General features: G+C 68.6%; 42 protein-coding genes and 1 pseudogene (1 of these 43 running past the window's edge). 11 read left to right on the top strand and 32 right to left on the bottom strand.

Annotated elements, in window-relative coordinates; all coding sequences use genetic code 11:
* The 3 genes in view from ABZ454_RS35940 to ABZ454_RS35930 are tightly spaced (at most 29 nt apart) and all read right to left on the bottom strand, a layout consistent with a single transcriptional unit that may run on beyond the window.
* Positions 1 to 417: the beginning of a hypothetical protein gene (locus tag ABZ454_RS35940; protein WP_359543708.1), read on the bottom strand. Its footprint begins 1659 nt before the window's first position; 417 of the gene's 2076 nt are visible here — the first part of the coding sequence; it begins with the start codon at positions 415 to 417; the stop codon falls past the left edge of the window.
* Between the two features lie 29 nt (positions 418 to 446).
* Positions 447 to 2420 carry a hypothetical protein gene (locus tag ABZ454_RS35935; protein WP_359543707.1) on the bottom strand — a complete coding sequence of 658 codons (1974 nt, stop codon included), beginning with the start codon at positions 2418 to 2420 and terminating at the stop codon, positions 447 to 449.
* Positions 2413 to 3126 (bottom strand): hypothetical protein, encoded by a 714-nt coding sequence (locus ABZ454_RS35930; protein WP_359543706.1) that lies wholly within the window; start codon positions 3124 to 3126, stop codon positions 2413 to 2415. The genes ABZ454_RS35935 and ABZ454_RS35930 overlap by 8 nt, the downstream gene beginning before the upstream one ends.
* A gap of 770 nt (positions 3127 to 3896) precedes the next feature.
* Between ABZ454_RS35930 and ABZ454_RS35925 the strand changes: the two genes are divergently transcribed.
* Positions 3897 to 6215, top strand: coding sequence for a hypothetical protein (locus ABZ454_RS35925; protein ID WP_359543705.1), 2319 nt, complete (start codon positions 3897 to 3899; stop codon positions 6213 to 6215).
* Between the two features lie 444 nt (positions 6216 to 6659).
* Here the strand turns inward: ABZ454_RS35925 and ABZ454_RS35920 are convergent, their stop codons facing one another.
* The 6 genes from ABZ454_RS35920 to ABZ454_RS35895 form a co-directional block, all read right to left on the bottom strand.
* Positions 6660 to 8384: a DNA-binding protein gene (locus tag ABZ454_RS35920; protein ID WP_359543704.1), complete on the bottom strand. Its 1725-nt coding sequence runs from the start codon at positions 8382 to 8384 to the stop codon at positions 6660 to 6662.
* A 346-nt stretch (positions 8385 to 8730) separates the two neighbouring features.
* A complete protein-coding gene (locus tag ABZ454_RS35915; protein WP_359543703.1) occupies positions 8731 to 10605 on the bottom strand; it encodes a hypothetical protein in 1875 nt (624 codons plus the stop codon).
* 232 nt (positions 10606 to 10837) lie between these two features.
* Positions 10838 to 12118 (bottom strand): TIGR02679 family protein, encoded by a 1281-nt coding sequence (locus ABZ454_RS35910; protein ID WP_359543702.1) that lies wholly within the window; start codon positions 12116 to 12118, stop codon positions 10838 to 10840.
* Positions 12115 to 16371: a TIGR02680 family protein gene (locus ABZ454_RS35905; RefSeq protein WP_359543701.1), complete on the bottom strand. Its 4257-nt coding sequence runs from the start codon at positions 16369 to 16371 to the stop codon at positions 12115 to 12117. The genes ABZ454_RS35910 and ABZ454_RS35905 overlap by 4 nt, the downstream gene beginning before the upstream one ends.
* Entirely contained in the window at positions 16368 to 17693 is a 1326-nt protein-coding gene (locus ABZ454_RS35900; RefSeq protein WP_359543700.1) for a TIGR02678 family protein, read from the bottom strand. Before ABZ454_RS35900 ends, ABZ454_RS35905 begins: the two co-directional genes overlap by 4 nt.
* Positions 17690 to 19318, bottom strand: coding sequence for a TIGR02677 family protein (locus ABZ454_RS35895; RefSeq protein WP_359543699.1), 1629 nt, complete (start codon positions 19316 to 19318; stop codon positions 17690 to 17692). The genes ABZ454_RS35900 and ABZ454_RS35895 overlap by 4 nt, the downstream gene beginning before the upstream one ends.
* Before the next feature lie 713 nt (positions 19319 to 20031).
* On the opposite strand from ABZ454_RS35895, the gene ABZ454_RS35890 reads away from it, so the two are divergent.
* Positions 20032 to 21027 carry a hypothetical protein gene (locus tag ABZ454_RS35890; protein WP_359543698.1) on the top strand — a complete coding sequence of 332 codons (996 nt, stop codon included), beginning with the start codon at positions 20032 to 20034 and terminating at the stop codon, positions 21025 to 21027.
* 294 nt (positions 21028 to 21321) lie between these two features.
* Here ABZ454_RS35890 and ABZ454_RS35885 read toward each other — a convergent pair whose 3' ends face one another.
* From ABZ454_RS35885 to ABZ454_RS35875, 3 genes are all read right to left on the bottom strand, one after another.
* Positions 21322 to 21621, bottom strand: a complete 300-nt coding sequence (locus ABZ454_RS35885) for a hypothetical protein (protein ID WP_359543697.1) — start codon at positions 21619 to 21621, stop codon at positions 21322 to 21324.
* A 166-nt stretch (positions 21622 to 21787) separates the two neighbouring features.
* Positions 21788 to 22189, bottom strand: coding sequence for a hypothetical protein (locus ABZ454_RS35880; RefSeq protein ID WP_359543696.1), 402 nt, complete (start codon positions 22187 to 22189; stop codon positions 21788 to 21790).
* Positions 22170 to 23360: a hypothetical protein gene (locus ABZ454_RS35875; RefSeq protein ID WP_359543695.1), complete on the bottom strand. Its 1191-nt coding sequence runs from the start codon at positions 23358 to 23360 to the stop codon at positions 22170 to 22172. The genes ABZ454_RS35880 and ABZ454_RS35875 overlap by 20 nt, the downstream gene beginning before the upstream one ends.
* Positions 23361 to 23505: 145 nt before the next feature.
* Between ABZ454_RS35875 and ABZ454_RS35870 the strand changes: the two genes are divergently transcribed.
* Positions 23506 to 23697 (top strand): hypothetical protein, encoded by a 192-nt coding sequence (locus tag ABZ454_RS35870; protein ID WP_359543694.1) that lies wholly within the window; start codon positions 23506 to 23508, stop codon positions 23695 to 23697.
* Positions 23698 to 24347: 650 nt separating this feature from the next.
* Here ABZ454_RS35870 and ABZ454_RS35865 read toward each other — a convergent pair.
* Positions 24348 to 25325, bottom strand: a complete 978-nt coding sequence (locus ABZ454_RS35865) for a zinc-binding dehydrogenase (RefSeq protein WP_359543693.1) — start codon at positions 25323 to 25325, stop codon at positions 24348 to 24350.
* Between the two features lie 92 nt (positions 25326 to 25417).
* Here ABZ454_RS35865 and ABZ454_RS35860 point away from each other — a divergent pair, with 92 nt between their 5' ends.
* Entirely contained in the window at positions 25418 to 26005 is a 588-nt protein-coding gene (locus tag ABZ454_RS35860; RefSeq protein ID WP_359543692.1) for a TetR/AcrR family transcriptional regulator, read from the top strand.
* 221 nt (positions 26006 to 26226) lie between these two features.
* Here the strand turns inward: ABZ454_RS35860 and ABZ454_RS35855 are convergent, their stop codons facing one another.
* From ABZ454_RS35855 to ABZ454_RS35820, 8 genes are all read right to left on the bottom strand, one after another.
* Positions 26227 to 26982, bottom strand: coding sequence for an SDR family oxidoreductase (locus ABZ454_RS35855; protein WP_359543691.1), 756 nt, complete (start codon positions 26980 to 26982; stop codon positions 26227 to 26229).
* Positions 26979 to 27950: a fumarylacetoacetate hydrolase family protein gene (locus ABZ454_RS35850; RefSeq protein WP_359543690.1), complete on the bottom strand. Its 972-nt coding sequence runs from the start codon at positions 27948 to 27950 to the stop codon at positions 26979 to 26981. The genes ABZ454_RS35855 and ABZ454_RS35850 overlap by 4 nt, the downstream gene beginning before the upstream one ends.
* Positions 27951 to 27975: 25 nt before the next feature.
* The gene (locus ABZ454_RS35845) at positions 27976 to 28185 is read right to left on the bottom strand and encodes a hypothetical protein (protein WP_359543689.1); all 210 of its coding nucleotides are present in this window, start codon (positions 28183 to 28185) and stop codon (positions 27976 to 27978) included.
* A 137-nt stretch (positions 28186 to 28322) separates the two neighbouring features.
* Positions 28323 to 29261, bottom strand: a complete 939-nt coding sequence (locus ABZ454_RS35840; RefSeq protein ID WP_356318697.1) for a VOC family protein — start codon at positions 29259 to 29261, stop codon at positions 28323 to 28325.
* 20 nt (positions 29262 to 29281) lie between these two features.
* Positions 29282 to 30280: an amidohydrolase family protein gene (locus ABZ454_RS35835; RefSeq protein ID WP_359543688.1), complete on the bottom strand. Its 999-nt coding sequence runs from the start codon at positions 30278 to 30280 to the stop codon at positions 29282 to 29284.
* A complete protein-coding gene (locus ABZ454_RS35830; RefSeq protein WP_359543687.1) occupies positions 30277 to 31407 on the bottom strand; it encodes an FAD-dependent oxidoreductase in 1131 nt (376 codons plus the stop codon). The genes ABZ454_RS35835 and ABZ454_RS35830 overlap by 4 nt, the downstream gene beginning before the upstream one ends.
* A 23-nt stretch (positions 31408 to 31430) precedes the next feature.
* Complete coding sequence (locus ABZ454_RS35825; protein WP_359543686.1) at positions 31431 to 32393, bottom strand: cyclase family protein; 963 nt, start codon at positions 32391 to 32393, stop codon at positions 31431 to 31433.
* Positions 32390 to 33391 carry a fumarylacetoacetate hydrolase family protein gene (locus tag ABZ454_RS35820; RefSeq protein WP_359543685.1) on the bottom strand — a complete coding sequence of 334 codons (1002 nt, stop codon included), beginning with the start codon at positions 33389 to 33391 and terminating at the stop codon, positions 32390 to 32392. The genes ABZ454_RS35825 and ABZ454_RS35820 overlap by 4 nt, the downstream gene beginning before the upstream one ends.
* A gap of 138 nt (positions 33392 to 33529) precedes the next feature.
* Between ABZ454_RS35820 and ABZ454_RS35815 the strand changes: the two genes are divergently transcribed.
* Both ABZ454_RS35815 and ABZ454_RS35810 read left to right on the top strand, forming a co-directional pair.
* Positions 33530 to 34459, top strand: a complete 930-nt coding sequence (locus ABZ454_RS35815) for a LysR family transcriptional regulator (protein WP_359543684.1) — start codon at positions 33530 to 33532, stop codon at positions 34457 to 34459.
* A gap of 206 nt (positions 34460 to 34665) precedes the next feature.
* Complete coding sequence (locus ABZ454_RS35810) at positions 34666 to 35688, top strand: MFS transporter (RefSeq protein WP_359543683.1); 1023 nt, start codon at positions 34666 to 34668, stop codon at positions 35686 to 35688.
* Here the strand turns inward: ABZ454_RS35810 and ABZ454_RS35805 are convergent.
* Positions 35574 to 36542 (bottom strand): annotated as a pseudogene (locus ABZ454_RS35805) (LacI family DNA-binding transcriptional regulator); the annotation flags it as partial. The gene ABZ454_RS35810 and the pseudogene ABZ454_RS35805 sit on opposite strands and share 115 nt — an antisense overlap.
* 263 nt (positions 36543 to 36805) lie before the next feature.
* Here ABZ454_RS35805 and ABZ454_RS35800 point away from each other — a divergent pair.
* The 4 genes from ABZ454_RS35800 (at position 36806) to ABZ454_RS35785 (ending at position 42688) form a co-directional block, all read left to right on the top strand.
* A complete protein-coding gene (locus ABZ454_RS35800; protein WP_359543682.1) occupies positions 36806 to 38122 on the top strand; it encodes an extracellular solute-binding protein in 1317 nt (438 codons plus the stop codon).
* A 107-nt stretch (positions 38123 to 38229) separates the two neighbouring features.
* Entirely contained in the window at positions 38230 to 39114 is an 885-nt protein-coding gene (locus ABZ454_RS35795) for a sugar ABC transporter permease (RefSeq protein WP_359543681.1), read from the top strand.
* A gap of 4 nt (positions 39115 to 39118) precedes the next feature.
* Positions 39119 to 40024, top strand: a complete 906-nt coding sequence (locus ABZ454_RS35790) for a carbohydrate ABC transporter permease (RefSeq protein ID WP_359543680.1) — start codon at positions 39119 to 39121, stop codon at positions 40022 to 40024.
* A 75-nt stretch (positions 40025 to 40099) separates the two neighbouring features.
* Positions 40100 to 42688, top strand: a complete 2589-nt coding sequence (locus ABZ454_RS35785) for a family 78 glycoside hydrolase catalytic domain (RefSeq protein ID WP_359543679.1) — start codon at positions 40100 to 40102, stop codon at positions 42686 to 42688.
* 218 nt (positions 42689 to 42906) lie between these two features.
* Here ABZ454_RS35785 and ABZ454_RS35780 read toward each other — a convergent pair whose 3' ends face one another.
* The 10 genes from ABZ454_RS35780 to ABZ454_RS35735 all read right to left on the bottom strand — a co-directional run bounded on the left by ABZ454_RS35780 (position 42907) and on the right by ABZ454_RS35735 (position 55144).
* Positions 42907 to 43317, bottom strand: coding sequence for an FKBP-type peptidyl-prolyl cis-trans isomerase (locus tag ABZ454_RS35780; protein WP_359543678.1), 411 nt, complete (start codon positions 43315 to 43317; stop codon positions 42907 to 42909).
* A gap of 143 nt (positions 43318 to 43460) precedes the next feature.
* Entirely contained in the window at positions 43461 to 43943 is a 483-nt protein-coding gene (locus ABZ454_RS35775; RefSeq protein WP_359543677.1) for a hypothetical protein, read from the bottom strand.
* 82 nt (positions 43944 to 44025) lie between these two features.
* On the bottom strand, positions 44026 to 45534 hold the full coding sequence (locus tag ABZ454_RS35770) for a DUF4246 domain-containing protein (protein ID WP_359543676.1): 1509 nt from the start codon (positions 45532 to 45534) through the stop codon (positions 44026 to 44028).
* Positions 45535 to 45767: 233 nt separating this feature from the next.
* Positions 45768 to 46352, bottom strand: a complete 585-nt coding sequence (locus ABZ454_RS35765; protein WP_359543675.1) for a hypothetical protein — start codon at positions 46350 to 46352, stop codon at positions 45768 to 45770.
* A 109-nt stretch (positions 46353 to 46461) separates the two neighbouring features.
* On the bottom strand, positions 46462 to 47415 hold the full coding sequence (locus tag ABZ454_RS35760) for a sigma-70 family RNA polymerase sigma factor (RefSeq protein WP_359543674.1): 954 nt from the start codon (positions 47413 to 47415) through the stop codon (positions 46462 to 46464).
* A 182-nt stretch (positions 47416 to 47597) separates the two neighbouring features.
* Positions 47598 to 48791 (bottom strand): FAD-dependent oxidoreductase, encoded by a 1194-nt coding sequence (locus tag ABZ454_RS35755; protein WP_359543673.1) that lies wholly within the window; start codon positions 48789 to 48791, stop codon positions 47598 to 47600.
* 105 nt (positions 48792 to 48896) lie between these two features.
* Positions 48897 to 51755, bottom strand: a complete 2859-nt coding sequence (locus tag ABZ454_RS35750) for an NHLP bacteriocin export ABC transporter permease/ATPase subunit (protein WP_359543672.1) — start codon at positions 51753 to 51755, stop codon at positions 48897 to 48899.
* Between the two features lies 1 nt (position 51756).
* The gene (locus ABZ454_RS35745) at positions 51757 to 54030 is read right to left on the bottom strand and encodes an NHLP family bacteriocin export ABC transporter peptidase/permease/ATPase subunit (RefSeq protein WP_359543671.1); all 2274 of its coding nucleotides are present in this window, start codon (positions 54028 to 54030) and stop codon (positions 51757 to 51759) included.
* Positions 54027 to 54833 (bottom strand): HlyD family efflux transporter periplasmic adaptor subunit, encoded by an 807-nt coding sequence (locus ABZ454_RS35740; RefSeq protein ID WP_356318678.1) that lies wholly within the window; start codon positions 54831 to 54833, stop codon positions 54027 to 54029. The genes ABZ454_RS35745 and ABZ454_RS35740 overlap by 4 nt, the downstream gene beginning before the upstream one ends.
* Positions 54834 to 54916: 83 nt before the next feature.
* Positions 54917 to 55144: a type A2 lantipeptide gene (locus ABZ454_RS35735; protein ID WP_356318677.1), complete on the bottom strand. Its 228-nt coding sequence runs from the start codon at positions 55142 to 55144 to the stop codon at positions 54917 to 54919.
* 779 nt (positions 55145 to 55923) lie between these two features.
* On the opposite strand from ABZ454_RS35735, the gene ABZ454_RS35730 reads away from it, so the two are divergent.
* Positions 55924 to 57435, top strand: a complete 1512-nt coding sequence (locus ABZ454_RS35730; RefSeq protein ID WP_359543670.1) for a cryptochrome/photolyase family protein — start codon at positions 55924 to 55926, stop codon at positions 57433 to 57435.
* Positions 57436 to 57671: the final 236 nt, after the last annotated feature.

Genomic DNA, 57671 nt, shown 5'->3' with positions numbered 1-57671 from the left:
GGTGACTGCGTCGGCAGCCGCGAGCCTGACGGCGCTTTCGAGCCGGGCGGCGGCCAGCAGCGGGCCGCGCGCGACCTGCTCTGTGAAGCCGTCCAAGAGCGCACCGTTCAGGGCCGGGGCAAGGGCCTTAGCGGTGGTGGCGCTGCCCAGGATGGTCTCCATTGACGAAGTGAGCGCCAGGACGCTGCTCTGTTGGGCGATTCCCGCGGGGAATACCGCCGCGGCTTGTCTCCATTCACTGTCGGCGTGATCGCAGGCGAGGACGATTGCCTCGGCCAGCAAGGGCGCGAGGGGTCCTGCAGCGACTTCCTGTGCCTGGTCGCGGACTAGGTCTGGCGGGAGACCGATGTCCTGGAATGTGATCGCCTGGCTTCCACCAGCGGCCAGGGCGCTGAGGCGATCGGCGAGCTGCGTCATCTTTGGTCGCCTCCAGGCTCAGGCATTGGTCACCACAGTGGCTTGCCCTCTGCGGCTTCCTTGATGCTCTCAGCGGGCAGTACATCGTGTGCTAGACCGAAGTCTGCGGTCGTCACGAGGACTTGGAGGTTGTTTGCCTCGGCCACGGCGTTGAGCTCCTGTAGCAGGAGGTGGATGTCGACATCCTGGATCTCTTCCGCCTTCGGACTGTCGATCAGCAGCAACCCCGGGTGCGTGGAGACCTGGTGGGCTGCGCCGACGCGGAGGAGAGCCACGATGACGGCGATCCGCAGGCGCAAGCGCTCGCCGGGAACCTGGTCGGTGAAGCTGCGCTCGTGCCCGCCGTCCGAGGTGACGCGAAGTTGCGCGGCGCGGTTGATGCTCACGGATTCCAGCGCCGCGAATCCGAACTTGCGCCCGAGGGAGGAGATCTCGGCATTTAGGTCCGTGAACAGCCGAGCAGCTTCCTTCTCGTGATCGTCCTCCAAAGTCTTCGCGGCGGCGCGAAGAACCTTGATCGCCAGATCTTCGACTGGGTCGACACCCGGGGGCGGCAGTTCGGGAAGCACACTCAAGGAGCCTTCCAGGCGGAGAACTTCATCCCGGACCTGCGCGTACACCGGCACACGGGCGGCGGCATCGGCTTGGCGCAGCCGGTCCTGGGCCGCACGTAGGTCGTGCGAGATCCGGTCGAGCTCGGTCTCAGCTTGCACCAAGGCTTCTTTCGCTAGCCGTTCGGCCTCGCTGCTGGACTTGACTCGCTCCTCGGCCTCGGCCACGACATCTTCGGGGACCTCGTCATCACCCTGGACGGGGCGGGCACACACCGCACAGCTGTGGTCCTGCACTTCGAGCTGGCGGCGCTCGATGGCGAAACTCTGATCGCAGCGAGGACATGTGGTGGGGTCCAGCCCGTGAAACAGCCGACGAGCGATGCCACTCTCGCGCACATCGTTGAGGAGCTTTTCGTCACGCTGCCGCTGAGACTTGGCCTGCCGATGCAGCCGCATCAGCTCGTCCCACGCCTCCTGGCTGTCCACCGCCGCAGTGGACAACTGCTTCGTGGCTGCAGCCAGGTCCGCCAGTGACTCATGTTTCGATCCGTTTGTGGCCTGGGTCAGTTGTGCCAGCCGCGTCTGTGCTGCTGACAGATCGGCTTCGATCCGTCCTCGCTGCTCCGCACGCTCGGCCTGCGCCTCATTCGCTGTGCCCTGCCGTCGCTGGCGGGCGGTCGACATCAGTGCGGCCTGCGTCTTGACCTTGGCCAGCACCGCTGCGGCCGGCAGGTCGAGGAACACCTGTAGAAGCCGCCCTGGCAGACCCGCCATGACCACGTCGCCCAACAGCGCTGCGGAGCGGGCGGCCGGCATGTACAGGGCCCCGTAGTATGCGGGCCACCCGTGCGCTACAGCCGTGGTGCCTTGTTGGGCGCTGACCAGTGGCTGGAGGTCCATCCACTGCATCATCAGTGCCTGTACCTGCTGGGCGTAACTCTCCGAGCTCGCCGCACGAAACAGCGGCAGCACGCCCTGCGCGGGATCCGGCGTGCGAAGAGCCTTAAGAGTCCGCTGATCAGGTCCTGTGAGCACGACCGCGGAGGTGATCTCCTCAGCCTGCAAATCCAGCCGGAAGGCCATGGCCTGCCCCGCGACTGTGGCGTCGAGGTCGACCTCGCTAAGCCAGTGGATCGCGCCGCTCTTTTCCCGGGGAGTGCCCCGCAGGCACCAGGTCACCAGTTCCAGCACGCTCGATTTGCCGCGCAGGTTCGACGCCACCAAGGCCGTCAGCCCCTCTTCGAACTCGAAACTAGTTGCAAATGGCCCCGGTTCGAGGGTTCCAGTCCGTACCCCAGCCACCCGCAGGCGGTGGATCCGCAAGGACCGCGGCCGGGTCGGCGGCACGGCCAACGGAATGCCTTGGGCTTCGAACACAGACCGCACCTCGTCGACGCCCACTTTCGCGCGGGCAGCGATCCGAGTCCCCAGCGCCGCCTCGTCAGCCATGTTCCCCCGTCTCGATATCTTCGCCCGCTGCCTGGCGGCGTAACTGCGCCAGCCGCGCGCGTGCTCGTGTGCTCACTGAGCCGATGCGGTCCCCGCGGGCTGCCTCGGCATACTCACGCTGCAGATACTGCTGCTTCTTGAGCTGGCTGCCGCCCCGTCCGTCGGCCAAGTCCAGCACCAAACCGATGCGGTCGACGTAGTACTGGAAGGCAGGGGCTTGCCGGATCATCTCGCGCGCGACCGTGCGTCCCGGCATCAAGAGGAAGTAGTCGTGCTGTCGCACCCGGGCGACGGTTCCCCGGCGTCGACGCGCCACGAGGCCAGCACTACGCAGCACCGCAAGCGCATCGTCCAAGGGCTCGTAGGCCCCGAAGTGGTAGCGCAGCATGGGGTAGGAGCGGACCTCAGGTTCCTCGGAGTCCAGAATCTGACCGGCAAGCTCCAGAAGGCGCGCTTCACCGCTCGACTCGTGCTTCGTCAACAGCTCATCAGCCAGGTAGTCGGGGTTTCGGAGCCAGAAGTCCAGTTTCTGCAGGCGGACTTGCGTGCGCACGACGCCAACAGCGGTCTCAAGACCCGGGTCCGCGCGGTCCGCGTTGGACACCCCTTCGCAGGCGCCATCGATAAGTAGCAAGAGCCGCACAGCATCCTGCTCGCGACTTGTCACCCGCTCGTCCGGCTCGGGTTCTGGCAGTTCTTGATCCACCAGGTCAAGGTATCCCCTGGTAGTCGGTCCCGTACCCTTAGCGTTCGAACCGGCCTGATGTACCTGCCGGACGAGGACACCGAGATCGGCGGATCGGGTCCTTGCTGTGCACATGATCGCGGCCGGTCCAGTTGAACTGGTCACGTGCGACACCGGGAGGGCGATGCGGGTGAACTTCCGGCCCTGAAGCTGCGGACAGATGCGGGGACCGGCTCAGAGCCGGAGACAGAGTGGCCATGACGTCCTGCCTGATGGGTTGACGTTCGTCTGGACCTACCCCGTCACCTGACGCCGCCTTCACCTTCAAGCGCACCATGGCTGCGAGACTGGCGGCGACCCCATTGGCAAAGAGCCAACCAACAGTCCCCCGTCTTCACCATCATCGTCGGCCCTCTGGCCTGCTAGTGCGGACTCTCACCCATCCTCGCCCAGGCCGTTCTGTTCGTCGAACACGCTCGTCTGGTCCCCAGGCCGACGTCCACCAGTTGACGTTCGTAGACTGGCTCGCCGCCACCGGGCCGGAAGCCGTGGAAGATCGGCCGAGTTTTTCCCCTGAGCGTGCTCCGAGACACGGTGACGTCCCTTGACGTCAGAGAAAGTCCGGTGCGACGGTCGGTACGTGCTGATGTGCCCGAGTCCTTCAGTTTGGGAAGTTGCGAGGATCGATCTTGCGATGACAGTCGGATAAGCATCCATAGCGCGCCCTGACTCGGTATCGTGGAGACTACCGCTCGTGGAGCTACGGATAGACGGCAACTGAGGGATCGGCAGTGAAAGATAACCATACCGGACGTGCCATTGCTCCTGGATCCCCGCAGTTCGCTTTGCATACCTTGGGATGGCGGGCTTTTCAAGACTTATGTGCTGCAGTCCTTCGGCAGGTTTGGGGGCAAAGCGTCCAAACTTTTGCTGACTCAAATGATGCTGGACGTGATGGTGCATTTTATGGGGTTTGGGTTCCCCCCATCTTCGGCACCGGAACAAACGATTTGCCTGCAGGTCCGTTTGTGCTTCAATGCAAGCACACGAAGAACGCAGACTCGACTTTGTCTGTTTCGATGATCGGTGACGAGTTTGAAAAAGTTCGAAAACTAGTAAATCAAGGGCTTTGTGAGAGTTATGTGCTTCTGACGAATGCGAGAGTTTCTGGGAGTTCTGAAGGGGCGATTCGAGATCGGCTTCTGACTTGTGGCGTCAAGCGTCCTCTAGTTCTGGATGGGCAGTGGATCAGCGACGTGATCGCCACGCATCGAGAACTGCGCATGTTCGTTCCGCGTGTTTATGGGCTTGGTGATTTATCTCAGATCCTGGACGATCGGGCGTATACGCAGGCGTCAGTTCTCCTCGACTCGGCAAGAGATCAGATCTCAGCCTTCGTCGTTACTGATGCCTACCGAAAGGCTGCCAAAGCTCTACATGATAGAGGCTTTGTTCTATTGTTGGGTGAACCTGCAATTGGAAAGTCTTCCATTGCCCTCATGCTTGCCATCGCTGCGGCGGACAATTGGGGCTGCGTAAACATAAAACCGCGCACTTCCGAAGACCTCGTGCAGAGGTGGAATCCGAATGAGAATGATCAATTCTTTTGGGTCGACGATGCCTTCGGTGCGGTGCGGCATGAAAGGCATTTGACCGATGGGTGGGTCAGGGATTTACCCTACGTAATGAGTGCTGTCAAGGGCGGGGCGAGAGTCGTGCTTACATCTCGCTCCTATATTTACAACGAAGCGCGTCCCTTCTTGAAGACTTACGCTTATCCATTGCTACACGAAAAAGAAGTAACTGTGGACGTTTCCAATGTCACTCGGGAAGAGCGGCAGCAGATACTCTACAATCATCTAACCGCTGGGGACCAAGAGCCGCAGAGGCTGGCGCAAATGAGGCCATACCTTGAAGGTGCGGCAGACGCGGAGCCATTTCGGCCTGAAGCGGCTCGTCGCCTTGGTCTGCAAGCATTCACCAAAAATTTGCGCATCACTGAGACGGATATTACAAATTTCATGTCTCGCCCTCATCGGTTTTTGTCGGATGTCTATAGTCAGCTGGATATAGATTCCCTGGCTTCTCTCGCACTTATCTATGTGAGCCCTGAAGGGCTTTCGAGCCCATTGCGCTTGGACGCGCGTAAGCGCGATGTACTCGAAAAGGTCGGCAGCACAGTGGGGGGAGTTGGGCGAGCTTTAACCTCTCTGGTCGGAACATTCGTGGGTAGTGCTAAGGGCGCGGGCGGGAGCGATTGGGTCTTCCAGCATCCCACTCTGCGTGAAGGCTTTGCGGCATGGTTGATTGATCAACCTCATCTTCTTCCTGTAATTCTCTCCGGGATGGATGATAATACGCTCCTCAGTCATACTCATTGTCTGCTACCGCAAGATGAGCAGGAACGTGGAATCCTTCTCGGGTTGCCGGCCTCTCTCTACCCTGGCGTGGCGCAGCGATTTGCGCACATTTTTGATGAGTGGCCGGAAGGGTCATGCTGGACCGGTGATGTCATCGATTACCTGGGGCGAAAGTGTAGCGATGAAATGTTGACGACCTTCATTTCGATCTTTCCTGACCTGCCCTCTCGATTGACGGACCTAATTCCGCATGTATCGGATGCTCCAGAGCCTGCCCTCCTTGCTCGACTCGGCCGGGAGGGGGTCTTGCCGGAAGAGTATAGGCGACGCGCTGTGGAAAACATGGGAGCCTTGGCTATTAATAGCCTAGACACTTCCTGGATCACCGATCAGGCCTGGAGAGAAATCCTCACAGATTTCGATCGGGAAGCCATCTTCAAGCGAGTGCGAACATCTCTTGCGCCAAGGTTGGAAGAGGCAATCCGTGAGGATTGGACGAATAAATGGCTTCGCTCTGGGCGTGTAGAGGATCCTCTGGAGCTTTCATTGCGCACATATCAGATTGCCTTCGAGGAGAGAGGGGACAGTGTTACGGCTAGAATCTTCCAAAATGCATTGGCGAGATATTTGGGTGATCCCAAGTTTAAGGTTTCCGGTGGGCGGGGCGCACCTTTCGTGACGCCCGTAGGCGATACTTCAAATAAGAAGCGTGAGCGTAGCCTTTTTTCGGATCTTGGTGAAGGTATGTAGAAGATCCATGAGGCGCAGGAGGCGTACCTTGAGCGGCTTCGCCCGCGCCTCGCGGCGGTCCGTGGACTAGAGCCGCTGCCGCTTGCTGCGTGGACTGAGTCGCCCCCGGGAGCAGTACTCGCAGGGACGGCGATGGTAGTGACCCAACGCTACGACTCGTGATCCGGGGCGGGGGGGACGGCGTGACGTTGCCGTGGTGGGGCTGGGAGCGGCCCGCCATCACATGCCGAACGGATGCTCGAAGCGTGATGGTCGTCCCGCCAGGCGACGACCATGGCTGCATCGGTGTGCCTGCCATCCAGATAGGCTGGGGTTGCCTTAACGGAGTTTGGTGGAGTCGAGGGTCACCAACTTAGACAACTGCGGAGCATGCGCCGAGTGCTTCATGGCGCACTCGTTCGGTGCCGTGTCGTACGCGCGGTGCTCCGCAGAGGCGGTCGCTTCTCAGGTGTCGAGTAGTTGCCGGAGGGCGTCCGGGCCGAGGCGCTTGTCCGCATCGGCGACAGCTCCGTTGAAGCGGACTCCTTCGGTTTTGAGGATTTCTGCGGGGGTGTCCGTTCGGGTTTGGTCCGCCCACTGGAAGCCGTTGCTGACGCGTCCTGCTGCATTCAAGACACGCCAGGGGGTGGGACATTGGCCGCAGGTACTCAGGTGTCTTCCGACCGGAACGGCGTGGCTGCCTATCACTGCTGCCACGTCACCGTAGGTGGTCCATCGTCCGGCAGGGACTGCGCCCAGCAGGGTGTGCAGCTCCGTCCAGTCTTTGCGGGTGCCGTTGAGTTGCTTGGCCAGCCCTGAGAGGTTGAGTCCTGCGAGGGTGGCCCATTCTTCGCTGTCGACATCGCTGGGAACATGGCTGGTGTCGACGTCCCACCATGTTGTGCCCTGTACGCCGTCGGCGGTGCGGCTCGTCACGCTCGTGAAGATGTGGTTGGCCAGTCCGGTGGGGGAGTAGGACGCGCCGTCGGCATCCCAGACCAGTGGCTGGGCAGTGTTGTTGGTCCAGACTGCGGTTGCTCTGCTGATGTCCCCTTCTACCCACGCGTTGATGGCATTACGGATGGCTTCCGTTGTGCCATGGCGCGGTGTCATGAGCAGTTTGGTGCCTTCGGGCAGCAGGCCCGCACCGACGAGTACATGGACGGCGTTGCGTGAGCGTGCGCGTTCCTGCAGCTTCTTGGCTGCCGCCTCGCCTTCGACTCGGGCAGGTGCGAGCGTGAACTCCTCCACCTCCGGGGTCGGATAGACCTTGGTGAAGCCGGCGACGACGTGTCCCTCCACCTTCCACAGCCCCACCTGAATGAGGTCGATGTCGAGGCTCATTTCCGACAGCCAGACCACGGAGTGGGTGACCTGCTTGGGGAAGTCAGCGGCGATGATCACCTGTCGAGGGCGCTGGAGCAGCTCCGGGCTCCACTCCCCGTCCACATGATCGAGCAGGCGCTGCCTGCATGCATCGAAGTCGAGGTTTTGCCCCCTGCGCGACAGGAAGTCGCGGTGCGCCTGGGCCAGGGTGCTGAGGTCGAACCGGGACACCAGGGCGGCGTAGGTGATCGCCTGGAGGTGCACGTCCCGATCAGCCGCTCCGCGCTTCAGCTCGACCACGACGAGGCGCCCTGTTGCGTCCAGTCCCAGGACGTCCAGCCGGTCGCGCGCCGGCACGCCGTCTGTGTCGGCCCACCGGTCGTACTCCGCGGTAACGACGAGCACCGACTCCCCGAGCACCTGCGGGTGCGCGATCACCCACTCCTGCAAGTGCTGCCTCTCAAGGAGGCCTTCCGCAGCCAACCCGGTGCGCGCGATCGGTGTGGCCGCCTCGCCCATGACGGTGAAGAGGTGATCCACGATGGCCTCCTGGTGCAACCGGCAGCGCGACGCTCGACGTTCAGAGCTTACGTGGGCCGAAACCGGCGGGCCGGCCTTGACAGTCTTCCCGCGGCCCCGGCGCTTGCGGAACGTGCTCCACCAGCGGTTGTCGCGGCTGATCTTCCAGGCGGTTCGCTCGGTCATCGGCTCACCGGCCGCGCGGGCCTCGTCGGCCAGGAAACGGTGGCCGAACTCCGGGTCGTCGCGATGCGCGTCGAACAGGGCGTTCGCCCGGTACGCCGCGGCGAGTTCGGTGTCGGTGACCGGTGCGGCCAGCCACCGGTAGTAGGGCTGGCGGGCCATCTTGAGTACCCAGCACGTCACCGCCGCTGGCACCCTGTGAGGGGCAGCGGCCAGTTCGCGGACGAGCGAGTACATCATTTTGCTTGGGCACTGCAACATCCTTCCGGGTCGCCGCTCAGCAAGCCAGGTCAAGGTGTCACCTGATCATGCAACAGTCGCTTCTTCCTGTTCAGAGCGTCGGGGTGTCGCGGGCGCGGGTGGTTTCGAAGGGGCCTGGGAAGCGGGTTGGCTCCCCGATGGCTCCCAGGGATCGAACCGCCCGCACCCTGCCATTGACGCCTCTCCGTACGTGGCGCGGCGATCGGGTGTAGGTCCACGAGGCTGAGGCTGATCGACACGGAGGCCGTCAGCGTCCTGGCGGAGGTGCCGGCCACGCGACTCCCTTGACCGCCGCACCGAGGAGGTCGCCCAGCCGATGCCAGGCACCCGGACCGGCGTGCGACATGGGACTTGCCGCGAACCGCTGCCAAGCAGCATCGCTGTCTCCGAGCACCTCGGACACGTAGGCCGCGACTGCGGGATGAGTGGTGTCATAGCGCGGACCGCGGGCTTTGAGCGCTGACCAGGCAGGCAGAAGCCGGAGCAGCTCCGGAGGGCACTCGGGCCGGGCCAGCATGATCTCGGCCCAGCTTCCGCGCAGTTCGGGTCCGCCGCCCAGGCGCCTGCGCAGGTGCAGGGTGAGGTCGAGCAGAGTCTGCTGCGGGGCGGAGTGGCGGGCCAGTACGTCGTCGAAGGTGAGGGACTTTCGGTAGGAGCGGGCGGCGAAGGAGAGCAGGGCCTCCTCGACGAGCGCGTCGTTCCCCGTGTGCCAGTCCAGGTACGTGACGAGAACGGCCTCGTCGGCGTCGGCAAGCTGTCTGAACCGGATGCTTTGCGGGTCGCCGAGGGAGGCCGTGCGTCGGCCCGGCAGGGCAGGGACGGGATCCGTGACGAGCGGCATGATGGTGGCCATCAGTTTCTCGGCCCGTTGGGTCTCTTCCCACGCGGAATGGTTGGAGTGGTAGCCGTATGCGCTGGACCGGGTAGCCAGGGACCGCCTGGTGTCCTCAACTACAAGACGCGCCTTCTGCCGCGTCTCCTCCGTGACTTCGGGGAGATGGACGAGGAGGGCGTGCAACCAGCCGAGGTCGCGCACGACCCGATACCGCGAGGCGGGTTCCGGTTCCCAGAGGGTCAGAGCGGAAAGGCAGATGGTTGCGAACCGCGTGGCGAGGGCGGCAACAAGCTCCTGGGACGCCAGCCATTCTCGGGGCCGGCCGTAACGCCGGGCCTCGCCGGGGTTGAGGAGGTACCGCCAGTTCTGGCTTCCTGCCCGCTCCACCCAGCCGACGGCGGAGCGGCAGAGAATGGCCTGGATGGACTTGGACTGCATCTCCCCGTCGAGGAATCGTTCTACGTAGTCCCGCTCCTCCTGGGGCGCGGCCGCCAGTTCGTCGGCGTAGCGTTCCCGCGCCTGCGCGGGCGTCAGCCCGCCCCTGCAGGATCGGGAAATCCGGGTGACGAGAACCGCACGCTCGAAGGACTCCAGGTTGTGTGCCGCGACTTCCTCCAACAAGGCTGGTTCTACGTGCCACGGTATGGATCCGAGCAGGTGCTCACGCACCACGCGGTCGGCTGCGGGGTGCGTTGCGGACCATTCCAGCAGGCGGCGGTGATGTTCGGTCTGGACCCGTAGGACGCCGTCCCACATGCTTTCCCAGGCGTCGGATGCGGCGCGGTGACGCTCCATCCACGCGTCGACGTCTTCTTCGCCGTCAAGCTTGTCCGGCCCGAGCGGTAGGCAGTCGAGGGCTGCGACGAACACGTCCTCGTGCAGGCCGTGTTCACCAAGAACGACCTGGGCGGGCGTCGGAACCTTTAGCAGCTCGGGGGCGATGGGCAGGCGCGATGTCGACCGCCGGCGGAGCTCAGCGACGACGGCGTGGATGAGTGCTGCGCCACCCTCTCTCCGGCCAAGGGCACCGAGTCGCGCCTCAGGGCACTTCTGCAGGACCTGCGCCCTGTATGCCTCCGGGCAGGCTTGGTGCGACAGAGCGACGCGGGTCAGGTCCATGCGCTCGGACGTCGTGTGCGGGCGCGGTTCGCGACTGAGATCGCTCTCCACTGCCATGGCCAACAGCCACTCGGGCGCGGACTTTGCGAGCGGTCCTATAAGCAAGGACATGGCCAGGCCGTCCCGATCCGTGCCCGGGGGCGCCGCGCGAATCGCCTCGACAGCCATGCGGGTAGGCGGGGAATCGTCGGACGCCCGCGCGATGACCGTACGCAGGAAGTCGTGAGGAAGAGACAGGCGTGGTTCCGCCGCGGCCATCGGACTCCAATCGTCGGCACCGCCCCGCGACGTGATCCTCTGGTCAGCGCCACCCGGGCACGGTGTCGTATCAGGTGTGAGCGTCAATGATGCCGAAAGGGACTGACAATCCCGGTGACTTCGGCATGATGCTGACGTCGCACTACACCTGGCATGACAGGTCTGCCACCAACAGATCGAGGGTGGCCTCCTCGTGGAGCGCGACGCCGAGAGCGGTCATGGCGGGGGCGAGGTCTGGGTCCCAGTCTGCGTCGACCGGCCCGCCGTCGAGAGCCAGTTGAGGGATGGCCTCGGATTGACTGCGAGCGGCCAGGCGCTCGTAGTCCGCAGTGTCCATGCGCCACGGCAGGGCTTCGTAGCGTCGGATCACCCGGTTGGCCAGCGCGATCCCCGGCCAGTCGAAGTCGCCGTGGTACGCGAAGCGGCAACCCGTGGCGGCGAGGGCGTCGAGAAGCGTGAAGACCACGGTGGCGGCACTGCCGGAGGTGCACACGATGGGCCGGACGCAGGCGGCGTCCGCCGCGGCTTCCACAACACGCGGATTCTCACAGATGTGGATGAGGGTTGCGGCGGGGAGCTGCAGCCGGATGTCACGGAGGTCGCGTGGTGTGACATGAACTTCGCAGTGATGGTCGGCCCGCTCCCGCAGAGCACGCTCCCGCCAGCCCTCGCCGTCGGGTCGCAGTCCGTACGTCAGCACCGTGCTGGAGACCTCGTCCGGCGTGACGGACACCAGCCGCCACAGAGCGCGTCGGCCGGCCGCGTCGTCGGGGAACTCGGTGCCGTGGGCGAGGGCGACCCCACGTTGGACGAGGCGTGCGAGCCAGGTGCCGTCGTCAAGGCCGTGCGCGGAGCCGGTCGTCATGGCGGCGAGTTCTCCTCGACCACGTGTGCCGTTGCGTTCAGGTCCGTCGGGTCCGAGGAGAACGGTGAGGACTTGGACCGCCTGCTGGAGTGTCCGTATCGCCGCTTCGGGCGTCACTCCTCTCGGAACACCGGAACGGCGCAGCAGGTCGTACCACTGCCGGGGCCATTCCTGGACGGCGAGCGGGGAGGCGTCCAGTGACGAAGCAAGAGACGACCAGACCTGCTCCCGCCGTGCCGTCGCGTCCGCGCGGGCGGCACGGCGGTCGGTGAGGGGCGGGCCGAGTTCCTCCAGCGTCTGCCTGAGCCCGAGTCCGGCAGCCGACTCGCGTAGCCGTGCGTCGAGCACGTCGAGCCGTATGGCCACGGCGGCACCTGTGAGGGGTTTGCCCAGCAGGAGAGACAGGTCGTTGCGCTCCTGGGCGTTCATCGCGGTCAGTCGGAGCGAACCCGTGGCCTGTACGCCGTTGCTCTCCAGGCGTTTACGTGCTCCCTGCCACAGCCGGGCGAGTCCGGGTCCCTTCAGCCAGTCGCGCGTTGCGGCGGGCAGTCCGCTCATACGGACACCAGACGCCGGTGCCGACCGTTCCAGGTGTAGTGCAGGGTGGCCACCCCGCGTACGTGGGGATCACGAAGGCACTCGTAGATGTGCAGGGACGGAACCTCGGGCCAGTTGCCCATGAGCCGCTCGCTGGTGAGGACGAAGTCGAGATCGAGGTCGACGAGGATACGGCCCAGTCGGCCGTGGGTGGGTTCATCGACCTTGGCGAAGGCGTCGTCCAGGAGGATCAGGCGTGGTGCGTGAGGTGCCGATTCGGCGAGGCTGCTGAAGTGGGCGGCTGCTGCGGCGAAGAGCACGAGGTAGGAAAGCACGCGTTGTTCGCCCTGGCTGAGCCCCGTCCGGCCGGTCAGTTTCCTGCGGCGGCCTGGGGCCGCGTCCTCGACCACGAAAGTGTGGAAGCGGAACCAGTCGCGGTAGTCCAGCGCGGTCCGCAGATGGGCGGCGTAACCGGCCGATGGGTCGGCACGGCGGGCATCCTCGATCCGGCGTTGCAGCACCTCGCGCAGCTGCTCGGTCTGCTCGCGCGTCCTGAGGCTCGACGGACTGCGCAGCAGCTCGACGGCCGCGCGTACATCCGCGTCCACATCCTCGTCCAGCTTCCACAGCAGCTCGACGCCGAGGCCGTGGGAGGTGCGCACGGTCCGCAAGGTGTCGTTGAGAGCCGCGACCAGGTTCGCAGCGGTGATGACCTGCGCCGAGAGGTGGTCGCCTAGCTCGCCGGTCAGGAACCGCTGGAAGACCTCACGTTCGCGCTCGGTGAGCCGCCCTCGGGCCTCCGTGGCCTGAACCGCGATCCGCTCGCCCACAGCCGCGACGTCATGAGACCCGTGGTCGTCGACCAGCCGGCACACTTTGATCCCGTCGCGCTCCTCCAGCTGCGCATCGAACCCACCGGCCAGTTGGTCTCGAAGATCGGTGTGACGGTTGAGCAGGGTGCTGTCCGACACCTCGCCCTTCGGGCGGCCGAGGGCTTGCTCCACGGCGTCGGCGAGGGCCCGCAGCGCTCGCAGACGGCTGCGCACGTCCGCGCCGGGATCGTCCGACACGAACTCGGGCAGCGAGGACCGGTCGAGGCCGGCGCCGAGCACCACCTCCGGTCGGCCGAGAGCAGTGCGAAGAGCGCTGCCGGTGTCGATGACCGTCGTTTCCTGGTCCGCCAGGGTTCCGCGCAGGCGCTTCTCGTCCTCTTCCGCGCGCACGCGCTGGTCGTGGAGGTCGTCGCGGGCTTTCTGCGCCCCGGGCAGGGCGCGGTCGGCGTTCGCGATGCGCTGTTTGGCCTCCTGCTCGCGGGAGAGGATCTCTTCCTCGGACGATCCGATGGCCTCTTCGCGGGTACGCAGGTCCTGCTCAGCGGTGCGCAGTCCGGCGAGGTGGAGCCGGTAGCTCTCGTCCGCGGCCAGGCGATCCCCTTGGGCTCGTCCGTACCGGTCGGCATCGGCCTGGTTGGAACCGAGCCGCCCATCAGTGCCGCTCACGGCCCTGCGCAGATGCCCGATACCGCCGAGCAGGCCGGTCAGTGCGGTGCGCACACTGTCTAGGGCGGCCGGGTCGCCGGGCAGGTCGTGGGCGGTCGCAGTGGAATTCGCCTCGGTCCGCGCCGATACCGCGAGAGCGCGTGTCTCCTCGGCCAGCCGCGCCGCGCGGGTCGCCTTGGCGGTCAGGCCGCGCAGGGTCCGTTCTGCTGACTCGGTTCTGCTCCATGCGTCCGCGAGATTCCGTGCCCTGGGGAAATCCCGTTCTGCGAGCGTGAGAGCCCGACGCGTGGCATCGGCTACGGCTAGCGCTTCGCGAACGTCGGCCAGCCGCTGTTCCGTCTGCGTGGTTCGCTCCTCCAACTCGGCGAGGATGCGACGCCGAGTCTCGGCCCGTACGGCGGCCCCAACGTACTCGGTGTCGCCCTTGTCGTAACGACCGTTGAGTACGCCCAGACGCCAACTGCCGTCGAAGAAAACCGCATTGTGTGCGGAAGTCTCTTGTGTCGATGCGAGTGCAATGCTGGCCAGCAGACCCTCAACCTGCTCGGTCGTGATGCCGCAACCCGGTTCAGGGGCTGGGCGCAAGGCCGAGGCGAGAGTCGGTCCGTCGGAAAGCACGGGACCCCGCTGGAGAAGGGTGTCCCGGATGCGTGAATCGAGCAGGACGCCGTCCGCACTCACCCACGCGTCCAGGATTCCACTCGCCTCCAGCGCCCCTTCCAGACCAGCTCGGTCGGTCGGCGCCAGCTCGTCCACGAAGTCCACGAGCCGGTAGAAAGGTGCTCCACTGCCCGGCTTCCTCGCGGCGGCACGATGGTGTGGGGCGGGCGGCTCGGGGTCGGTACGTCGCTCCCAGTCCCGCTTCTGCTCCGCCAGACGGTCGAGTTCCTCACCGAGTCGGCCGACGTCGAGCGCCAATGTGTCCCGGCGTCCGGTGAGTTCCTCGCCGTACGGCTCCAACGCGGCCTGAGCGGTCCGCCACGCCTGGCTGTCGATGTCGGGCGGCAGTGTGCGGTCTACGAACGGCGCGTCAGTAGAGGTCTCGTGGCCGACAGTGGCGTGGACGGCGTCCAGCGACGGCAGGTCGGGACCCAGTGCAGTCCGAGTGCGCACCGCCCACTCGGCGACTTGACGGGAGTAGGCGCCGCTCTCCTCGGCGATCTTCTGACGGCTGCCGTCGAGGTGGCCGACGGCCTCTTCCGCCTCGTCCTCCAGCCGTTCCCGCTCGGCATCGGCCTGAGCTGCCGCGCCCCGGGCCTCGTCCGCCCGTGCGATGAGGCGGGTCACCTCCTGAACCATCCGGGCCCGATTTCTCGCGACCGTCTCGGCGTCCTGCAACTGGTTCTGCCAGGACCGCAGCCCTTCCTGAGCCGTGACCGTGTCCACGCGCGCCGCCGACCGGTGCCGTACGGCGCGCGTCTCCCCGTCCGGAGTCGTCAACGCGGTTTCGGTGGCCTGGGCGAGAACCGTTCGCGGCAGGGCCACCGCCTCGCCGAGATGGCCGGTGGGAAGCCCGGCCTTTTCCGCCAGCGTCAGCAGCTCCCGATGTTCGCTTCCCAGCTCGGCCAGCCGGCTTCCGAGGTGTTCGACGCCTTCGGCCAGTCGCTCGGCCGAGCCCTCCTCCGTATCGTGCGCGTTGCTCAAGGTCGTGAACGCAGCCGCGGCGGCGGTGTGCAGCGCCTCCACCGTGCTGCGGCGCTCCGATAGTTCGCGCAGGCTGCGGTAGGCGTGACTGGCGTGCAGGGCGGTCAGGTCGGTCCGGGCGTTCTGCTCTTCGTCGCGCAGGGTCTCCAGTCGGCCCTCCGACTCCTCCTCCTGCGTCCTCAGGTCGCTCGTCCGCTGAGCGGCGTCTCCGGCCGCCCGGCGCCGCTGTGCGAGGACGCCCAGCTCGTGGCTCACGCTCTGGGCGGAAGTGCGCAGGACCCCGGCCAGGTAGCCGCGGTAACTGGTGAGAAACGTGCGCAAGGCCGCGTCGGTGCGTTCCAGGCGGCCGAGTTCGTCCCGTACGGCGTCGAGGTCGTGGAGGTTGCGCGCTACCTTCTCGACCACGTCCTCGTCGAGCCCCGGCAGGGTCTCGCTCAGCAGGGAGACCAGACCCCCGTGTTCGATGCGGTCGCCGACTGTCGGGCGCCGCAGCCGGTGGAGGAGCTGTGTGAGGTTGCGGTAGCGCGTCGCGTCGGTGATGCCGAACAGTTCCCGGGCCACTCGTGAGCGGTGCTGGACCGCACGGTCGGTCGCGTTGTCGGAGCCGACGATCTCCTTGAGCCTGTCGACCGGTAGCGGTTTGCCCGCCTCGATCAGATGGAGGTCCTCACTGATCCGCAGCGGGGTGACGAAGAATGTCGGCAGCGCCTTCTGCGTCGACTTCGAGGCGCGGATGGCGGCGCCGAGCGTCAGGTGGTGGTGACCGCCGTCGTCGGCTGTGCCCCGGAACTCCACCCACAGATACCCGAGACGGTTGGTCTGCTCGAACCCGTCCAGCATCAGCCACGCGAGCGTGGTGCGACCGGTGCCTGTCGCGTCCAGTGCCCGGGAGTCGCCGTCCAGAAGGTACGGAAGCAGCATCTCCAGGGCCTTGGACTTGCCCGCACCGTTCTTGCCACGCAGCAGCAGCCGTCCGTCGCCGAAGGAGAACTCCTGCTCGTCGTACTGCCAGACGTTCTGGATGCCCGCCCGGTGCAGCCGGAAGCGGGTGCCGCCGTCTCTTGTGGGGCCGACGGTTGTCGCAGCTCCGGAACGCGGCAGCGGAACGAGGCCACGCGCGTCGGTGGTCATAGCGGCAACTCCTCCTGAACGTCTGTGTCCTTGCCGACTGAGGTGGCCGGGCGCACGGTGATTTGGGTGGCGTAGCGGGCTGCTGCTGCCAGCAGCACCCAGCCTTCGCCGCTGGGCCGCGCGCCACGGACATCGGTCACCGTGCGTCCTTCGAGAGCCTCGTCGACGTATCCCTCCGGCAGCCCTTCGCCCTCGGCGCGCAGCCGGCCAGCGCGGGCCATCAGCCGCATGCGGACCAACAGGTCCAGTACGGCCTCTCGCAAGGAGGGAAGGTCTTCCAGGTAGCCGCGTTGCCAGTTGCTGCGCTGCCCGTACTCGGTGATGAGCTCGGCGAGCACCTTGTCCACCAGGCCGTCCGGGACGGCCACCCCGATGATGAGTGTCCCGCCGGTCGCCGGATGCCCCGGCTCCTGCGGCCGAAGGCGTTCCACGAGCCGTTCCGCCAGCAGCAGCGCGGCCTGTGCGACGGTCCCCGTGCCCGGTAGGTGCAGATCCGTGAGTTCTTCCTCGGGGTCCACCAGCGCCACGCCCTCGGCACGGATCTCCATCTCCAAACCAAGGAGTTCGGAGAAAGCCTGGGCCTCCCGGCGCTGCCGGGTGCGCAGCCAGTCACGCTCGGCGTCCGTGAGCTCGTCGAGGTGGACGACGGGTGTCTCGACGAGCATCCGGCGCACGTAGGTGCGTGGTCCGCCGAAGCCCGGATCCGCTGCCCGCCGGACCAGGTCGGCGCCGGTTCGTGCCTGGGAGAGCGGGCCGGCGACGACCACGCGTGCCAGCTCCCGGTCTACCGTGATCAGGGCTTCGCCGCCCGCCTCCTGCGCAAGTGCGGTCACATGGCCCTCGGTCTCGATGAGCACGTCCCAGTTGACGAGCTGGCGCAGAGCCGCGACCAGGGTCCGCTTCCCGGCCGCTCGGCCCGTTTCCTCCAGCTCGATTCCGGCGTCGGCTGCGGCAGCCCTGATTTCGGCGACCAGGTGTGACAGGAGCATCTGCTCGGGCGCAGTCACCAGCACGGACAGGGCAAGCGCGAGGCAGGCGTACGTCTGTGGGGTGAACGGGGTGCCGGTGGAGCGCTCCAGCCGATGACCCGAACCCGCCCCCAGCCCCGCCTTGAACAGCCGGGCGTAGGAGCTGTCGACCAGCAGGCGGTAGCCGAGCACCTGCTGGAACCGTTTGCCCAGCCATTCGGCGTGCCTGCGGATCAGCGGGAAGAGGTCGGCGTGGGGGCCGTCCGATGCGATCAGCGGGTGGGCGAGCAGCAGCCGGGCGGCGGTGCGGCGCTCGGCTGCCAGGGCTACGTCGTGAGTCGAGGGGAGGGTCATGACACGCTCGCCTTCGCTTCGCCGCCGACCGCGGCGGAGGTGCGACCGATGTCCAGCTCCAGGTCGTCCAGCAGCAGGTCGCCCTCGGCCGAGTACAGCACCGTTCGCGTGCCCGCCGTCCGGCGCACGGTGAGACGGATACGCAGTTCGGCGTCTTCACTGCTGGCCGAGTCGAGGTCGAACACCGCCGTCCTCTCCCCGTCCGTGCTGACGGGCCTGCTGAGCTGTGCGTTTCCGAGCGCTGTGGCCAGTAGTTCCAAGAGCAGGCCGAGCGCCGCTGACGTGAGGCGTACCTCGGCGAACCGGCCGGACGCGCTGCGCAGTTCGTCCGCCGCCGCTGCTCTGGCCGCTGCCCGCTGCCGTGCGGCCTCCCTCAGCAGATGCTTCTGCGCGGAGTGGTCCTCCACCGCTGAGGCCCGGCCCCGCTGGGCGCGGCTGCCTCTTTCACGCAGGGCCACCGGTACCTCGACCACGGGACCGGTCCACCAGCTTGTGTAGGCGGGCACCACCTCGTCGGTGGCCGGAGGTATGCCCAGATGGCGGGCGCCATACAGCCCGAAGGCGGCGACGGCGATGTCGTGTGCGTCCTGCGGCGCCGCTTCGTCGAACCAGCGGGCCAGCCGCAGCAGATCCTTGCGCCGGGACATCCCCCCGGTGGCCGACCGCAGCATTCGCTTGGCGTTGGCGAGCAGCGACTGCAACGCGCGCAGAGTGGCATCGCGTAGCTGGTCGACCTGGCTGCCCTGGCCGTCGGTGTTGCTGAACCAGCCGCGCAGGCCCTCCCAGTCCGCGAATTCGCGGCCCCGGCTGCGCTGGATCCGGACGTCCGGTCGGCTTTCGCCCTGCGCCTGCGTCGAGAGCCCGGTGAGCCCCTGGGCGTGGGAGTCCAGCCGGCCCAGCAGAGCCGGGATGTGCGGCCACAGGGTGTCCAACGCCGCCGAGATCCGAGGCGCTCGGAACGCCACGTCCTCCGTGATCGCCTCGACGTAGTCCAGGAGCAGCTCCTTGAAGCCCTGGTACTCGGCGCTGTCCAGGTCGTAGCGGGACAGCACCTGGCCGAGGTAGGCGTAGAAGTCGCGTATGGAGTCCGCGAACTCGCTGAACTGCACGAACAGCGTGCTGATCCGCTCAAGTCCGTCCTGCGGCTCGACGCCGCCCGGCGCGGTCACGAGGTCGGCCAGCTCCCGTAGTCCGCGCTCGACCAGGGCCAGCAGTTCGTTGCTCACCTCGCGGGCGGCGTCGGCCTCGGCCAGGACCCCGTCGGCGTCCCGCTGGATATGTTCGCCCAGTTTCGACAGCTGGTAGCGCGAGCGGGAACGCTGGTACTCGCTGATGCTGGACGCGTTCACCGTGTGGCTGCTGCGCAGCAAGTTTCCCCAGGCCACCAGCTGTTCCAGCCGGACTGTGAGGGTGTCGGCGTCGAGCCCCGCGGCGAAAGTTCCGGCCTGGCGCAGTTTCACCATGATGTCCGGGACGGCGAGATCCGCCAGCAGCGTTCCGCAGAAGACCCGCATGATCGCGACGTGCTCCAGCCGCTCGGGCGCGCTGAGGTACGTGTACGCGTTCAGCCGCCGCCGTGCCTCGTCGTCGGAGTCCTGGCCCGGACCGGATTCTGATGCCCCCATGCCGGTGAGGTTACGCGGAGCAGCCGGGGGCCGTCGTTGAGTGGCCGAAAATGCCGCGGACGTGTGCCAGGCTCGATTGTTGCGGAGTCCGGCTGTATCAACTGGATGTGACGGGCAACCCGCCCCCAGCCAGCTCTCTCACGAGCTGGTAGATCCTTTTCCGGCAGATGCGCTTGCGATAGATAGGCCGCAGTCCCCCGCAGGATCTCGTTCTCCTGCTCCAGCAGTTTGATCCGCCGCCGTGCTTCCTGAAGTTCCGCATTCTCCTGACTGGCCGTTCCGGGCTTGGTCCCGTCGTCGATGTCCATCCGACGCATCCACTTCCAAAGCGTCATCGGGTGGACTCCAAAGGTGCGGTGCACACCCGTTCGACCGTCAGGCCCGCGCCGCGGTTCCTTGCGACCCGCACGACGGCTTGGCGGAACTCCTCCGGATGAGGCTTGGACACAGCGAAATCCGTCCCACCCGCCCCACAAGGCAAACCAGTTCGGATGTCACCCTTTTCGTGTGGCAGACCCGCTGAATATCTGCTTGCGAAACGCGGGGTATGCGCTACCCTGCGGGCAGGAATGGAGCCTGGGACGGTACCTGGGCCACCTCCGATCATCTTGAGGTACGGAGCGTCGGAAAGCGCCCTCGCCACCACCTCCTACCCGCTTCCTGCCCACCTGTTCTGTCCGGCCGTCGTGTGCCGGACGGCCGAAAGGCGTTCCGTGACCATCTACTCTCAGCACGCCACCCGTGGAAAGACGCAGATCCTGGCGACCTACGAGGGTCCGGACGGCGTTGTATCCAAGGCTGTGACGAGTCTTGCCGAGCCTCGCCTCGGGGGCCCGGTCGTTGACGCCCTCAATCGAATTTCCGCCTTCGCTACCGTCCCTGTCAGCATCCACGACTGCCGGGAACGGCGTGTGGGCTATTACCCGCGTACGCAGCTTGCCGCGCTCACAGACCCTGCCACCCGCACCGCTCTTCTCGATGGTTCCCACAGTCTGTGGTTCGAGTACGTCTGCCTACGGCTCCATCAGGCGCTCGTCGACCTGGAAAGTGCCATGGCGGCTCTCCCCGACACGGTCAGCAGAGCGATCCGGGCCGAACTGGAGGCAGAGAGGCACGGATTGCAGGCAGGACTCGCGGACTTCTCGGGAACTTCCTCGGAGGAGGATCCGGGGACCGAGCGCTGCTGGGAATTCGGCCACCCCTTCGTGAAGTACGACGACGGGCTGGACACGCTGAGCGACGAGACGCGCGAGCAGCTCGACCGACGCGAGTCGGGATTCACCTCGGAGGAACGGGAGAAGGCGGTCGCTGCCCTCCGGGTGCTGGTCACCGCGCACGCCCAGGGCGGCGACGTGGGGGCTTCACTCGACGACCCCAGCTGTCGCCTCTTCGTGGAGCCGTACGACTCCGACGGCTTCTACCTGACGATCGAAGCGCCGGAGCCAGACGACGACGAGACTTCGTGGGAGATCGAGGTCGGCCGATGGGTGCCGGACGATCCTGAGGAGGAGCCCGGGAACCACACCAGCGCGACAGGCCACGACATGGTCGGCTGTGCCCTTCCGGTCGCGCCGACCGCCGAGGAGATCGCTCATCTGCTGAAGTCTGTGGACGAGAAGCCGCTGCTGCTCGCCGAGTGGGCTGAGACGCCCGTAGGAGCGGTACTCGCAGGGACGGCGATGGTGGTGACCGAACGCTACGACTCGTAATCCGGGTCGGCAAGGAAGCCGTGACGCCGGCGTGATGGGCTGGGAACGGTCCGCCACCGCATGCCGAGCGGATGCTTCAGCCGTGGTGGTCGCCCCGCGAGGTGACGGCCGCGGCTGGCCCGGCGTGCGTTGCCATCCGGATGGGCTGGGGTTGTCCTGGCGGAGTTTGGTGGAGTCGAGGGCTAGCAACTTGGACAACTGCGGAGTGCCTATAGCTGGAAAGCGGGCCCCTCCTCAGAGTCCGACCCCGGCCCAGGAGGGGGGCTGAAATGCCGCTGTGCTGTCCAGTCTGCGTCAGGGGCAGCCGGGAAATCGGGGTATGGGCAGCGGGTTCGGTAGCGGGTAGCGCGTCCAGCCGGTGTCGTGGTCCCAGTGCAGGACGTGGGTCTGGTCCAGCAGGCAGCCGACCCAGAGGGCCGGGCTGACGACGGTCAGGGCATCCTTGAAACGAGGGTGCCCCTTGCGGCCCCCGTAGGTTGCCTTCGCTGTGCTCTCGAACACTACGTGCCAGCCCAGATTTAACTCGGGCATCGCACGTTCCCTGAGGTACGGCTCCCAGGAGCGCCGGTTCTGCTCAGCTACGCTGCTGGTCACCTGTGTGACCTCAACCGCCCGATCAGCGCCGCACATGAAGTCGAAGCGCCCGTTGAGGTCAGCGCGCACCTCATGGAAGTCACCGCACCGAGGGCAGTGGTCATACGGTTCGACGATCTCACCCGTGCAATGCCGCAGAACGCCTGCCGCCCTCAGCTCTACAGGATCACTCGCCCGGGGCATGAGCCTCGACCGTCCCGGCAGGCGCGTCCCAGGGGAGTACCAGCTGTTCCAGCGGCAGACGGGACACTGTCCTGAGCAAGTCATCCCGGCGGTACCCGAGCCCCGCGGCAAGCAGAATCCGCACGTGCTGATCCAGTTCCTCGATCATCACCGCGGGCAGGCCGACGGCCTCGGGGATGACCCACGCATCCTGCAGGAGCAGCGCCAGATCGGTATCGCCAACCGGCAGATGGAGATGCAGCTCCCACGGAGGCACGGTCCGCAGAGGGCCCCGTACCGCCCGGCTCCGCCGCGCGAGCAAGCGCCGACCGGCCACTTGGAGAGCACGCAGCACCGCCATTTCGGCCATGGCCGCCGCCACGGTCTCACGAGGGCTCTGGATCATGATTCTCCTGCTGAATCTCGGAGGCGTACCGCGGCTGGAGGAACGGGATCAGCGGGGCCGGCAGCACGGCGGGGGATCCGAGCAGCTCCCATTGGCAGTCCGGCACTTTGCCGTCGAGGTCGCGCAACGACCGCCGCATCATCAACAGGATCAGGGAGTCCAACGCCCGGTCTGTGGGGGACCAGTGGCGGTCTCCCACCTGGGCCATCAGCACCAGCCCCGACACGAAGGCCCTGCCCATCAGCCAGGCGAGGGCCGCGTCGCCCAGCTCGCCGGCCTCGAGCTCCGCCTCGACCCGTGCGCACAGATCCAGCCCCCACTCGCGGGTCGCCCCGCTCACCTCCCAGGCTTCCCGCAGGTCTTCCAGGGGGGCCGTCTCCACCAGACTCAGCAGGGCGCCGCGGACGTCACCGTCGGGAACGGTGCTCATCCCGCCGTCCGGAAGGAACACCTCCTGGGCGGCATCAGGGACGTCATCGACCGTGTACTCGGCCAGTGACGCCGCCGGGTTGCCCCACCCCGGCGGCTGCACGGCCCGCAGCACGTCACCAATCCCCTGCGGCGTGACGGCGGCACCTCCACGCAGCGCCGTGGTCACCGCGGCAGTCGTGACCTCCCCGCTGGACAGGCTTGGAGGTTCCGGGTTCGCGTCCAGGTCGGCCAGCTCGGGAGGGGGCCACACCACCTCCCGGTCACGCATGTACCGGGCGATGCCCTCATCGATCCGACGCACCCGCGCGGGAACGAGCCGCACCCGCTGCCCCGAGGCGACCACCTCGTCGGCGACGCGCTCCGCCCACTCCGCCTCGTCCTCCCCCTCCTCCGGACCTTGCTCGCCGAGCCCGGCGCCCAGGCCCCGGACCGCCTTGCCGAAGCCGTCCCGCACGGTCCCCTCCGGCACCGGGTGCCCTTCGCCGAACAGCACTAGCGCCAGATGAGAGGGCCGAGCGCCCCTCCGCGCCAGCCGGGCGAGCGCCACGACCAGACCGAATGCCTCGGCGTCCGGAACCGACGCGCTCCCGCGCCCGCGGCCCAGCGCCCGCTTCGTGTGTTCCGGCAACAGCCCCGCCCGCCGCCACGACGCAAGCTGCTTCGCTGACACCACGAAACCGTGGCGGCGCGCGTGCTCGACGAGCTGCTGATCAGCGGAGACCGGACCAGGAGAAGACATGCCGCGAACCTACCTACTTCCGTCGGAAGAGGCCGCGCCTTCGGGAATTAGAGACCCCCCACCTTTACCCGGGCCGGGCGCACCGGGCCTGGTGACCTGGGGGAACCGCCGCAGCGCACGGCCCGGCGGCACTTTAGGAGGAACCATGCTCACTGCACTGACCGCCCTGCTCCCGGCCACCGGGCCCTTGCTCTGGGTCCTGATCACCGTCCTGCTCATCTGGATCACCGTGTACGTCGTCATCGTCGGAGTCGCCCTGCTGCACCCCCGCCGCTCCCGCCGGAGGGAAGCCCGCCAGATCCTCGACTGCCACCTCCTCGTCCTCAGGCCTCTGTGACCCTGCTGTAGAAGTGACCGCGGGGTTGTGGCAAGGGCCGGCCCCGGCCCTTGCCATCCGGATAGGCTGGTGTTGCCTTAACGGAGTTTGGTGGACACGAATGTCGATAATGCCAACCGGCAGGTTCGGCTGTCGTTCCTCGGGTAGGGCTGCGTCTGGCGTCACTGCAGGAGTGATGTCCGGCCGCACCAAGCGCCCACCTGCACGGCGGCCGAGGAACTTGCCCTTCCCCTCCGGACCACCATGAGCCCGGCCCGCCCTGGCCGCCAGCGACTCCGGACAGGAGTTACCTGTCCGGGAAGGCGCCCAGGAGGGCCTCGGCCCGCCCAGCTTCCCTCGGAAGAGCTGCCGCGGACATTGGCGTACCGCGCTGGTGACCTGCGACAGGCACCGCGAGCAGCGGAGGCGCCGCCCGGCCGATGTCGCCGTCCCACGTGGTCCGGATGCGGCGTCAAATCCGGGTCCGGCAGGGTGAGCCGGTGGACGGGTTCGTCGAGGTTCGCCGGGCCGGGACGCGTTGGGAAGTCCGGAAGTCCGGACCGCGGAAAGCCTTCCTGGGGCCAGGGGCGCCCCTCCGCGTCCCGTTCGAACGAGGAGTCGCTCGCGCCGTCGGCACCGAGCTGGCGCGCATACGAGGCCGAGCCGAGGCGTTACGGGACCAGCAGAACCCGGCCCAGCGCGGCCCTGTCGTCGAGCAGCCGGTGCGCCTCGGCCGCCTCGGCGAGCGGCACGGTGGCGTGCACGGAGGTGGTGAGTCTGCCTGCGGCGAAGTAGCCGGCGAGCTCGTCCATTTCCGCGCGCGCCTGCTCGGGCCTGGCCATCCGCCATGCCGTGAGGTTGAAGCCCGCCAGGGACTTCAGCGCGAAGATGCTCGTGACCGGTACGGAGATCAGGTCACCGCCGGCCGCACCGTAGGTCACGGCCCGGCCGTACGGCGCCAGCACCTCGAAGCTGCGCTGCAGGATGTCGCCACCGACCGCGTCGAGCACGACGTCGACCCCGCCCGGCACCGCCGCGCGCACCTGGTCGGTCCAGTTCTCCTCGGTGTAGTTCACCGCGACGTCGGCGCCGTGCCCGCGGGCGAACTCCAGCTTGGCGTCCGAGCCGGCGGTGGCGACCACCGTGCCGGCTCCGAGCAGCTTCGCGATCTGCACGGCGAGGTGCCCGATGCCTCCGGCCGCGGAGTGCACCAGTACCGACTCGCCGGGGGTGAAGTTGCCCGTCCGCAGCGCGCGCAACGCGACCGGCGCGCCCATCGGCAGCATGGTGGCCGAACCGGTGTCGATACCCTCGTCCACCTTGACGATCCACTGCGCCGTGGCGAGCACGTAGTCGGCGTAAGCGTCCTCCGCGGCGAGGGCCGCAATTCGTTCTCCGACCGCGAATCCCTCGACACCCTCACCGAAGGCCTCGACGGTGCCGACGACGTCACCGGTCAGCTTGCCCGGCAGCGGCCGCTGGAAGATTTCCCCCGCCTCCGGCCCCTGCCTGTACTTGGTGTCGACGAAGTTGGCACCGACCGCCTCCGTCTTGATGAGTACCTGACCCTCGCCCGGAACCGGCATCTCGGTCTCCTCGACCTGCAGGACCTCCGGTCCCCCGTACTCGTGGTAGCGGACACGGCGCATGATGACCCCTCTATCCCGGGCTAAAGTGGACTGTCAGTCAACTTGTGGCAAGCGTACTGGACCGTCGGTCCAGTTGTCTCGGAGGTTTCTCGATGGCGGAAGTCCGACGCGAGCGCGCCGACGCGGCCCGCAATCGCCGCGCAATCCTGCGCGTCACCGAGGAGCTCCTGGCCGTGTACCGCCCGGAAGAGATCTCCATGGAACGAGTCGCCGCGGCAGCGGGCGTCGGTAAAGGCACCGTGTTCCACCGCTTCGGCAGCCGCGTGGGCCTCATGGACGCCTTGATCCAGGACCGCGCCCTGGCCCTGCACGACGCCGTGGTCTCCGGCCCGCCTCCGCTGGGTCCCGACGCCGACCCACGGTCGCGCCTTTTCGCGTTCCTCGACGGCATCGTGGACGTGGTGGCCCGCAACAAAGGCCTGCTCGCGGCCCTCGGCCACGCCGCCACCACCACCCCACGCCCCAAAGCGGACGACGGCCATCCTGTCTACCGCTTCTGGCACGGCCACCTCAGCACGTTGCTCGCCGAGCTGCGCCCCTCGCTGGATGCCGAGTTGGTGGCGCACGTTCTGTTGTCGACCCTGGGCAGTGAGCCCATTCTGCAACTCCTGGAGAAGGGAGAGGGAGAACGGCTGGCGGTCACGTTGCGACTGATGGTGACGACCTTGCTGGATACGTGATGCAGCCGACCTGGCCGAGGTCGTCGGGCTCGTAAGGCGCGTGTTCGGGTCGGCATCTGCCCGATGACGCACCAGGTGAAAGGTGCGATCAGGTACCTCGAGGGTTGTCCTGACGGATGTTGGTGGACACGAACGTCTCGAATCACAACCGCCAGGTCCGGTTGTCGTTCATGGCGTAGCTCCGTGCTCCCGAGACCAGGGCACCTTGCCTTCGAGCCGCTTCATGCGCCGCCGTCCCGCCGCAGCGCGTCGGAGACGGACTTCACGCCGCCGTGCGCGGTCATGCCTCCGTCCACCGGAATCTCGGCGCCGCTGATGAAGGAGGACTCGTCCGACAGCAGGAAGACGACGAGCGGGGCGACTTCGTCGACGCTGCCGGTGCGGCCGAGGGGAGTCTCGCGGATGTTGGCCTCCCGGAAGGCGGGCGCGGCCGATGCGGTCATCTCGGTCTCGATGTAGCCGGGGTGGATGGTGTTGACGCGGATGCCGCGCGGGCCCAGTTCCAGAGCAGCCGTCTTCGAGAGGCCGCGCAGCGCCCACTTGCTGGTCGTGTACGCGACCGGGTAGTGGGCGGTGAGGGCCGCCGAGGAGCCGACGTTCACGATGGAGGAGCCGGCGGGCATCAGCGGGGTCAGGTGCTGGATGCCCAGCAGCGGGCCGGTGACGTTGACCGTGTGGACGCGCGCCATGTCCTCGGGCCGTACCTCGCCGACACGGGCCCGCCAGGTGATGCCGGCGTTGTTCACCAGGCCGTGCACCTGGCCGTATCTCTCGCGGAGTTCGGCGGCCAGCCCGGCCCAGTCCTGCTCACTGCTGGCGTCGAGGCGGCGACAGCCGGGTGCGTCCGTCACATCGGTGGCGATGACGCGGGCGCCCTCCCGGGTGAGGGCCGCGGCCTCGGCGGCGCCCTGCCCGCGGGCCGCGCCCGTGACGACGACGACCTTGCCCGCGAGCCTCTTGGCGTAGCCCTCGTTCACGGCCGCTCCCGGTCGCGACGCCGGCCGGCGGGCAGGGGCAGGGGCGCCACACCGGGCACGACCGTACTGGTCAGGGTGCCGATCCCCTCGACGGTGAGGCTCACCGTGTCGCCCGGCTTCAGCGGGGGCGGTGTCTGTTCGCCGCGCACGCCCCACAGTTCGGCGAGGCAGCCGCCGTTGCCGCACGTACCGGAGCCCAGGACGTCTCCCGGCACCACCCGGGTGCCGCGTGAGGCGTAGGCGGTCATCTCCTCGAAGGTCCAGCTCATGTTGGACAGCAGGTCCTTGCCGATGACCTCCCCGTTCACCTCCGCGGTCAGCGCGAGGCGCAGCAGTCCCTCGGCGTCCCGGTACGGCTCCAGTTCGTCGGCGGTGACGAGGTAGGGGCCGAGGGTGGTGGCGGTGTCCTTGCCCTTGCAGGGGCCGAGGCCGACCTTCATCTCCGCGGACTGGAGGTCACGTGCGGACCAGTCGTTGAAGACGGTGTAGCCGACGATGTGGTCGCGCGCCCGCTCGGGGGTGAGGTCGCGTCCCTCGCGGCCGATCACGGCGCCCACTTCCAGTTCGAAGTCGAGTGCCGACGACCCGGGAGGCATCGGAACCGCGTCGTGCGGGCCGTAGACGGCGTGCGGGTTGGTGAAGTAGAAGGTCGGCGCCGCGTACCACTGCTCGGGAACGCCGGCGACGCCGTCGACGGCGCTGCGGACGCCTTCGACGTGCTCCTCGAAGGTCACGAAGTCCCGTACGGAGGACGGCTGCAGGGGGGAGAGCAGCCGTACCTGGGAAACGTGCGGCCCGGGCGGTACGTCCAGGGCTGTCGCCCCGGCGGCGAGCAGCCCCGGCAGCCCGTCGGCCTCCTTGAGGAGAGCGGTGAGTGAGCTGACACCGGGGAGGGGATACAGGGTGCCGTCCTCCTCCACGACGGCCACCCGGCGGCGGTGCTGGTGCTCGTAGCTGGCGAAACGCATGTGCGGCTCCGGAGAGGGAGAGGTGTCAGGCGAGGGGGATGCGCATCAGGGCGTGGCCCACGGTGATGCGGCCGCGATAGCCCGCCGAGCGGGCGGAGGCTCGGACGGCCGTGGCCCATCGGCCGTCCGAGGACGGGGCGGGATCGGCCGGGGCCAGGTGGTCGGGGACCACGTGGGCTGTTCCTGCGGCGGCGGCCTCGCCCCTGTCGGTGACGTCGGTACGTACGCGGCGCATGTACTCGACGACAGGAGTGGGGACGCCCTGCTTCTCGCACCATGCCGCGAGGTTCTACGGGCGAGTGCCGGGGACGCGGCTCGGTGAGCAGGGCGCGGACACGGCTGCCGCGTCCCCGGGGCCGAGGGCCGTCCGGCCTAGACCGGCGGAGCGACGAACACGCCGCGGTCGGGGTCGTTGAACGACTCCTTCGCGACGATTTCGTTCATCGCGTTGGCGGTGCCCCACTGATCGGTGACTTCGGGCTGGGAGAAGTCGTACACGTGCGGGTGCCAGGTGTCCTCGTCGAGGTTCTCCAGCTCCGTCGTGTACTCGACGGTGTTGCCGTGCGGGTCGAGGAAGTACGTGAAGGTGTTGTCGCCCGCCATGTGCCGGCCGGGACCCCAGATCTTCTTGAACCCGGCGCGCATGACCCGGCCGGAGCCGCGCATGTACTCGTCGATGCCGCGCATCTCGAAGGACACGTGGTGCAGTGCGGTGTGCGGGCCCTGGGCGATCGCCATCGAGTGGTGCTGGTTGCTGATCCGCATGAAGTGCATGACCTCGCCCATGTGCGGCGAGCTGAGCGTGTCGGAGAGCGCGAAGCCGAGGTGCCGCTCGTACCACTCCCGCGTGCGGTTGAGATCGGGGGAGTTGAGGACGACGTGGGACAGCTTGACCGGGATCGCCTCCTTCTCCTCGATCCTGCGGTGCTGCCGTACCTCGACGTCGGCGGAGACCTCGACGGTGCGCCCGTCGACGTCGAAGAAGCGGAACCCGTATCCGCCGCCCGGGGTGTCCACCTTTCCGGGCCGGCTGATCAGCTCCACGCCGCCGGCCAGCAGCCGCTCGGCGAGGGTGTCCACGTCGGCGGGGCTCGCGGCGCCGTAGGAGACGAGGTCGAGGCGCTTCTCCTCGGCCTTGCGCAGGCGTACGACGTACTGCTCGGGGGAGCCCTCGGCGGCCAGGAACGAGATCCCGGAGTCCTCGGCGACCTCGGTCAGGCCCCAGACCCCGGCGTAGAAGTCGAGCTGCTTGTCGTAGTCGGGCACGGCGAGGTCGACGTGCCGCAGGTGGGTGAGCAGGCGTGCGTTCATGGTGTTCCTCCTCGTTGAGGTCAGGCGAGTCGCAGGAGGGTGGCGGCGTTGCCGCCGCGTACCGCGTCGAAGTCGGTCTCGGACAGCCGCGCGGCGCGCAGCGCGCCGACCGGATCCTCGGACCCCATGTCGAAGGGGAAGTCCGAGCCGAGCAGGACCCGGTCCGCCCCCGCGGCCTCGATCAATGAGCCCAGCACCCGCGGGTCATGGACGAGGGAGTCGAAGTAGATCCGCTTGAGGTAGCTGCTGGGCAGGTGCGCGCACCCGGCGCCCGCGTCGGAACGTGCCGACCAGGCGTGGTCGGAGCGGCCGATGTGGGTGGGCAGGTAACCACCGCCGTGGGCGGCGACCAGCTTCAGGCCGGGGTGCCTGTCCAGGACCCCGGAGAAGATCAGGTGCGAGAGGGCCACGGCGTTCTCGGTGGGCTGCCCGACCGTGTTGGACAGGTACCACTGGTTGAGGCGCTCGTCGAGCGTGCACCCGAAGGGATGCAGGAAGAGGATCGCACCCGTCTCCTGGGCCCGTGACCAGAACGGTTCGTACGCCGGGTCGGACAGCTCGCGCCCCGGCGCATGGCTGGAGATCTCCACGCCGGCCAGTCCCTGGCCGAGGGCATGGTCGAGGGCGCGCACCATGAGATCCGGGTGCTGGAGGGGTACGAGCCCCAGCCCGCGCAACCGGTCCGGCGCCTGGGCGCAGTGTGCGGCGGTGGCCTCGTCGGCGAGCCGGCAGACCTTCTCGGCCGTGTCGCGGTCCGCCCAGTAGTGGTAGTGCGAGGGGGAGGGGCTGACCAGCTGGACGTCGACACCCTGGGCGTCCATCGCCGTGAGGCGTGCGGAGACGTCGGTCATCTTCGGGATGCGCGCGCGGACCATGGGGCCGCTGACGGCAAGGGCGTCGGGTCCGTTGCGCCGGGCGTCCAGCTCCTTGGCCTCCGCGTGCCCGGGCATGCCGGCGACGAGTGCGTCGATGTCGGGGAGCAGGACGTGGGCGTGCACGTCCACGGTCGGGGTGGTCACGGCAGCTCCCGGAGCATCGTCATGGTGCGGCCCATCAGGCCGGGCACGTCGGCGTCGCGCACGCCGTCGAGCTGCCACTGCCCGATCCGGACGGATGCCTCCACGACCGGCCGGACGCGGGTGATGCGGCGCTCGTAGTACGCCTGGAGCAGTGCGTCGTCCCAGGTGCCGGCCTCGGTCAGCATCTGGGCGAGCACCCAGGCGTCCTCCAGGGACAGGGCCGCGCCCTGGGCGAGGGTGGGCGGGCAGCAGTGCGCGGCGTCGCCGATGAGCACGACGCGGCCGCGGTGCCATGAGCCCTCGACGAGCATGCGGTCGAACCAGGTGTAGTTGACCTGCGCGGGGTCGTTGATGTGCTCCGTGATCTCCGGCCAGAACCCGCCGTACGCGGAGGTCAGCCGGCGCATCTCGTCGGCGTAGGTCTCCGGCGGGATGGACGCCCGGTCGCGGTTGGCCTCGACGACGTACGCGTAGAGCGTGGTGTCGCTGGTGGGGCAGTAGCCGGCGATGTAGGCCGGGCCGCCGTAGGCGAGATCGGTGCGGGTGAGACCTGCCGGGCGCGGGGCGGCGATGCGCCAGATGGCCATGCCGGTCGGCTCCGGCTTCGCGGGGACGCCGATCGCGGCGCGGGTGGCGGAGCCGAGGCCGTCAGCGGCGATGACCAGGCCGTAGCGGCCCTCGGAGCCGTCGCTGAAGCGCGCGGTGACGCCGTCGTCGTGCTGGTCGAAGCCGGTGGCCGTGACGCCCAGGCGCACCCGGGCCCCGCTCGCGCGGACGGCGTCGATGAGGATCCGCTGCAACTGGGGGCGCTGCATCCCGACGGTGGCCGGCAGGTCGTCGCCACCGCTGCGGATGTCGTCCTGCGCGTGCAGGACGGTGCCGTCGGGGGCGGTGATGCCCACGGAGCCGAAGCCGTAGCCGGATGCCCGCACCTGCTCCCAGACGCCCAGTTCACGCAGGACGCGCAGGGCGTTGCCCTGGAGCGTGATGCCGGAACCCGCGGTGGCGTTCCAGTCGTCCTTCGCTTCGATCAGGTCCACGTCGAGCCCGGCGCGGCGCAGCAGGACGGTGACGGCGTTGCCGGCCGCGCCGCCGCCGATCACCAGGACCGTACGGTCGTTACTCATGGGGAACTCCCTTGTTCCGCTGGTTACTTGACGGCGATCGGGTTGACCGGGCTGCCGACCGCGCCGGTGATCGGCAAAGGTGCGGCGGTGAGCCAGAAGTCGTACACGCCGTCCGCCGCGCAGTCCTCCGCGAGCGCGTCCGGATCCCACATCTCGCCGATGAGCAGGCCCATGTTGGGGATGGCGACCTGGTGCAGCGGCTGGAAGGCGTGCTCGAACTCGTTGGGCCGCACCTCGAAACCCCAGGTGTCGGTCGCGATCGCGGCGATCTCCGTGCCGTGCAGCCAGCCGGCCGCCGTGAACGACAGGCCGGGAGCCGGTCCGCCGGCGTACTCGCCCCAGCCGTCGCGACGGACCCGGGTGAGCTGTCCGGTACGCACCAGCACGATGTCGCCCCGGCCCACGCTCACGCCCTGGGTATCTGCCGTGGCCGTCAGGTGCCCCGCGGTGATCGCGAATCCGTCGGGCAGTTCACCGTTCTCACCGACGACCCGGCCGACGTCGAGCAGCACTCCGCGTCCCGCGACGTGCGGCGCCATGTGCTCGATGCCGGTGACCAGGTCGCCTTCGGAGGTGACGACCTTCTCCGCCGGGCGCCCGTTCCACGCCTTGCCGTGGTCGAAGATGTGGCCGAGCCCGTCCCACTGGGTGGAGCACTGCAGCGGCATCGCGATGACGTCGTCGGCGCCGCCGAGGCCGTGCGGGAAGCCCTGCCCGGTGAGGACCGCGTCGGTGCCGGTGTCGAGCATCGTGTGCACGGGGTTGGTGCGCCGCCGCCAGCCCTTCTGCGGGCCGTCCATGTCGAAGCGCTGGGAGAGGGAGAAGCTGACACCCCGCCTGATCAGGCCGGCGCCCTCGCGGCGCTTGGCCTCGTCGAGGAAGTTCAGGGTGCCGAGCACATCGTCCTCGCCCCAGCGGCCCCAGTTGCCGTACGCCTTGGCGGCTTCGGCGATCGAGCCCTCGGGGTCGGTGCGGTCGAGGCTCACGATGTCTCCTCCGCGACGCAGCGGGTGCGCTGGACGCCGAGCCCGGTGACCGTGCCCTCCATGACGTCCCCGTCGCGCAGCAGCCGGCCCCAGTGCATGCCGTTCCCGGCCGGACTGCCCGTCAGCACCACGTCACCGGGCAGGAGGCGCGCGGTCTGCGAGACGTAGGACACCACACGCGCGACGTCGAAGATCATGTCCTTGGTGGACTCGTCCTGCATGGTCTCGCCGTTCAGCTTCAGCGTCACCTGCAGGTCGTCCGGGTCGGCGACCGACGCGGCGGGCACGATCCAGGGGCCGAGCGGGGTGAAGCCGGGGGCGTTCTTGCTGCGCAGCCAGTCGGTGCCGATCTGCGGCATGTCCCGGCGGAAGACCGTGGTGCGGTCGGTGAGGTCGTTGGCGATGGTGTAGCCGGCGACGTGGTCCAGTGCCTCCTCGGTGGACACCCGGTAGGCGGGCCGCCCGATGACGGCGGCCAGCTCCAGCTCCCAGTCCGGCTTCTCGGCCCATACCGGGAGCACGACGTCGTCATAGGGGCCGGTGATCGCACTCGGCAGCCCGATGAACACGTACGGCAGGTCCTCGGCCGCCCGGCGGTCCATGATCTCCGCCGCCTCCGCGCGCCGCTCCTCCTCGGAACGGTGGTCGTCCGGGGCGCGGTGCGCGACGTGCAGGTCGATGACGTGCTGCCGGTAGTTCGCACCCGACTGGAAGACCTGCCGGGGCTCGACGGGAGCGTGCACCCGGAAGTCCGCCAGCGGCTTCCGCTGCTGTCCGCCGTCCTCGGCCAGTGCTTCCAGCCGAGGCAGGGCGGCCTCCCAGTTCTCAAGAAGGCTCCGGACGGCCAACCGGTCGTCGCCGAATCCGGCTCGCAGATCGACCACCTGGGCGTCGGGTGTGACGAGAGCGGGGAACGAGGGCCCGTGCGGGGCCGACAGCGTGGCGAGGGCGAACCGTCCGGCGAAGAGCGCGGACGCGGGTGCGGGTTTCACAGACATGTCCTCCTGATTGCGATGTGACTAATCTGAACCCGCCCTCCGTAATCATGGAAATCGATTCTATGGATCACAGCCATCCACGGTGTTTATTCACCCTGGTCGGCGACGTATCGCACGTCTATCGCAAAAGGAAAGCCCTTGAACCTGTCCCGTCTGGACCTCAACCTCGTCGTCGCGCTGCGTGCCCTGCTGGAAGAGCGCAACGTCACGCGCGCCGGACAGCGCGTCGGCCTCAGCCAGCCGGCCATGAGTGCCGCCCTGGCCCGACTGCGCCGCCACTTCGACGACGACCTGCTCGCCCGGGTCGGCGGCCACTACGAACTCACCGCCCTCGGACAGGTCCTCCTCGACCGCACCGCGACCGCCTACGACGTGCTGGAGCGCCTGTTCGCCAGCCAGGCCGACTTCGACCCGGTGAGCGAGAGCCGCGAGTTCAAGCTGATCGCCTCCGACTACGCCGTCGCCGTGTTCGGCACCGAACTCGCCCGGGTCGTGCACGAGGAGGCTCCCGGCATCCGCCTGCGCTTCACCCAGCCCCCGACCACCATCGTCGACGACACGGCCACGCTGCTGAGCACCACCGACGGCCTGCTCATGCCGCACGGAGTCGTCAGCGACTTTCCCGCCACCGACCTCTACCAGGACCGGTGGGTCTTCCTCGTCGCCCACGACCACCCGAGTGTGGACGACCGGCTCACCCGCCAGGACCTCGCCCGGCTGCCGTGGGTCACCTACCAGCGCACCTACGACGCCCCCGCCGTACGGCAACTCGGAATGCTCGGCGTCGAACCACGCGTGGAGGTCTCCGTCGACAGCTTCCAGCTGCTGCCGCTCCTGGTCGCCGGCACCCGGCGCATCGCCCTGATCCAGGCCCGCCTCGCCCACCTGATGGCGCCCCTCGCCGCCGTGCGTGTGGTGGAGCCGCCGTACGAAGCGGTACCGCTGCAAGAGGCGATGTGGTGGCACCCGGTCCACACGCACGACGCCGCACACATCTGGCTGCGGGAAACGGCGGCCCGGGTCGGCAGACGCATGACTGACGCGCAGGACGAACCGGCACCCTCCTGACCGGTGGCGGGAGCGGACGACCTGGAGCGACGGCATCCACCCGGTGGATCCGAGGCATCCGAAAATCGGATCGTGGCAGGGCTGGGCAGGCCACCCCGGGGACCGCATAGTCGTGGCACATCCCGCCGGCCGTGCGCCGACGTCTTCGACCGACGACCTTCTGCCGCGCGCGTCACCCTTCCCGCCTCACGCTCCGGAGTGCCGCCATGCCCGCTCCCGCCATCCCGCCCTCCGCCATGCCGCCCTCCGATGCGTACGACTCCCCGCATCCGCAGGGGAAACTGCCTGCTGCCCTCCTCATGGCCGGCAGTTGCCTGCCCGTCCTCGGCGCTGTGCTGCTCGCACCGGTTCTGCCTCGTATGCGGGACCACTTCGAGGGTGTCGCCGGCAGTGAGGCCCTGGTGCCCCTGGTGCTGACCGTTCCCGCGCTCTCGCTGGCCCTGCTGGCTCCCTTTGCCGGTGTCGTCGTCGACCGTCTCGGCCGCAAGCGTCTGCTGATCGTGGCGACGGTCCTGTACACGGTGTTCGGCACGGTTCCGTTGTGGGTGGACTCGCTGTACGGCATTCCCGCCAGCCGCGTGCTGGTGGGTGTGGCCGAGGCGGCGATCATGACCGCTTGCGCGACGCTGATCGGTGACTACTGCACGGGGCGCGTCCGCGACCGCTACCTCGCTCTGCAGACCATGTGCGCGTCGGCGTCCGCCACCGTCTTCTTCGCGCTCGGTGGAGCCCTGGGAGGGGCCGGCCGGCAGGCGCCGTTCTGGGTGTACGGAATCGGGCTGCTGCTCGCCCCCGCCATGGCTCGTGTGCTGCCGACGCCGGTGCCCTCATCGGGGATGCGTTCCGAGCCGAACGCCTCCACGGCGGACAAGCGGCCCTTCCCGATGCGCCGTATGGCCGGCCTCTGCCTGCTGACCGCGTTCGGCGTCGCCGTGTCCTCGATGATCAGCACGGCTCCGCGGACCTGGTGCGCGGCGATCAGCGCGAGGTGCCGGCCGTCCTCCGACGCCGCGTGTGCGCCGGTGCGCACCGTTCAACGGCTCACCGGGGCCGCCGTGGTGCCGCGTCGCACGAGGCGCGGCGTCATCGTCGTCTGCATGGCCCGCTCCCGCCTGCCTTCCACCCGCTCGACGAGCATGCGGGCGGCGGTGGAGCCCATGGTGTGTCCGGCCTGGTCGACGCTGGTGAGCTGGACCGGGGCCAGAGCCGCGAGAGCGGTGTTGTTGTAGCCGACGAGCGAGAGGTCCTCGGGGATGCGCAGGCCGAGTTCGTGGGCCGCACGGTAGATGCCCAGGGCTGCGACGTCGGCGCCGGTCATGACGGCGGTCGGCCGGGACTCGGCCGTCAGCAGGGTCATTCCGGCCTTGAAGCCGCCTTCGTCGGAGTACGCGGCGTGCAGTACCCGCGCGTGGTCGGAGAGCCCGTGCCGTTCCATGGCGTCGAGGTAGCCGGCCGTCAGCACGATCTCGGGGGTGCGTTTCCACCGGTTGGACTTGGTGCCGGGGGCCGAGACCAGGGCGATGTCGCGGTGGCCGAGCGCGACCAAGTGGTCGACGACCAGGCCCGCTCCGGTGTCGTCGGCGTCGACGACCGAGTCGTGGGTGTCGGAGCCGTCATGGTGGCCGAGGACCACGGTGGGCGTGGACGTGGCGGTGTTCAGGACTTCGTCGCGCGATGTCCCCGGGGCGATGAGGATCAGGCCGTCCATCTGGCGGTCCACCATGGAGCGAATGGTCTTGGCCTGCTCCTCCGGCGAGAATCCCGCCGCGCCGATCAGCACGGTGTACTCGCTGTCGCGGAGCTCGTCCTGGACGCCGTCGAGGATGTCGGCGAAGAACGCGTTGCGGACGTTGTCCAGCAGCACGCCGATGGTGTAGGTCCGGCCGCGCATGCCGCGCGCCGCCGCGTGCGGCCGGTAGCCGAGTTCGGCGATCGCGGCCCTGACCTTCTCCTGCATCGCCGGGCTCACGCCGTAGGCACTGCGCATCACTTTGGAGACCGCGGCCGTGGACACGCCGGCATGGCGGGCGACGTCGGTGATGGTCACGCGTTTGTTCTGCCTGGGTGTCGCGGCCCGGTCCATCGTCAGCGCTCCGTGTCTCGTGATCGTGAATATAACGGTCTACACCACCGCCACCGGAGGTCGTCAAGCCCTCTGATGCGTTGCCTTAGTGTTACACCGTCGTGTCTTGACGGGAACGGGGGAGCGGTGCAGGGTGTTGCCCAATCCTAGTGGAGAACGTTTTACGAACTCTCCCCGCGGTAGGGCCTTCTGCGTTGCCTTCCGTTGCCTTCGGTGCCGCTCTTCACCCTCGTCTTCCTCTCCGTACTTCTTGGGAGTCTTCCGTGTCCCCTCGTATGCCCCGTGCCCGCCGTGCGCGCCTGAGCCTGCTCACCGCTGCAACGGCCTCACTGGCGCTGCTGGCCACTGCCTGTGGCGGCAGCGGCGGTGGTTCCTCGTCCGCGCCGAAGAACTTCACCTACCTCAGCGTCACCGAGAACACCGCGATCAAGGCAGCGCTGACCACGTTGTCCACGGGTGCGTGCAAGGCCGAGAACAAGGCACTGCCGCTGAAGGTGGAGACGGTCCCGCAGGCGAGCCTCGACCAGAAGCTCCAGCTCCTGGCCGGACAGGACGCCCTGCCGGTGCAGTTCGCCGCCGGCAGCGCACCCGCGCTCACGAACCGGCTGAACAAGTCCGGCAAGATCGCCGACCTGGAGAAGGAGCTCAAGGACCGCGGGGTCCTGGACCAGATCGAGCCGGCCGCCGTCTCGACGGTCAAGGCGCTCTACGACGGCAAGCTGGCGGTCCTGCCCTTCGAGTACAACATCGAGGGCATCTTCTACAACAAGAAGCTGTTCACCGCCAACGGCCTCTCCCAGCCCGCTACCTGGGACGATCTCGTCGCCGCTTCCGCGAAACTCCAGAGCAAGGGCATACAGCCCTTCTCCGCCTCCGGACAGCAGGGCTGGCCCCTCACACGCCTTCTCAGCGGTTACCTGTACCGCAGTCTCGGGCCCGACGCCCTCAAGAAGGTCGCCGACGGCACGGCCGAGCTGACCGACCCCGAGTACGTCAAGGCCGCCGAGGAAGTAGCCGCGCTCGGCAAGAAGGGCTACTTCGGCAAGGGGCTCGGCTCCATCGACTACGACACGGCGATGAACCAGTTCCTCAACGGCAAGGCCGCCATGTTCTACATGGGCAGCTGGGCGCTGACCAACATCTCCGACGCCGAGCAGAACAAGGTCGGCGCCGAGAACGTCGGGTTCATGCCCTTCCCCGCCGTCACCGGCGGCAAGGGCAAGATCGACCAGTACCCCTCCAACGTCGGGCTGGGCATCACCCTGGCCAAGAAGTCCTTCGACGACAAGACCGGTGACTGGACCGCCTGCATCGCGAAGAACTACGGCGCCACCGTCCTCAAGGGACAGGGCGCGATCTCCGGCTTCAAGGTGAACGAGGAGTTCGAGGACGCCAACGAGGTGACCGCGGACGTCAGGCAGACCATCGAGGCCTCCACGCAGAACGTGCTGTGGTTCGAGGCCCTGTTCAGCACCAAGGCCACCACGGTCAGCCAGACCAACGCGGCGTCCCTGGTCAGCGGCGGCATGAGCCCCCAGAAGTTCATGCAGACCGTGCAGGACGCCCTGGCCGCCAAGTGACCTGCCGGGGGCGGCCCACCGGGCCTCCTCGCACGCCCGTACCCGGGTGAGCCGCCCCCGGTCCCGTCCGGCAGGTCTCTTCAACGGAAACGAAGTGGATACCACCCATGCACCGCGTCCTCGGTGACCGCAGGGCCGTCCTGATCCTGCTCGGTCCCGCTCTCCTCGTCTATTCCCTGATCATGCTCGTCCCGATGGCGTGGTCGCTCGGGTACTCCTTCACCACGGGCAACACCATCGACGGCTTCACGGGCAACGGACTGGACAACTTCCAGCACCTGTTCACCGACGAAGCCGTCCAGGACGCCCTCTGGTTCACCCTCAAGTACGCCTTCGTCGTGACCGCCGGGCAGGTCGTCGCCGGCTATCTGCTCGCCCTGCTGTACGTCTTCTTCCTCAAGCGCGCCTCCGCGCTCGTACGCACCCTGGCCTTCTTCCCCGTCGTCCTGCCCACCGTGGCGGTCGGCCTGCTGTTCCAGAAGCTGTTCCAGGGCGCGCCGCAGACCGGTCCCGTCAACTCGCTGCTGAACATGGCCGGCATCGAGTCGGTCGACTGGTTCGCGAGCGCCGGGAGTGCCTTCTGGGTGCTGGTCCTCATGGACGTCTGGCGCTCCATGGGCTTCTACGCGGTCCTGCTCTTCGCCGGCCTGGTCGACATACCCGACGAACTGCTGGAATCCGCCCGCATGGACGGCGCCTCCGGCCTGCGCCTCGTACGCCACATCGTGCTGCCCCTGTCCTTCCCCGTCCTCATGTCGTCCCTCATCTTCAGCATCAACGGAACCCTGAAGGTCTTCGACTCGATCGTCGCGCTGACCAACGGCGGCCCCGGCAGCGGCACCACCCCGCTGACCCTCTCCATGTTCCAGACGTCGTTCACCTACAGCGACTACGGCTACGGCAGCACCATCGCCCTGCTGCTGACCGTCGTCTGCCTCCTGGTGACCCTCGTCGTCTTCCGCCTCTCGCGACACGACCTCACGAAGGGCTGACCCCATGTCCCTCGACACGCACCCCCTGCCCGTCCCCGCCCTCCCCAGGGCCGGCGGCGCCCCGCACCGAGCCGGCCCGAGGCGCCGTTCCCCCGGGCGCACCTGGGGCAGGGCCGTCATCGCGCTGCTGCTGGTCGTCGAGATCTACCCACTGCTGTGGATGTTCCTGACCTCCCTCAAATCGAACGACGACTACCTGAACAGCTCCACGTGGAGCCTGCCGTCGACCTGGGAGTGGGGCAACTACACCGAGGCGTGGACCACGGGCAACATCGGCCTGTACATCCGGAACAGCCTGCTCGCCGTACTGCCGTCCCTCGCACTGGTCCTGCTGCTCGGCACCGCGGCCGGCTTCGCCTTGCAGATCATGGTGTGGAAAGGCCGCAGCCTGACCCTGCTGATCTTCCTGGCGGGCATCATGGTGCCGTCCCAGATGATCCTGCTGCCCCTGTTCACCGTCTACTTCCGAGCGGGCCTGTCGGGCACGCTGTGGCCGCTGATCCTCACCTACACCGGCACGGGCCTTCCCCTGACCGTCTTCATGATGGCCACCTACTACAAGACCGTGCCCCGCGAGATGTTCGAAGCGGCGGCCCTCGACGGCGCCGGCATCCTGCGCGCCTTCTGGACCATCAGCATCCCCATGGTCCGCAACGCCATCCTCACCGTCGGCCTGGTCCAGTTCTTCTTCATCTGGAACGACCTGCTCATCGCGCTGACCTTCACCAACAACCAGGACCTGCGCACCATCCAGGTCGGCCTGCTCAACTTCACCGGCGACTTCGGCGCCACCCAGTACGGACCGCTGTTCGCGGCCATCTGCATCAACGTCTTCGGCACGCTCCTGATCTATCTCTTCCTCAACCAGAAGGTCATGAAGGGCCTGACCGGAGGAGCCGTCAAGGGCTGACGCCACGGCTCTCCCCAGCACACCAGCACCCCCACGGAAGGTCTCCCCTCCCCGATGTCCCTCCAGCCTGCCCCGGTGACCTTCGAACACCTCCCCGACGGCCTGGGCATCGGTGTCCCGGCCCCGCGCCTGACCTGGACCCTGCCCCCGGGAGCCGGCCCCCAGGAGGCGTACGAGGTGGAACTCGTCCGCTCCGGCGGCCCGCACCGCACCGGTCGCATCGACAGTCCCCACCAGGTGCTGATGCCGTGGCCCGGCGCACCACTGACCTCCCGCGAACGCGCCGGGGTCCGCGTCCGCGTCTGGACTCCGGACGCCGGTGAGCCGTCCCCCTGGAGCGAGCCGCGCGTCGTCGAAGCCGGACTCCTGGACCCTGACGACTGGCGAGCCGTCCCCGTCGGCGCCGGATGGGACGAGGATCCGGAAGCGGAACGCCGCCCGGCCCGCGTCCGCAAGGACTTCCGCCTCGACCGCCCCCCGGCACGAGCCCGCCTCCACGTGTCGGCCCACGGCCTGTACGAGGCGGAGATCAACGGCCGCCGCGTCGGCGACGAAACCCTGGCACCCGGCTGGACCGTCTACCCTCACCGCCTGCGCTACCGCACCCACGACGTCACCGCCCACCTCACCGAGGGCGCCAACACCATCGGCGCATGGCTCGGCGACGGCTGGTACCGCGGCAGGTACGGATTCGACGGCGGCACCCGCAACATCTACGGCACCGACCAGGCCCTCATCGCCCAACTGGAGGTGACCTACGACGACGGAACCACCACCGTTATAGCGACGGACCGGACATGGGCCGCCGCGCCCGGCCCGATCCTCACCAGCGGCCTGTACGAGGGCGAGACCTTCGACGCCCGTCTGCACGACCCCGACTGGTCCGCCCCGCACCGCGGGGCAGCCGCGGACTGGACGCCTGTGCGCACCGGCACCCGCGACCCCGCCACCCTCGTCGCACCGATGGGCCCGCCGGTGCGCTGCACCGAGGAGATCGCCCCCGCCTCCGTCACCCGCACCACGGACGGCCGCCACCTGCTCGACTTCGGGCAGAACCTCGTGGGCCGCCTGCGCCTCACCGTGGACGGTCCGGCCGGCACGGTCGTCACCCTCCGCCACGCCGAGGTGCTCCAGGACGGCGGACTGGCCACCGGCCCCCTGCGCGAGGCGTACGCCACCGACACCCTGATCCTCGCCGGGCGGGGCCCGCTCACCTGGGAACCCCGCTTCACCCTCCACGGCTTCCGCTACGCGGACGTCACCGGCTGGCCCGGCGAACTGACCCCGGACATGGTGACCGCCCGCGTCCACCACACGGACATGCGCCGCACCGGCTGGTTCGAGTGCAGCGACGCTCTCGTCAACCGCCTGCACGAGAACGTCGTCTGGAGCATGCGCGGCAACTTCGTCGACCTGCCCACCGACTGCCCCCAGCGCGACGAACGCCTCGGCTGGACCGGCGACATCCAGGTCTTCGCCCCCACCGCGAGCTACCTCTACGACTGCGCCGGAATGCTCGACTCCTGGCTCACCGACGTCGGTATCGAACAGCTCCCCGACGGCACCGTCCCCTGGTACGTGCCCGTCATCCCGGGCGAGCCCATGTGGACGCCGGTCCAGCCCGGAGCCGCCTGGGGAGACGTCGCCACGCTCACCCCCTGGACCCTGTACCAACGCTTCGGCGACATCGGTCTCCTCCACCGGCACTACCCCATGGCCAAGAAGTGGGTCGACCTCATGGAAGGCCTCGCGGGACCGAGCCGACTGTGGGACACCGGGTTCCAGCTGGGCGACTGGCTCGACCCCGCCGCCCCGCCGGAGGACCCGGCGGCCGGTGTCACCGACCGCTACCTCGTCGCCACCGCCTACTTCGCCCACTCCGCCCGTCACCTCGCGCTCACCGCGACAGAGCTGGGAGACGACGCGGACGCCGAGCGGTATGCCTCCCTGGCCGACGAGGTCGCCGACGCCTTCCGCCGCCGGTACGTCCTGCCCTCCGGCCGGATGACCAGCGACAGTCCCACCGCGTACGCCCTGGGCATCGCCTTCGACCTGCTCACCCCCCAGCAGAGGCGGAGCGCGGGGGACCGGCTCGCCGAACTCGTCCTCGCCGACGAAGCCCGCATCGCCACCGGCTTCGTCGGCACCCCCCTGATCTGCGACGCACTCACCGACACCGGCCACCTCGACGTCGCCTACCGCCTGCTGCTCCAGACCGAGTGCCCCTCATGGCTCTACCCCGTGACCCAGGGCGCGACCACCATCTGGGAACGCTGGGACAGCCTGCGACCCGACGGCAGTCTCAATCCGGGTGGGATGACCTCCTTCAACCACTACGCACTGGGTGCCGTCGCCGACTGGCTGCACCGGGTCGCAGGCGGCATCACGGCCACGGCCCCCGGTTACCGGGAGATCACCTTCCGGCCGAGGCCCGGAGGGGGCATCACCTGGGCCCGCACCCGCCACGAAACCCCTTACGGAACCGCGGCCTTGTCCTGGGAACTGACCACCGCCGGCCTGACCGCCCGCTGCACGGTTCCCGAGGGCTGCCGGGCCATCGCCGATCTGCCCGGCTGCGAGCCGATCACCCTGCACGCGGGTGAACACGTACTCGAAACCGCCGCACCCGCCTTCCCCGTCAGCCGGGGCCGGTCAGGAACCTGACCTCTTGGCCGGCCCCATTTCCCCCCGCGGCGCTGTGTCGAGCAGCCGCCCGTACGCATCGGAGAGCCGCTGTGAACAGACGACAATTCCTCTCTTCCGCCACCTTCACCGCATTGGCCGTGAGCATGGCCCCCGTCATGAGTGACCAGGCAGAGGACACGGTGCGGCTGTCCGTACGGAGCAGTGCCACGGTGCCCCGGCCCCCAAGAGCGCGAGGCTCAGGCCGAGCCTGGTCTCGCGCCGGCGGGGCCGCCCACGACCGTGAGCAGGTCCACGACGAAGATCAGTGTCGAGCCCGCCGGGATCAACGGAGAGGGGGACTGCTTGCCGTAACCGAGACGCGGGGGAACGATGAGCTCGCGCCGGCCGCCGACCTTCATTCCCCTCACTCCCCGGTCCCAGCCCTTGATGGCCCTGCCCCCGCCCACCGCGAACTTGAACGGCCGGCCCCGCTCCCAGGAGGAGTCGAACTCCCTTCCCGACGCGAACGTGACCCCCACGTAATGAACCTGGACGACCCTGCCCGGCCGCGCCTCGGGCCCGTCCCCGACCACGAGGTCCCGGATCGTCAGCTCGGTGGGCGCGTCGCCCTCCGGAACCTCGACGCTGGGCTTCGTCAGTTCGCTCATCACGGTCCCCTCGCTCGCCACCGGAATGTCCCGCACGGGCCGGCCGGACGCATGGGCATTCCATGCGGCAGGCGATCACGCTACCGGCAATACGCATGCTCACGGTCCCCGGTGGGGCGCGGACACCCTGCGTACGGGAGGGGTCAAGCGGGGGTGGGCTCCTCCAGCGCCACCACGACCATCACCGGGAGATCGGTGTCCTGCTGGATCACACCGGCGGTCAGGATCCGCCCGTCCAGGGTCCACTTCCTCACCGCGATGAACTCGTCCCTGTCCGCCGTCGTCTGTTCGGCCTCGACGAGGTGGGCGGCGAGAGAAGACTGCTCGATCGCGGGCAGGAAGTCGGCCAGCGCCTGCTCCCCCTGCTCGTAGACGGCGTCCAGGTCGTCGAAGTAGCCCGACGCGTCGACGTCACGGATCCAGACGGCGAACGAGACGACGACCGACCCACCCCCGAACGTCTGAATCCAGCCCCCGACGCCGTCCTTGTCCCACGACGTCTCCACGCCGTCACGGGGCTTGCCCCCGGGCGTCCACCCCTGGGCCGAGAACCGCGCCGCCGCACCCTCGGCGGTCAACGGGGCGATGCCTCGGAGATCTTCCAGCATGGCGATCACTGCTGCCATGGACTCATTCCACTCATGTCACTGCCGGGCAGGTGATACGCCTTCGGCTGCCCGTCGGCACAGGCCTCGGAGAGGGCCGGGTTCAGTGTTCGCACAGGGAGAATTCTCGTTCGTAGAGCTGCTCGTTGTGCTCGTCGACGAAGAACTTGCGTTCCCGCATGAGTTGTTCGCGGTAGATCTTGGCCTGGTCAAGCGTCATGGTCGCCGTGTCGGACCATGGCTGCTGCGGTGGCACGTCAGATGTCGAGACGATCTGTTCGGACGGGTCGACCAGGAAGAACGCGAGTATTTTGCGATATCCCGGGCGGGTGGTGTCAGTGAGGCGGAACGAGCCGACGCGGTGTTGCAGGACGTTGGGGAACGCCAGGCAGCGGCCCGCTGAGGTCGATGCCGATCCCAGGGTCTGGTTCAGCGCGTCCTCGTTCTCCAGGCCGTAGACCTCGCGCAGGCCGTTGTCGTCGTTCTGTTCGTAGTCCGGGTCGTCGAGTGCCGCTCGGAAGCTCAGCCGGCTTTCGGTGATGTTCTCGCTGTCCCAGTAGTAGATGCCCGTCGAGACGATCCGCTCGTTCAACATCCCCTCGACGTGCCAGGAACCGCCGGGGTACTCGGGCTTGTCCGGGGTGAGATGAATGGTGGCGAGCTTGACGATGACCTGGAGGCGGCGGCCGCGCAGGTCGACCCGGGCGGATTCGTCGGGCAACTCGGGCGGCGTGAAGGCCGGGGCGTCCGGGATGACCGGGCGGCGGTTCTCCCACCAGTCGTCCTGGGCCTCCTCCCATGCGCGCACCGCTTCTGCGTGGGCTTCAGCATCACCGTAGGCGGACTTGTCCGGAAACTCCGGCTCCGAGTCATACCACCCGTAGGGATCGGCCTCGATCCGCAGAGGTCGCGGATGGCGCAGATCGGTGAGCACGTTCTCCAGCAGCGGGCGCATGCGCGCGAACAAGTCCGGCAGGACAGAAGCCAGTTCGTGATGAGTCTCCGGGTGGACGTTGTTGACGTACGAACGGAAGGCCACATCGCCCTCGGCACTGACGTCGACGTCCGTGGGGAGCCACTGGAACTTCTCCGAGAACTCGTATGCCGCATAGCGGTCCGTCGGATTCTGCCAGGCCCGTTCGGGCGCCTCGCTCACCTCTCTGACCAGACAGAACAGTGAGGGATGCACCAGATCCAGGACCTGGCCGCCGGATCCCGGATGCCAGTCCTGTTCGGCTTCGGGGACCTGCTCCAGCACCCGAACCGCCTCGCGCAACCGGGTCCTGAGCTTGTCGTCGACCAGCGTGTCCGACTGCCACACCCCGTCTACGGCGGACACCTCGATGCCCGTCCGTCCGTCGCGCAGCGCCGCGTAATAGGTGAGTTCGGCAAGCACGTAACGGACCTGCGCCTCGGTGAGCCCCTGAGCGACCGCTTCGTTCGTCCACCGGGTGACGATGGCGGCATCGTTCATCTTGTCGAACCACCCCGGCTTCGCCCGAATGTGTGCGCTGCACTGCATCATCTGGAGTTCCCGCAACGTCCGGGGTGTCGCGAACGACAGGGAACGGGAGGTCTGAAAGGGCAGCGGGAATGCAGACATGCCGGTCAACTCTGTTGGTCCTCCGAGTCGGTGTGTGGTGGCGGGAACGATACTTCAGCGCACTGACACCGCAGCCGCGAGGTCATGCGCAGTCCCCGTCGTCGCCGGTCCGGCAGCCGTAACCCGTACGGTCCGCAGCACAGAGGGCTCACCGGAGGGGTTCGTCCTCGGTCCGAAGCGGCCGGGTGCCGCCACGCATGTGCTGCGTCGGCCGCAGGGCCACAAGCCGCGACCCCGCACCTCTATGTGTCCGGAACCGAAGGCGGCCAGGACCAGACCACATCGGCGGCGTCCCGTTCCCTGACGATCCGTCGGTAGCGTGATGCCTCACGTTTCGTACCCGAGTTGAGCGGGCGGTACCGGACCCAGTCCATCGGGACGATGTGGAGGGCCAGCGTTTCCCAGCCGCGTTGCTGATCGACCGAGTGCGCGAGCACCACGGCGAAGCGCTGGATGCACCACAGGCATTCCCAAGGCGGCCCGGTGAGGAGGGCGCCGGCATCAACGAGCTTGCGGCCGTACCCGTCCTCGGCGTCGAGTTCCATCTCCGCATGGAAATAGTCGCCTCCGAAGAAGTGGACGCAGCTGCGCTGCAGGTCGCGTCTCCTGTCCGACAGGAGCCCGGCCCTTCCGCGATCGCCGTCCTCCTGCGTGCGGGCCACCGCGAGCGGGAAGATCGCGTACGCGCCCCGGTCGATCACGGGAAAGCCGAGATCTGTCCAATGCGGAGTTCTCTCGGAGAACGTGTGCCCGAGAACGCGCTCAAGGGTGTGCATGATCGCCAGACCGTCCGAGATCCGGTTCTCTCCCTGCTCGATCCCGGTCATGAGGCCCCTGTTCCCACCGCGGAATTGCCCTGCTTCCCACATGATCGCCCAAGGGGGATTCCGGGGCGGCGGTGCGTTTCACGAGTGGCCGCCTGGGAACGCGTGCGCATCACCACTGGCTGATGAGGGGCGTGTCCGGTTCGTCCTGCCGCCAGGCCTGGATGAGGCGGGCGAGGCGGGTGGGGGCGGCGATGCCGCGCACGGTCGCGATCCTGCCGTCGGCGATGTCGAACGTCACGGCTCCGACGACCTGGTCGGCGACCACGAAGAGGAGGGCGGGGGCGCGGTTGACGAGTGCGTAGTGCAGGGCGGGAGTGCCGCCGGCCAAGCGTCGTTTCGCGGGTGTGGGCTTGAAGCCGGCCCGTACGACGGCGGCGATGCGCTGCGGAGTGTCGTACCGCAGCAGCTTCTCGGCCAGTCCGGCACCGTCGGAGACAGCGGTCGCGTCGTCGGTGAGCAGGGCTACCAAGCGCTCGGTCCGGCCCGAGGCGGCAGCGGCGAGGAATGCCTCGACGATCCTGCGGGCGGATGCCAGGTCGACTTCGCCGCCGTCGCGGCGCGCGGCGGTGACACGGCGCCGGGCCCGGTGGAGGTGCTGCTGGCTCGCGGACTCGGTGAGGCCGAGGATCTCGGCGATCTCGGCGTGGCTGTAGGAGAACGCTTCGCGCAGGACGTAGACGGCCCGCTCAAGGGGCGACAGGCGCTCCAGGAGAGTCAGCACGGCCAGGGAGACCGATTCGCGCTGCTCGAAAGTGTCGGCCGGGCCGAGCATCGGGTCGCCGTCGAGGAGCGGTTCGGGCAGCCAGGCGCCGACGACGCGTTCGCGGCGGGCCCGTGCGGAGCGGAGCCGGTCCAGACACAGGTTGGTGACGACCTTGGTCAGCCATGCCTCCGGCACCGTGATCCGCTGCCGATCGGCGGCCTGCCAGTGCAGGAACGCGTCCTGCACGGCGTCCTCGGCGTCGGTGGCGGAGCCGAGGAGACGGTATGCCAGCGAGGCCAGCCGGTTGCGGCTGGCCTCGAACCGACTGGTGCCGAAGCCATCAGTGGCGGTGCTGTCCACGCGGACCACCCTAAGGGCCGTCCCGTCATCCCTGGCGGGTGCACGACGACAGTTACGGCACCTCGCCGCGTTGTCGGAACGCCCGAATACATCCAGTATGCGGACGCTCCTCCGCCTTGCGATGCACCGCATCTGACGCCGCGCGCTGATCCACCAGGGATTACGGGACAGCCCTTAGGCGGCTAGGCGAGCGCCTGTTCGGCGGACGCGCCTGTCGCGGCTGCCAGCCGGCGCCGGCGCTTGGGCAGGCCGAAGGTCGGGTGCGAAGTGGTCCACAGCGACATCTTGAGGATGCCCGCCTTGATCCGGGCGGCCTTCCGGCCGCCCACGTACTTCGGCCTCGCCTGCCCTGCGTCATCGACCATCTGCAGGATCTCGTCCCGCCGCCCGAGGCTGATGTGGTTGCCCAGGTACTCCAGCCTGGTGTTCGGGATCTTGCGGCCGGTCAGGCGTCCCACGATCGCGACCGTGGCCTGCATGCCGGTGTAGCCGGCCGTAGCGCAGGACATCGGCAGCGGACGGCCGTTGTCGCCGATGGCCTGGGCGCTGTCGCCCACGGCGTAGACGTTCGGGTGCGAGACCGACCGCATGAGGCGATCGACGACGATCCGGCCGCTCCCTGTGACCTCCAGCCCGCCGGCGGCGGCGAGGGGGCTGACCGCGAACCCGGCCGTCCACACGGTCGCGTCGGACGCCAGGGCGGTGCCGTCGGCGCACAGCACCCGCGTCGCTTCGACGGCTTCGACGCCGGTGTGCTCCAGGACGGTGATGCCCAGCCGGTCGCAGGCCCGGCGCAGGTGGCTCCGTGCTCCGGCGGAGAGCCGGGCGCCCAGCTCTCCGCGAGCGACCAGCGTCACCGACAGGCCGGGCCGGGATTCGGCGATCTCGGTGGCGGTCTCGATGCCGGTCAACCCGTCGCCGACGATCAGCACCCTCCCGCCGTCGTCCCGTCCGCTCAGGCTGTCCAGGCGTTCGCGCAGGCGCAGCGCCGAGGGCCGGCCGGTGACGTGGAAGGCGTGCTCGGCGATGCCGGGGACGTGGTGGTCGGCGGTGTGGCTGCCGAGCGCGTAGACGAGGGTGTCGTAGCCGAGCTCGCCGCCGTCGTCGTCCACGGCGACGACCTGGCGCTCGGGGTCGACGGCGGTGACACGGCCCAGGCGGAGCCGTATCCCTGTGCCCGCGAAGACGTCGGCGAGCTCGCGGGTCTCGATCTCCTGGCCGGCTGCGAGCTGGTGCAGCCGCAGCCGCTGGACGAAGTCCGGCTCGGCGTTGACCACGGTGATCTCCGTGTCCGCCCGGGACAGCCGGCGGGCCAGCGTCCCGGCCGTGTAGGCCCCGGCATAGCCGGCGCCGAGGACGACGATGCGGTGCTTCATGTCTCGCTCCTGTCAGCTCGCTTGCTTTCGGTGACTTGAGCGGAACAGCGCCCCGATTGCTGACAGGAACTCCCTGTGACGTGCGTCACGCGATGAAGGATCGGCTCAGTTCATCTGACGCCGGACCAGTTCATGGAGCTGCCCGTCCGTGTCCGCGAGGAGTTCGGCGGGCGGCCCCTCCTGGACGACCCGGCCCTCCGCCATGACGATCACGCGGTCGGCGTCCATGACCGTGGTCAGCCGGTGTGCGATGACGATCCGGGTGGCCCGCAGGGCCCTGGTGCTCTCGATCACCGTGCGCTGCGTCTCGTTGTCGAGCGCGCTCGTGGCCTCGTCGAGGAACAGGATGCGGGGGCGTCGTACGAGGGCCTGGGCGATCATCAGCCGCTGGCGCTGCCCGCCGGAGATCGAGCCGCCGCCGGAGATCATGGTGTGCAAGCCCATCGGCATGCGCTTGATGTCCTCGGCCAGACCCGCCATGGCGGCGGCCTCCCATGCCTCCTCCTGGGTGAAGGCCTCGGCACCGCAGATACAGTCCAGGATCGATCCGGACAGCGGCTGGGCGTTCTGCAGGACGACCCCGCACTGACGGCGTACGGCGGCCTGGTCGAGCGCCGTCAGGTCCTGACCGTCGTAGAGGACACTCCCCGAGACCGGCTTGTCGAAGCCGATGAGGAGCCTCAGCAGGGTCGACTTGCCGCATCCGCTCGGGCCCACGACCGCGACGAACTCGCCCGGGCGCACCGTCAGCGACACGTTGTCGAGGACGACGGGCCCGTCGTCGGAATAGCGGAAGGACACACTCCTGGCCTCGATCTCCCCGGACAGCGCACCCGGCTGGGTGCTGGCGCCGCGTACCTCGGGTGCCTCGTCGAGCACCGGCTTGATCTGTTCGAACATCGGCAGCACGGCGGCGGCGGACACGAACGCCCCGGTGAGCTGGGTGACGGCCGTCAGCAGCATCGTCACGGACGTGTTGAAGGTCAGGAACTCGCTCGCCGTCAAAGAGCCTCGTGCCGGGCCCGCCAGCAGGACGAAGACGACCAGCGAACACAGCGGAAGGTAGACCGCGTTCAGGACCGTCGTCAGATTCTTGATCCGGCCCGCCCGCTTCTGCAGCTCGCGACTCCGGGCGAACTCCGCCGCCCACGCCCCGTACGCGAAGCTCTCCGCCGCCGCGACCCGCAGCTTGGGCAGTCCCCGCAGCGTCTGGAACGCCTGGTTGTTCAGCTTGTTGCCCAGCACCACCAGCCGGCGCTGCCAGCGGAGCTCCGCCATGCCCAGGGTGAGGAACACCCCGGCGATGATCACCAGCATCGCGACGGCGGTGAGTGCGAGCGGGACGCTGAACCAGAGCAGGAGCCCCAGGTTCATCGCCCCGAGCGTGCCCGCCTGCAGCACGACGGGCCCGGTGCCGGACAGCACCCGGCGGATGGCGCTCACCCCCATCGCCGCGCTCGCCAGTTCTCCCGTGGAGCGCTCGGTGAAGAACTTCGTCGGCAGCCGCAGGAGCCGGTCCCAGACGGCGGGCTGGAGCGTGCTCTCGATCCGCCCCTCCATCCGCAGGATCGTCAGGTTCTGCAGGAGCGTGAAGGCCGCCGAGACGACTCCGGAGATGATGACGGCCAACGACACCTGGACGATGAGGGCGTTCTGGGCGTGGGGCACGTACACGCCGAGCACCTTGCCGGTCGCGATCGGCACCAGCGATCCCAGCGCGACCGTCACCAGTCCCGCCAGCATGAGTTTCCGCAGGTCCCCCCGGGTGCCGAACAGGGCGAACCGCAGCAGCTGCCGCTTGCCCAACGGCTGCTCCGGAAGCGGCCGGTAGAACATCACGGCTCGTTCGTCGAACTCCCGCGCACAGGAGCTGTCGACGCGGCTGCGCCGCCCCGTCAGCGGGTTGACCGCCTCGTAGCGGCCACGGCGCCAGAGCAGGGCGACCGGCGCTCCGGAGGCGGCCCGACGGCCCACCAACGGTCCGGAGTTCTCCCGCCACCAGCGCCCGTCGAGCCGCACCGCCCGGGTGCGGACGCGCGAGGCGACCGCCACCCGTTCCACCGGGTCGATCCGGTCGCTCACCGCCCCGCCCGTCGCGGGCTCACCGAGGACGATCCCGGAGTCCCGGGCCACCAGGCGGCAGGCCTCGTACACCGCGTCGTCCGAAGCTCCCGTCGCAGGTGCAAAACCCCGCCGGGACCGGCCGATCGAGGTGAGCAGCGCCTGGTCCGCCTCCTTGCGGACGGCCTCGCCCGCCTTCAGACCCGCCGCGGTCCGGTCCTCGTGCGCCCGCTCCAGCTGCTCGATCCAGCGGTCCAGGGCCGACAGCAGGCGGTACTGCTGATTGACCATCCCCTGCCACATGGACGCGTCGACGAGCAGGTCGCCCGCGGCCTCGGCGCTGAACGCGGCGCCGTACTGCACACTCCCCGGCGACACCGGCAGCCACAGGATGTCGTCGTCGCCCGCCGCCTCGTCGACGGTGGTCCGCCCGTCCAGCGGGGCCTCGAACAGCACCCGCCGCCCGCGGCCCACACCGAGCGAGAAGGCGTGCTCCAGCAGGCTCAGCGTGGCGTCCCCGGTGTCGTAACTGCTGCTGTACTGGCCGTCGTACGTTCCCTGCTCGGCGTACTGGGGCCGGTACAGCTCACGCAGCGGGATCCTGCGCAGCACGCACTCCCGCAGCGGCCGCCCCACCAGGGTGTGCCGCGGGCCCTCGACCGGGCCCAGTACGAGGGTTCCCGGTTCGAGTCGGCCCAGGAAGTGCCAGTGCCCCTGCTCGACCGCGTCCACCGCGAACAGGTCGAGGGCGCCGCCCACGACGAGCCACAACACGTGCGGGCCTTCCAGCGGAAGGCTCCGCAGCCCGGCGCAGCCGACCGGTGCTCCGAGAGCTCCCAGCGCGCCGATGACCGGGTCCTGCCCGACAGATTCCGCGCCCGCGACGGGATGGGGGGATGTCACGTCAGTGCTCCCTGACCAGATCGGCATACGGGCCCCCGGCGGCCACCAGGTTCTCGTGCCGGCCCCGCTCCACGACGGTCCCGTGGTCCAGGACCACGATCTCGTCGCTGTCGCGCACCGTGCTCAGCCGGTGTGCGATCACGACACAGGCACAGCCGCGCCGCCGCAGGTTGTCGATGATGATCCGCTCCGTCTCGGCGTCCAGCGCGCTGGTGACCTCGTCCAGGACCAGGATGCTGGGGCGGCGCACGAGCGCCCGGGCGATCTCCAGTCGCTGGCGCTGCCCGCCGGAGAAGTTCCGGCCGTCCTGCTCCACCCGGCTGTGGATACCGCGGGGCCGGCGGGCGACGACGTCGTAGAGGGCGGCGTCCCGCAGAGCTTCGGTCACGGCCTCGTCCGGGACCGAGGGGTCCCACAGCGCCACGTTGTCCCGGACCGTCCCCTCGAAGAGGAAGACGTCCTGGTCGACGAAGGACACGGACGCGGCCAGCGCGCCCCTGGGTATGTCCTCCAGGCGCTGCCCGTCGATGCGGATGGTGCCCTCCCACGGGCTGTAGAGACCCGAGATGAGTCGCGAGACCGTCGACTTGCCGCTGCCCGAACCGCCGACGAGCGCCACCTGCTGCCCGGGCCCCACGGACAGCGAGAAACGGGTGAGGAGCGGCTTGTCGAGCGGGCTGTAGCCGAAGGTGATGTCCTCCAGCGTCACATGGCCCTTGAGACGGCGGGTGCTCGCGGCCGGCTCACGGCGCGAGTACAGCGGGTCGACCGGGAAGTTCTCCACGTCCTTGAGCCGGGCCACGTCGGCCGCGAAGTCCTGGACCCGGCCCGCCACCCCGTTGAGCCTGGTGACCGGCGCGGTGAAGCGGGTCACCAGAGCCTGGAAGGCGACGAGCAGGCCGATCGAGATGTGCCCCTCGACGGCCCGCAGACCGCCGATCCACAGGATCAGCGCGCTGTTGAGCGTCGCGAGTGCGGGGGCCACGACGCCCAGCCACGCACTCGGCACCCCGAGGCGCTGCTGCTCCTCCAGCGTCGTCGCGTGCTGCCCGGCCCACCGGCGGAAGTACCCGTTCTCGCCTCCCGTGGCCTTCATCGTCTCGATCGACTGGAGCCCGGTGTACGAGGTGTTCGTGAGCCGGGCGCTGTCGGCCCGCAGCTTCTGCGTGCCCACGGCCCGCATCCGCACGACGACGCGCAGGGCGACCACGTTGAGCAACGCGATCCCCACTCCGATCACGGTCAGCTGGGGGTCGTAGGTCCAGAGCAGGAACGCGTAGAGGAGGACGACGATGCCGTCCACGCCCGCCGAGGTGAGATCCCGGGCGAGGGTCTCGGCCACGGCGTCGTTCGACTGGAGGCGCTGGACGAGATCGGCGGGGCTGCGCTGCGAGAAGAAGGTGACGGGCAACCGGAGCAGATGCCGGAAGAAGCGCGCGCTGCCGAGCGTGGACGCGATGATGCGCCCCCGCAGCAGATTCGCCTGTTGCAGCCAGGTGAGGACGACAGTGAGGGCGACCATGGCGCCCATCGCGGCGAACAGCACGCCCAGCAGCGAGCTCTGCTCACCAATCATGAACATGTCGATGTAGGTACGGCTCAGGGCGGGGAGCGTCGCCCCGACCGCCACCAGCAGCAGGCTGGCGAGCAGGGCGACCAGCATCGTGCCCGTCGTGCCGCGCAGCCGGGCGGGAAGCGCGGCCATGACACCGGGCTTCCGCCCGCCGCGCTCGAAGTCCTCGCCGGGTTCGAGGACCAGGACGACCCCGGTGAAGCTGGTGTCGAAATCCTCGGCGGGCACGAACCGGCGTCCCTTGTCGGGATCGTTGATGTACACGCCCCGCCGTCCCAGACGGCGTCCCACGCCGTCGTACACGACGTAGTGGTTGAACTCCCAGAACAGGATGGCGGGCGCGCGGACCTCCGCGAGGGCCGCGGGCTCCATCTGCATGCCCTTGGCCTTCAGACCGTAACCGCGGGCGGCCTTGAGTACGTTGCTGGCGCGCGAGCCGTCACGCGAGACGCCGCAGGCGATGCGCAGCTCCTCCAGCGGCACATGGCGGCCGTAGTGGCCGAGCACCATCGCCAGCGAGGCGGCACCGCACTCCAGTGCCTCCATCTGGAGCACGGTGGGAGTGTGCACGGTCTTGGTCCGCCCGGGCTTCGGCGCCGGACGTGACCGCCGCCTGCTGCCCGGGGACCCCTCCGGACGGTGCCTGCCGCGGCCGGGCGGCGGCACGTGCTGGGCGGTGGGGGACGGGTGCGGTGCGGTCACGGGAGCAGCCAATCGATCGGGCGCTGGTCGGCGAGACGGACGGAACCGGTGGCCAGGGTCATGGAGCCGATCGCGTACGGGGGGCCGTCGGCCGAGGACCACCGGTAGCCGGACTTCGTGGAGTCCGCGTGCTCGATCCTCACCAGGACCGCCAAGGGCCGGCCGCGCCGGGAGAACTGCTCGCCGAGCTGGGCGTCGCCGAGAAAGCGGGTGATCTGCTGTTGCGTCTGGGCGGCCCGGCCGACCGCGGCCACCTTGCCGCGCAGCACGCCGTACTGCTGGGCGGGAACGGACTGGACGGTGAGGTCGACGGAGGCGCCCACCGGGACCGATGCGGCGCTGCTGCCCGACACGTAGAGCAGGGCGACCAGCGGGTCGTCGGCGCCGTCGATCCGTTCGATGCTCGCCACGTCCGCGCCCGTGGTGACCACGGCGCCGATGGTGGCCGTCACCGAGGTGAGCCGGCCCGCGTCGATCGTGCGGACGACGCGTTCCCCCTGCTCCGTACGGACCTTGAGCAGGGGGGTGTTCCGGGGCAGGGTCTCGCCCTCGTCGGCGAGCACCTCGGTGACCTGGCCGGCGACCGGGCTCTGCAGGAGGTAACTGCCGCGGCTGTGGGTGAGGACGCCGGGGGCGTCGAGGGTGGCGGCGACGGAGCCCGTCACGGCCCAGAGGCCGGCGGCGGCCATCACCGCGAGGGTGACGCAGAGGACGAGCAGGCCCTGCGGGCGGGCGAAGCGCACCGGAAGATCGAGTTGTTCGGGCGACTGCAGCTTGGAAAGGGCCTGTTGGCGGAACTGCACGGAACTCTTCCCTCACCTGTCCGCGGTCGGCGCCGAGCCCCGGAACCGACGGGTTCCGGGGCTCGGCGGAGTGCTGCCGTGTCTCAGAGACCGGCGGTCAGGCCGGCGGCCAGGCCGGTGACCGCGCCCGTGTTCACGCCGGTGGTGCCCTCGACGAGACCGGTGACCGAGCCGACGAGGCCGGCGACCGGGAGGATGCCCTCGACGGTGCCCGTGACGTTGCCGACGAGGCCGCCGACGAGGCCGCCCGAGATGTTGTCGAGGTCGCTGTCGGAGATCTCGGCGGTCTCGACCTGGGGGGTGTAGTTCATGATGAGCGCCCTTCGTATGGGAATTGCTTATGCAGGGAGTCCGTCGTGCGACCCCCGTATGGCCCAGGATCAAAGCACGCCCGCGCCACGAACAGCCAATCGAACTGCGACGGATCCGGGGTCGTCACTCCGTTGAAATCGAATCACGTGCAGAGGTGTTCATTGCATGGGAGCAGGTTCTTCATGAGCTTCACCGGATGAATTCGGCGTCCTCGCAACTTCACGCCTCCCGCAGGGCACTACCGCCCCAATCGTCCCCCTGGACCGCCCTGACCTGGTGTCTCGTGTCCGGAACGGTGACCGGTGTGCGCACGCCGTGTGCAGGATTCCCGGATGCCACTGTCTCCGAATTCCCGGGCGGGCGAGGAGGTGCGGCTGTCGGGGAGTACGCAGGACTTCTGTATGACGCCGCTGTGAAAATCGCTCCTGTTTGTGCGTCATCTGCGAATGAACGACGCGTGTGTGGAGCGTTTTCCGGGCCCGGGTGTTCACTCCGTCACCGCGCCTCCGGATATGTGGAGAAGGTGAGGGCGGATCAACGGCGGAGGCATCGCGCCGGGCCGGGGACGAAAGGGCCCGGCGAGGGGGCCCGGGCCCGGCCGAGGGGCCAGGGCGCCGCCCGCCGGCGAGACGGCCCCGGCGGAGTGACTCCGCGAAGAGCCGGCTGCCCGGCGTGTGCGGGGCACGGCCCGTGCCGCGGTGCGCTTTGATCGGTGCGGAAGGAGCCGACGTCGCGCGGTGCGCCGGCCCGGCAACGGATCGTCGAGGGAGCGCTCGGCATGACTGACGAAGAGTCCGGCACTCCTCATTGGCTGTTCGGTGACCAGCTCGGTCCCCATTTCGTCGATCCCGCACGGGGCGGCCCGCACCGGGGCGCGCCGCTGGTGATGATCGAGTCCCGGGCCGTCTTCCGACGCCGGCGGTTCCATCGCGCCAAGGCGCACCTGATCCTGTCGGCGATGCGGCACCGGGCCGTCGAACTCGGTGACCGCGTGCGGTACGTCAAGGCGGACACCTACCGCCAGGGTCTGCGCGAGGCGGTGGGTGACGCCCCGGTGACGGTGCACCACCCCACGTCCCGCGCGGCCCGCGACCTCGTGGACGCGTTGCCTGCCGTACGGGTCCTGCCGGCGCGCGGCTTTCTCGTGACGCACGACGAGTTCAGGACCTGGGCCGACGGGCACGGGACGAAGCACCTGCGCCAGGAGGACTTCTACCGGTGGGTCCGCCGGACGCACGACCTGCTGATGGAGGGCGACCGCCCCGTCGGCGGCACATGGAATCTGGACCATGACAACCGGCAGCCCCCGCCGCGCGGCGCCACCGAACTGGGCGTCCCGGCCCCCTACCGGCCGCGGGAGAGCGACATCGATGCGGAGGTGCGGTCGGACCTCGACCGCTGGGCGCGCGACGGGGACGTCGAGTTCGTCGGCGAGGACGCGCCACGCGGGTTCCCCGCCACGCGCCGCGAGGCCCTTGCCGCCCTACGCCGTTTCGTCGAGCACCGGCTCGCCACGTTCGGCGCGTACGAGGACGCGATGCTCACCGGTGACGCGACGATGAGCCACAGCCTGCTCTCCTCGTCGCTCAACCTCGGCCTGCTGGACCCCGCGGAGTGCGTGGAGCGGGCGGAGGCGCAGTGGCGGTCCGGCGGCGTGCCGCTGAACAGCACCGAGGGATTCGTACGGCAGATCGCCGGATGGCGCGAGTTCGTCTGGCACGTCTACTGGTACTTCGGCCCGGAGTACCGCACGAGCAACGCACTGGGCCACCACGAACCGCTGCCCGACTGGTTCACGGAGCTGTCCTCGGACGCGACCGGGGCGAACTGCCTCTCCCGCGTACTCGACCAGGTCAGGCGGACGGGCTGGACGCACCACATTCCCCGCCTGATGGTCCTGGGCAGCTTCGCGCTGCAACGGCGCTGGGAGCCCGGGGCCGTCACCGACTGGTTCCACCGCAGCTTCGTCGACGGCTACGACTGGGTCATGGTCCCGAACGTGGTGGGGATGTCGCAGTACGCGGACGGCGGACGCATGACCACCAAGCCCTACACGTCCGCGGGCGCCTACATCGACCGCATGAGCGACCTCTGCGGCCCCTGCCGGTACAAGCCGTCCGTACGGGTCGGCGAGGACGCCTGCCCCTACACGGCCGGGTACTGGAATCTCCTGCACCTGCACCGGGACCGGTTCGAGCACAACGCGCGGATGTCCCGGGCCGTGCGGGGGCTGGACCGGCTCACCGACCTCGGTGAACTGCTGGAGCAGGAGAGCGACCGCCGGGACTGAGACCGGCGGCCCCGCGCCGTCCCTACTCCGGTTGGCTCACGAGGCCCTTGCGGGCAGAGGTGTCGTCCGTGGTTCCCGGAACGGCTGCCGCCTTGATCGTGTTGAAGTTCGCCAGATAGGCGTCGTGGACCGCGGCCATGTCTAACTTGATCTTTAACCTCAGGGCCCGAACGATCTCTCGTACTTGATCACTCGGACTGGTAACTGCGGTGCACGCAGGCGGCCTTCGGCTGAGC

The sequence above is a fragment of the Streptomyces sp. NPDC005803 genome, from assembly GCF_040630435.1.
GTDB lineage: Bacteria > Actinomycetota > Actinomycetes > Streptomycetales > Streptomycetaceae > Streptomyces.
Note: the sequence above shows the minus strand (reverse complement) of the source record. Positions and strands in the feature narration are given on the sequence as shown.

Bases quoted from the DNA above. Each gene is read 5' to 3' on its own strand.
- ABZ454_RS35830 (WP_359543687.1), bottom strand. From the start codon at position 31,407: ATGAGTAACGACCGTACGGTCCTGGTGATCGGCGGCGGCGCGGCCGGC.
- ABZ454_RS35895 (WP_359543699.1), bottom strand. From the start codon at position 19,318: ATGGGGGCATCAGAATCCGGTCCGGGCCAGGACTCCGACGACGAGGCA.
- ABZ454_RS35875 (WP_359543695.1), bottom strand. From the start codon at position 23,360: ATGTCTTCTCCTGGTCCGGTCTCCGCTGATCAGCAGCTCGTCGAGCAC.
- ABZ454_RS35765 (WP_359543675.1), bottom strand. From the start codon at position 46,352: ATGACCGGGATCGAGCAGGGAGAGAACCGGATCTCGGACGGTCTGGCG.
- ABZ454_RS35935 (WP_359543707.1), bottom strand. From the start codon at position 2,420: ATGGCTGACGAGGCGGCGCTGGGGACTCGGATCGCTGCCCGCGCGAAA.
- ABZ454_RS35810 (WP_359543683.1), top strand. From the start codon at position 34,666: ATGCCCGCTCCCGCCATCCCGCCCTCCGCCATGCCGCCCTCCGATGCG.
- ABZ454_RS35840 (WP_356318697.1), bottom strand. From the start codon at position 29,261: ATGAACGCACGCCTGCTCACCCACCTGCGGCACGTCGACCTCGCCGTG.
- ABZ454_RS35795 (WP_359543681.1), top strand. From the start codon at position 38,230: ATGCACCGCGTCCTCGGTGACCGCAGGGCCGTCCTGATCCTGCTCGGT.
- ABZ454_RS35870 (WP_359543694.1), top strand. From the start codon at position 23,506: ATGCTCACTGCACTGACCGCCCTGCTCCCGGCCACCGGGCCCTTGCTC.
- ABZ454_RS35775 (WP_359543677.1), bottom strand. From the start codon at position 43,943: ATGGCAGCAGTGATCGCCATGCTGGAAGATCTCCGAGGCATCGCCCCG.
- ABZ454_RS35915 (WP_359543703.1), bottom strand. From the start codon at position 10,605: ATGGCTGTCGAGGCGATTCGCGCGGCGCCCCCGGGCACGGATCGGGAC.
- ABZ454_RS35755 (WP_359543673.1), bottom strand. From the start codon at position 48,791: ATGAAGCACCGCATCGTCGTCCTCGGCGCCGGCTATGCCGGGGCCTAC.
- ABZ454_RS35850 (WP_359543690.1), bottom strand. From the start codon at position 27,950: ATGCGTTTCGCCAGCTACGAGCACCAGCACCGCCGCCGGGTGGCCGTC.
- ABZ454_RS35845 (WP_359543689.1), bottom strand. From the start codon at position 28,185: ATGCGCCGCGTACGTACCGACGTCACCGACAGGGGCGAGGCCGCCGCC.
- ABZ454_RS35730 (WP_359543670.1), top strand. From the start codon at position 55,924: ATGACTGACGAAGAGTCCGGCACTCCTCATTGGCTGTTCGGTGACCAG.
- ABZ454_RS35790 (WP_359543680.1), top strand. From the start codon at position 39,119: ATGTCCCTCGACACGCACCCCCTGCCCGTCCCCGCCCTCCCCAGGGCC.
- ABZ454_RS35735 (WP_356318677.1), bottom strand. From the start codon at position 55,144: ATGAACTACACCCCCCAGGTCGAGACCGCCGAGATCTCCGACAGCGAC.
- ABZ454_RS35900 (WP_359543700.1), bottom strand. From the start codon at position 17,693: ATGACCCTCCCCTCGACTCACGACGTAGCCCTGGCAGCCGAGCGCCGC.
- ABZ454_RS35905 (WP_359543701.1), bottom strand. From the start codon at position 16,371: ATGACCACCGACGCGCGTGGCCTCGTTCCGCTGCCGCGTTCCGGAGCT.
- ABZ454_RS35820 (WP_359543685.1), bottom strand. From the start codon at position 33,391: ATGTCTGTGAAACCCGCACCCGCGTCCGCGCTCTTCGCCGGACGGTTC.
- ABZ454_RS35780 (WP_359543678.1), bottom strand. From the start codon at position 43,317: ATGAGCGAACTGACGAAGCCCAGCGTCGAGGTTCCGGAGGGCGACGCG.
- ABZ454_RS35860 (WP_359543692.1), top strand. From the start codon at position 25,418: ATGGCGGAAGTCCGACGCGAGCGCGCCGACGCGGCCCGCAATCGCCGC.
- ABZ454_RS35910 (WP_359543702.1), bottom strand. From the start codon at position 12,118: ATGAGCGGACTGCCCGCCGCAACGCGCGACTGGCTGAAGGGACCCGGA.
- ABZ454_RS35865 (WP_359543693.1), bottom strand. From the start codon at position 25,325: ATGCGCCGTGTCCGCTACCACGAGTACGGGGGACCGGAGGTCCTGCAG.
- ABZ454_RS35880 (WP_359543696.1), bottom strand. From the start codon at position 22,189: ATGATCCAGAGCCCTCGTGAGACCGTGGCGGCGGCCATGGCCGAAATG.
- ABZ454_RS35920 (WP_359543704.1), bottom strand. From the start codon at position 8,384: ATGGCCCGCCAGCCCTACTACCGGTGGCTGGCCGCACCGGTCACCGAC.